At 64.3% G+C, this 53,702-nt stretch carries 64 protein-coding genes; 27 read left to right on the top strand and 37 right to left on the bottom strand.

Annotated elements, in window-relative coordinates:
• Window positions 1–144 precede the first annotated feature (144 nt).
• The 5 genes from sufC to NN5_RS01175 are packed head-to-tail and all read right to left on the bottom strand — an operon-like array spanning window position 145 to window position 3,795.
• Window positions 145–885, bottom strand: a complete 741-nt coding sequence (gene sufC / locus NN5_RS01195; RefSeq protein WP_067732225.1) for a Fe-S cluster assembly ATPase SufC — start codon at window positions 883–885, stop codon at window positions 145–147.
• 2 nt (window positions 886–887) lie between these two features.
• Window positions 888–1,385 carry an endonuclease domain-containing protein gene (locus NN5_RS01190; protein ID WP_067732224.1) on the bottom strand — a complete coding sequence of 166 codons (498 nt, stop codon included), beginning with the start codon at window positions 1,383–1,385 and terminating at the stop codon, window positions 888–890.
• Window positions 1,382–1,891 carry an endonuclease domain-containing protein gene (locus NN5_RS01185; RefSeq protein ID WP_084384658.1) on the bottom strand — a complete coding sequence of 170 codons (510 nt, stop codon included), beginning with the start codon at window positions 1,889–1,891 and terminating at the stop codon, window positions 1,382–1,384. The genes NN5_RS01190 and NN5_RS01185 overlap by 4 nt, the downstream gene beginning before the upstream one ends.
• On the bottom strand, window positions 1,891–3,387 hold the full coding sequence (gene sufB, locus NN5_RS01180) for a Fe-S cluster assembly protein SufB (protein WP_067732223.1): 1,497 nt from the start codon (window positions 3,385–3,387) through the stop codon (window positions 1,891–1,893). The genes NN5_RS01185 and sufB overlap by 1 nt, the downstream gene beginning before the upstream one ends.
• The gene (locus tag NN5_RS01175) at window positions 3,388–3,795 is read right to left on the bottom strand and encodes an SUF system Fe-S cluster assembly regulator (RefSeq protein WP_067732222.1); all 408 of its coding nucleotides are present in this window, start codon (window positions 3,793–3,795) and stop codon (window positions 3,388–3,390) included.
• A gap of 354 nt (window positions 3,796–4,149) precedes the next feature.
• Between NN5_RS01175 and NN5_RS01170 the strand changes: the two genes are divergently transcribed.
• Window positions 4,150–5,208, top strand: a complete 1,059-nt coding sequence (locus tag NN5_RS01170) for a quinone-dependent dihydroorotate dehydrogenase (RefSeq protein ID WP_067732221.1) — start codon at window positions 4,150–4,152, stop codon at window positions 5,206–5,208.
• A gap of 112 nt (window positions 5,209–5,320) precedes the next feature.
• Complete coding sequence (locus NN5_RS01165; RefSeq protein WP_067732220.1) at window positions 5,321–7,153, top strand: AMP-dependent synthetase/ligase; 1,833 nt, start codon at window positions 5,321–5,323, stop codon at window positions 7,151–7,153.
• A gap of 174 nt (window positions 7,154–7,327) precedes the next feature.
• Here NN5_RS01165 and NN5_RS01160 read toward each other — a convergent pair whose 3' ends face one another.
• From NN5_RS01160 to NN5_RS01135, 6 genes are all read right to left on the bottom strand, one after another.
• Window positions 7,328–8,308 (bottom strand): ParB/RepB/Spo0J family partition protein, encoded by a 981-nt coding sequence (locus tag NN5_RS01160; RefSeq protein WP_067732219.1) that lies wholly within the window; start codon window positions 8,306–8,308, stop codon window positions 7,328–7,330.
• The gene (locus NN5_RS01155) at window positions 8,305–9,081 is read right to left on the bottom strand and encodes a ParA family protein (protein WP_067732218.1); all 777 of its coding nucleotides are present in this window, start codon (window positions 9,079–9,081) and stop codon (window positions 8,305–8,307) included. The genes NN5_RS01160 and NN5_RS01155 overlap by 4 nt, the downstream gene beginning before the upstream one ends.
• Window positions 9,078–9,719, bottom strand: coding sequence for a 16S rRNA (guanine(527)-N(7))-methyltransferase RsmG (rsmG, locus tag NN5_RS01150; protein WP_067732217.1), 642 nt, complete (start codon window positions 9,717–9,719; stop codon window positions 9,078–9,080). Before rsmG ends, NN5_RS01155 begins: the two co-directional genes overlap by 4 nt.
• Window positions 9,716–11,575: a tRNA uridine-5-carboxymethylaminomethyl(34) synthesis enzyme MnmG gene (gene mnmG / locus NN5_RS01145; protein WP_067732216.1), complete on the bottom strand. Its 1,860-nt coding sequence runs from the start codon at window positions 11,573–11,575 to the stop codon at window positions 9,716–9,718. Before mnmG ends, rsmG begins: the two co-directional genes overlap by 4 nt.
• Before the next feature lie 322 nt (window positions 11,576–11,897).
• A complete protein-coding gene (mnmE, locus tag NN5_RS01140; RefSeq protein ID WP_067732215.1) occupies window positions 11,898–13,175 on the bottom strand; it encodes a tRNA uridine-5-carboxymethylaminomethyl(34) synthesis GTPase MnmE in 1,278 nt (425 codons plus the stop codon).
• Between the two features lie 57 nt (window positions 13,176–13,232).
• Window positions 13,233–13,499: a DUF6489 family protein gene (locus NN5_RS01135; protein ID WP_067732214.1), complete on the bottom strand. Its 267-nt coding sequence runs from the start codon at window positions 13,497–13,499 to the stop codon at window positions 13,233–13,235.
• 104 nt (window positions 13,500–13,603) lie between these two features.
• Between NN5_RS01135 and NN5_RS01130 the strand changes: the two genes are divergently transcribed.
• From NN5_RS01130 to NN5_RS25570, 4 genes are all read left to right on the top strand, one after another.
• A complete protein-coding gene (locus NN5_RS01130; protein ID WP_067732213.1) occupies window positions 13,604–14,302 on the top strand; it encodes a dienelactone hydrolase family protein in 699 nt (232 codons plus the stop codon).
• 3 nt (window positions 14,303–14,305) lie between these two features.
• The gene (locus tag NN5_RS01125) at window positions 14,306–15,892 is read left to right on the top strand and encodes an FMN-binding glutamate synthase family protein (RefSeq protein ID WP_067732212.1); all 1,587 of its coding nucleotides are present in this window, start codon (window positions 14,306–14,308) and stop codon (window positions 15,890–15,892) included.
• 56 nt (window positions 15,893–15,948) lie between these two features.
• Window positions 15,949–16,917, top strand: coding sequence for a quinone oxidoreductase family protein (locus NN5_RS01120; protein WP_067732211.1), 969 nt, complete (start codon window positions 15,949–15,951; stop codon window positions 16,915–16,917).
• Window positions 16,918–17,242: 325 nt separating this feature from the next.
• Window positions 17,243–17,761 (top strand): hypothetical protein, encoded by a 519-nt coding sequence (locus tag NN5_RS25570; protein ID WP_157080956.1) that lies wholly within the window; start codon window positions 17,243–17,245, stop codon window positions 17,759–17,761.
• 290 nt (window positions 17,762–18,051) lie between these two features.
• Here the strand turns inward: NN5_RS25570 and NN5_RS01115 are convergent, their stop codons facing one another.
• The 5 genes from NN5_RS01115 to NN5_RS01095 all read right to left on the bottom strand — a co-directional run bounded on the left by NN5_RS01115 (window position 18,052) and on the right by NN5_RS01095 (window position 20,677).
• On the bottom strand, window positions 18,052–18,579 hold the full coding sequence (locus NN5_RS01115) for a hypothetical protein (protein WP_067732210.1): 528 nt from the start codon (window positions 18,577–18,579) through the stop codon (window positions 18,052–18,054).
• A gap of 303 nt (window positions 18,580–18,882) precedes the next feature.
• Window positions 18,883–19,665: a bifunctional sulfur carrier protein/thiazole synthase protein gene (locus NN5_RS01110; protein WP_067732299.1), complete on the bottom strand. Its 783-nt coding sequence runs from the start codon at window positions 19,663–19,665 to the stop codon at window positions 18,883–18,885.
• Window positions 19,666–19,670: 5 nt separating this feature from the next.
• The gene (locus NN5_RS01105; RefSeq protein ID WP_157080955.1) at window positions 19,671–20,060 is read right to left on the bottom strand and encodes a hypothetical protein; all 390 of its coding nucleotides are present in this window, start codon (window positions 20,058–20,060) and stop codon (window positions 19,671–19,673) included.
• A gap of 3 nt (window positions 20,061–20,063) precedes the next feature.
• The gene (thiS, locus tag NN5_RS01100) at window positions 20,064–20,288 is read right to left on the bottom strand and encodes a sulfur carrier protein ThiS (protein WP_067732208.1); all 225 of its coding nucleotides are present in this window, start codon (window positions 20,286–20,288) and stop codon (window positions 20,064–20,066) included.
• A gap of 17 nt (window positions 20,289–20,305) precedes the next feature.
• Window positions 20,306–20,677: a MerC domain-containing protein gene (locus NN5_RS01095; protein WP_067732207.1), complete on the bottom strand. Its 372-nt coding sequence runs from the start codon at window positions 20,675–20,677 to the stop codon at window positions 20,306–20,308.
• 138 nt (window positions 20,678–20,815) lie between these two features.
• On the opposite strand from NN5_RS01095, the gene NN5_RS01090 reads away from it, so the two are divergent.
• The 4 genes from NN5_RS01090 (at window position 20,816) to rpsI (ending at window position 23,385) form a co-directional block, all read left to right on the top strand.
• Window positions 20,816–21,910, top strand: coding sequence for a COX15/CtaA family protein (locus tag NN5_RS01090; RefSeq protein WP_067732206.1), 1,095 nt, complete (start codon window positions 20,816–20,818; stop codon window positions 21,908–21,910).
• On the top strand, window positions 21,907–22,245 hold the full coding sequence (gene cutA / locus NN5_RS01085; protein WP_067732205.1) for a divalent-cation tolerance protein CutA: 339 nt from the start codon (window positions 21,907–21,909) through the stop codon (window positions 22,243–22,245). Before NN5_RS01090 ends, cutA begins: the two co-directional genes overlap by 4 nt.
• A gap of 148 nt (window positions 22,246–22,393) precedes the next feature.
• Entirely contained in the window at window positions 22,394–22,873 is a 480-nt protein-coding gene (rplM, locus tag NN5_RS01080) for a 50S ribosomal protein L13 (RefSeq protein WP_067732204.1), read from the top strand.
• Window positions 22,873–23,385 (top strand): 30S ribosomal protein S9, encoded by a 513-nt coding sequence (gene rpsI, locus NN5_RS01075; RefSeq protein ID WP_067732202.1) that lies wholly within the window; start codon window positions 22,873–22,875, stop codon window positions 23,383–23,385. The genes rplM and rpsI overlap by 1 nt, the downstream gene beginning before the upstream one ends.
• 106 nt (window positions 23,386–23,491) lie before the next feature.
• Here the strand turns inward: rpsI and NN5_RS01070 are convergent, their stop codons facing one another.
• Entirely contained in the window at window positions 23,492–24,142 is a 651-nt protein-coding gene (locus tag NN5_RS01070) for a hypothetical protein (RefSeq protein WP_067732200.1), read from the bottom strand.
• A 490-nt stretch (window positions 24,143–24,632) separates the two neighbouring features.
• Here NN5_RS01070 and NN5_RS01065 point away from each other — a divergent pair, with 490 nt between their 5' ends.
• From NN5_RS01065 to NN5_RS01055, 3 genes are all read left to right on the top strand, one after another.
• Window positions 24,633–25,007 carry a PadR family transcriptional regulator gene (locus NN5_RS01065; RefSeq protein ID WP_067732198.1) on the top strand — a complete coding sequence of 125 codons (375 nt, stop codon included), beginning with the start codon at window positions 24,633–24,635 and terminating at the stop codon, window positions 25,005–25,007.
• Window positions 24,997–25,563 carry a DUF1700 domain-containing protein gene (locus NN5_RS01060; RefSeq protein WP_067732196.1) on the top strand — a complete coding sequence of 189 codons (567 nt, stop codon included), beginning with the start codon at window positions 24,997–24,999 and terminating at the stop codon, window positions 25,561–25,563. The genes NN5_RS01065 and NN5_RS01060 overlap by 11 nt, the downstream gene beginning before the upstream one ends.
• An 88-nt stretch (window positions 25,564–25,651) precedes the next feature.
• Window positions 25,652–26,365: a GIN domain-containing protein gene (locus NN5_RS01055; protein WP_067732195.1), complete on the top strand. Its 714-nt coding sequence runs from the start codon at window positions 25,652–25,654 to the stop codon at window positions 26,363–26,365.
• Window positions 26,366–26,592: 227 nt separating this feature from the next.
• Here the strand turns inward: NN5_RS01055 and NN5_RS01050 are convergent, their stop codons facing one another.
• The 3 genes from NN5_RS01050 to NN5_RS01040 are packed head-to-tail and all read right to left on the bottom strand — an operon-like array spanning window position 26,593 to window position 28,659.
• Window positions 26,593–27,480, bottom strand: a complete 888-nt coding sequence (locus tag NN5_RS01050) for a metallophosphoesterase family protein (RefSeq protein ID WP_245656125.1) — start codon at window positions 27,478–27,480, stop codon at window positions 26,593–26,595.
• Window positions 27,470–28,372, bottom strand: coding sequence for a diacylglycerol kinase family protein (locus NN5_RS01045; protein ID WP_084384656.1), 903 nt, complete (start codon window positions 28,370–28,372; stop codon window positions 27,470–27,472). Before NN5_RS01045 ends, NN5_RS01050 begins: the two co-directional genes overlap by 11 nt.
• Before the next feature lie 17 nt (window positions 28,373–28,389).
• Window positions 28,390–28,659 (bottom strand): hypothetical protein, encoded by a 270-nt coding sequence (locus NN5_RS01040; RefSeq protein WP_067732193.1) that lies wholly within the window; start codon window positions 28,657–28,659, stop codon window positions 28,390–28,392.
• A 266-nt stretch (window positions 28,660–28,925) separates the two neighbouring features.
• Between NN5_RS01040 and NN5_RS01035 the strand changes: the two genes are divergently transcribed.
• Complete coding sequence (locus NN5_RS01035; protein WP_067732191.1) at window positions 28,926–29,243, top strand: UrcA family protein; 318 nt, start codon at window positions 28,926–28,928, stop codon at window positions 29,241–29,243.
• 77 nt (window positions 29,244–29,320) lie between these two features.
• Here NN5_RS01035 and NN5_RS01030 read toward each other — a convergent pair whose 3' ends face one another.
• From NN5_RS01030 to NN5_RS01020, 3 genes are all read right to left on the bottom strand, one after another.
• Window positions 29,321–30,076 carry a LytR/AlgR family response regulator transcription factor gene (locus NN5_RS01030; RefSeq protein ID WP_281190388.1) on the bottom strand — a complete coding sequence of 252 codons (756 nt, stop codon included), beginning with the start codon at window positions 30,074–30,076 and terminating at the stop codon, window positions 29,321–29,323.
• Window positions 30,069–31,379 carry a sensor histidine kinase gene (locus NN5_RS01025; RefSeq protein WP_067732187.1) on the bottom strand — a complete coding sequence of 437 codons (1,311 nt, stop codon included), beginning with the start codon at window positions 31,377–31,379 and terminating at the stop codon, window positions 30,069–30,071. Before NN5_RS01025 ends, NN5_RS01030 begins: the two co-directional genes overlap by 8 nt.
• An 87-nt stretch (window positions 31,380–31,466) precedes the next feature.
• Window positions 31,467–32,987 carry a fumarate hydratase gene (locus NN5_RS01020; RefSeq protein WP_174523859.1) on the bottom strand — a complete coding sequence of 507 codons (1,521 nt, stop codon included), beginning with the start codon at window positions 32,985–32,987 and terminating at the stop codon, window positions 31,467–31,469.
• A 223-nt stretch (window positions 32,988–33,210) separates the two neighbouring features.
• Here NN5_RS01020 and NN5_RS01015 point away from each other — a divergent pair, with 223 nt between their 5' ends.
• Genes NN5_RS01015 through NN5_RS00995 form a run of 5 tightly spaced genes read left to right on the top strand, consistent with a single transcriptional unit; the run spans window position 33,211 to window position 36,666 of the window.
• A complete protein-coding gene (locus tag NN5_RS01015; protein ID WP_067732185.1) occupies window positions 33,211–33,834 on the top strand; it encodes a protein-L-isoaspartate O-methyltransferase family protein in 624 nt (207 codons plus the stop codon).
• 2 nt (window positions 33,835–33,836) lie between these two features.
• Window positions 33,837–35,297: a TolC family outer membrane protein gene (locus NN5_RS01010; protein ID WP_067732183.1), complete on the top strand. Its 1,461-nt coding sequence runs from the start codon at window positions 33,837–33,839 to the stop codon at window positions 35,295–35,297.
• A gap of 51 nt (window positions 35,298–35,348) precedes the next feature.
• A complete protein-coding gene (locus NN5_RS01005) occupies window positions 35,349–35,810 on the top strand; it encodes a DUF2497 domain-containing protein (RefSeq protein ID WP_067732181.1) in 462 nt (153 codons plus the stop codon).
• A gap of 53 nt (window positions 35,811–35,863) precedes the next feature.
• Window positions 35,864–36,295 (top strand): acyl-CoA thioesterase, encoded by a 432-nt coding sequence (locus tag NN5_RS01000; RefSeq protein ID WP_067732180.1) that lies wholly within the window; start codon window positions 35,864–35,866, stop codon window positions 36,293–36,295.
• The gene (locus tag NN5_RS00995; protein ID WP_067732179.1) at window positions 36,292–36,666 is read left to right on the top strand and encodes a (2Fe-2S) ferredoxin domain-containing protein; all 375 of its coding nucleotides are present in this window, start codon (window positions 36,292–36,294) and stop codon (window positions 36,664–36,666) included. The genes NN5_RS01000 and NN5_RS00995 overlap by 4 nt, the downstream gene beginning before the upstream one ends.
• 107 nt (window positions 36,667–36,773) lie before the next feature.
• Here the strand turns inward: NN5_RS00995 and NN5_RS00990 are convergent, their stop codons facing one another.
• The gene (locus tag NN5_RS00990; RefSeq protein ID WP_067732178.1) at window positions 36,774–37,076 is read right to left on the bottom strand and encodes a hypothetical protein; all 303 of its coding nucleotides are present in this window, start codon (window positions 37,074–37,076) and stop codon (window positions 36,774–36,776) included.
• A gap of 158 nt (window positions 37,077–37,234) precedes the next feature.
• Between NN5_RS00990 and NN5_RS00985 the strand changes: the two genes are divergently transcribed.
• From NN5_RS00985 to xth, 3 genes are all read left to right on the top strand, one after another.
• Window positions 37,235–37,660: a CBS domain-containing protein gene (locus tag NN5_RS00985; protein WP_067732177.1), complete on the top strand. Its 426-nt coding sequence runs from the start codon at window positions 37,235–37,237 to the stop codon at window positions 37,658–37,660.
• A 74-nt stretch (window positions 37,661–37,734) separates the two neighbouring features.
• Window positions 37,735–38,067 (top strand): iron-sulfur cluster insertion protein ErpA, encoded by a 333-nt coding sequence (gene erpA, locus NN5_RS00980; RefSeq protein WP_067732176.1) that lies wholly within the window; start codon window positions 37,735–37,737, stop codon window positions 38,065–38,067.
• Window positions 38,064–38,840: an exodeoxyribonuclease III gene (gene xth, locus NN5_RS00975; RefSeq protein WP_174523858.1), complete on the top strand. Its 777-nt coding sequence runs from the start codon at window positions 38,064–38,066 to the stop codon at window positions 38,838–38,840. Before erpA ends, xth begins: the two co-directional genes overlap by 4 nt.
• 39 nt (window positions 38,841–38,879) lie before the next feature.
• Here xth and NN5_RS00970 read toward each other — a convergent pair whose 3' ends face one another.
• The 10 genes from NN5_RS00970 to NN5_RS00925 form a co-directional block, all read right to left on the bottom strand.
• Window positions 38,880–39,530: a cell wall hydrolase gene (locus tag NN5_RS00970; protein ID WP_067732172.1), complete on the bottom strand. Its 651-nt coding sequence runs from the start codon at window positions 39,528–39,530 to the stop codon at window positions 38,880–38,882.
• Between the two features lie 195 nt (window positions 39,531–39,725).
• Entirely contained in the window at window positions 39,726–40,055 is a 330-nt protein-coding gene (locus NN5_RS00965) for a DUF1491 family protein (protein WP_067732171.1), read from the bottom strand.
• A gap of 2 nt (window positions 40,056–40,057) precedes the next feature.
• Window positions 40,058–40,552, bottom strand: coding sequence for a PaaI family thioesterase (locus tag NN5_RS00960; protein WP_067732170.1), 495 nt, complete (start codon window positions 40,550–40,552; stop codon window positions 40,058–40,060).
• 1 nt (window position 40,553) lies between these two features.
• Window positions 40,554–41,015 carry a PTS sugar transporter subunit IIA gene (locus tag NN5_RS00955; RefSeq protein ID WP_067732169.1) on the bottom strand — a complete coding sequence of 154 codons (462 nt, stop codon included), beginning with the start codon at window positions 41,013–41,015 and terminating at the stop codon, window positions 40,554–40,556.
• A gap of 119 nt (window positions 41,016–41,134) precedes the next feature.
• Window positions 41,135–41,719, bottom strand: coding sequence for a ribosome hibernation-promoting factor, HPF/YfiA family (hpf, locus tag NN5_RS00950; protein ID WP_067732168.1), 585 nt, complete (start codon window positions 41,717–41,719; stop codon window positions 41,135–41,137).
• A 27-nt stretch (window positions 41,720–41,746) separates the two neighbouring features.
• Complete coding sequence (gene dnaQ / locus NN5_RS00945; protein WP_067732166.1) at window positions 41,747–42,430, bottom strand: DNA polymerase III subunit epsilon; 684 nt, start codon at window positions 42,428–42,430, stop codon at window positions 41,747–41,749.
• Between the two features lie 50 nt (window positions 42,431–42,480).
• Entirely contained in the window at window positions 42,481–43,077 is a 597-nt protein-coding gene (coaE, locus tag NN5_RS00940) for a dephospho-CoA kinase (protein WP_067732164.1), read from the bottom strand.
• On the bottom strand, window positions 43,074–43,946 hold the full coding sequence (aroE, locus tag NN5_RS00935; RefSeq protein WP_245656123.1) for a shikimate dehydrogenase: 873 nt from the start codon (window positions 43,944–43,946) through the stop codon (window positions 43,074–43,076). The genes coaE and aroE overlap by 4 nt, the downstream gene beginning before the upstream one ends.
• A complete protein-coding gene (locus NN5_RS00930) occupies window positions 43,943–44,521 on the bottom strand; it encodes a Maf family protein (RefSeq protein ID WP_067732161.1) in 579 nt (192 codons plus the stop codon). Before NN5_RS00930 ends, aroE begins: the two co-directional genes overlap by 4 nt.
• A gap of 40 nt (window positions 44,522–44,561) precedes the next feature.
• The gene (locus tag NN5_RS00925; protein ID WP_067732159.1) at window positions 44,562–45,407 is read right to left on the bottom strand and encodes a pyruvate, water dikinase regulatory protein; all 846 of its coding nucleotides are present in this window, start codon (window positions 45,405–45,407) and stop codon (window positions 44,562–44,564) included.
• A 340-nt stretch (window positions 45,408–45,747) separates the two neighbouring features.
• Between NN5_RS00925 and hemE the strand changes: the two genes are divergently transcribed.
• The 4 genes from hemE (at window position 45,748) to NN5_RS00905 (ending at window position 49,566) form a co-directional block, all read left to right on the top strand.
• Entirely contained in the window at window positions 45,748–46,773 is a 1,026-nt protein-coding gene (gene hemE / locus NN5_RS00920) for a uroporphyrinogen decarboxylase (RefSeq protein ID WP_067732157.1), read from the top strand.
• Between the two features lie 94 nt (window positions 46,774–46,867).
• A complete protein-coding gene (locus NN5_RS00915; RefSeq protein WP_067732155.1) occupies window positions 46,868–47,311 on the top strand; it encodes a CopD family protein in 444 nt (147 codons plus the stop codon).
• 269 nt (window positions 47,312–47,580) lie between these two features.
• Window positions 47,581–48,837: a transcription termination factor Rho gene (gene rho, locus NN5_RS00910; RefSeq protein ID WP_067732153.1), complete on the top strand. Its 1,257-nt coding sequence runs from the start codon at window positions 47,581–47,583 to the stop codon at window positions 48,835–48,837.
• Between the two features lie 30 nt (window positions 48,838–48,867).
• Complete coding sequence (locus NN5_RS00905; RefSeq protein ID WP_174523857.1) at window positions 48,868–49,566, top strand: YjbE family putative metal transport protein; 699 nt, start codon at window positions 48,868–48,870, stop codon at window positions 49,564–49,566.
• A 41-nt stretch (window positions 49,567–49,607) separates the two neighbouring features.
• On the opposite strand, the gene NN5_RS00900 is transcribed toward NN5_RS00905, so the two are convergent.
• Together NN5_RS00900 and msrC are read right to left on the bottom strand one after the other, a co-directional pair.
• A complete protein-coding gene (locus NN5_RS00900) occupies window positions 49,608–50,357 on the bottom strand; it encodes a glycine zipper 2TM domain-containing protein (protein WP_067732149.1) in 750 nt (249 codons plus the stop codon).
• A 131-nt stretch (window positions 50,358–50,488) separates the two neighbouring features.
• On the bottom strand, window positions 50,489–50,998 hold the full coding sequence (msrC, locus tag NN5_RS00895) for a free L-methionine (R)-S-oxide reductase MsrC (protein ID WP_067732147.1): 510 nt from the start codon (window positions 50,996–50,998) through the stop codon (window positions 50,489–50,491).
• A gap of 61 nt (window positions 50,999–51,059) precedes the next feature.
• On the opposite strand from msrC, the gene NN5_RS00890 reads away from it, so the two are divergent.
• Window positions 51,060–52,544 carry a PQQ-dependent sugar dehydrogenase gene (locus NN5_RS00890; protein WP_067732145.1) on the top strand — a complete coding sequence of 495 codons (1,485 nt, stop codon included), beginning with the start codon at window positions 51,060–51,062 and terminating at the stop codon, window positions 52,542–52,544.
• Window positions 52,545–52,804: 260 nt separating this feature from the next.
• Here NN5_RS00890 and NN5_RS00885 read toward each other — a convergent pair whose 3' ends face one another.
• Complete coding sequence (locus NN5_RS00885; protein WP_067732143.1) at window positions 52,805–53,644, bottom strand: DUF815 domain-containing protein; 840 nt, start codon at window positions 53,642–53,644, stop codon at window positions 52,805–52,807.
• Window positions 53,645–53,702: the final 58 nt, after the last annotated feature.

The raw sequence follows: 53,702 nt of genomic DNA, 5'->3' as shown, positions 1-53,702 counted from the left end.
CCTCCCCGGCACGGGGAGGGGGACCGCCGCAGGCGGTGGAGGGGATTCGCGCCCAGACGCCAGCTTGCGGGAGGACGCGAGTCCCCTCCGTCAGCGCTTCGCGCTGCCACCTCCCCGCATCGGGGAGGACAAGTGCGCCTGCCATCACGCCACCGCCTCGTAGCCCTGCTCTTCCAGCTCCAGCGCCAGCTCGGGACCGCCCGACTTGACGATGCGGCCGCCCGCAAGAACATGCACGAAGTCCGGCTTCACGTAATCGAGCAGGCGCTGGTAGTGCGTGATCAGCAGCACCGCCTTGTCGGGCGCGCGCATGATGGAATTGATGCCTTCACCGCAGATGCGCAGCGCGTCGATGTCGAGGCCGGAGTCGGTCTCGTCGAGGATCGCCAGCTTGGGATCGAGGATGCCCATCTGCACCATTTCGGCGCGCTTCTTCTCACCGCCCGAAAAGCCCACGTTCACCGGGCGCTTGAGCATGTCCATGTCCATGCGCAGCAGCGCCGCCTTTTCCTTGGCGAGCTTGAGGAATTCGCCGCCGGACAGCGGCTCTTCCCCGCGCCCCTTGCGCTGGGCATTGGCCGCCTCGCGCAGGAACTGGACGAAGGAGACGCCGGGAATCTCGACCGGGTACTGGAAGCCAAGGAACAGCCCAGCGGCGGCGCGCTCGTGCGGTTCGAGCTGGAGCAGGTCCTGCCCCATGAATTCGACCGAACCGCCCGTCACGGTGTAGCCGGGACGGCCGCCCAGCACATAGCCGGTGGTCGACTTGCCCGCGCCGTTCGGTCCCATGATCGCATGGATCTCGCCCGGATTGATCGTCAGCGAAAGACCCTTGAGGATGGGCTTGTCGGCTACGGAAGCCTGGAGGTTTTCGATAGTGAGCATGGTCATCCTTCGGCGTCCTCGAACCTGGGCGCAGGGGTGTGGGCAGCAGGGCCGCGGCGGGCGGCGCGCTTGTCGAACGGCTGGTTCAACATGGCGTTAATCGCTTTCACCACTCCATCGATGTCCGCCAGAACGTCAGCCTCCCCGAAACGCAGCACGCGAATGCCGACATCGGTCAGCTTCTTGTCCTGCAGCGCATCCACATCGGGATTGGCGCCTTCGGGCGAGAGCGAAATGACGATCCAGCGCGAGGGGCACGAGAAATCGACGACAGTGGAACCCACCACCGTCTGGCGCATGAACTTCACCCCGCCGAGTTTCGATCCGGACAGTTCGGTCCAGAGCGCCTTCTGCGCCTCGGTCGGATGACGGCGCTGTTCCCGCGCGCGCTCCTTGAGCGTTTCCAGGCGCGCGCCGGTCACGTTGAAGCTGGCGCGGGCGTCGGCCTTGGGCGAGGACGCTGCCGTACTGATGCCAAGGGTCTTGCGGGCGGCAGTCATCGGGAAAATCCTTCTATATCGTCTTCGAGCCCCTCCCCTTCAGGGGAGGGGTTGGGGTGGGGCGCTCGCCGGTCAGGCAAGCTATCGAGAACGTTCAGCAAATGCCGCCCGACGCCTTCGAGATTGCGCATTACGTCAGGATTCATGACACGCACCACGCGGTAGCCAAGCGCCTCCAGCCGCGCAGTCCGGCGCTCGTCCGCAGCGGAATCGGCATGCGTCTCGCCGTCCACCTCTACGATCAGCCCCTTTCGGGGACACAGGAAATCCGCGATCGCACTGCCGATCACGGCCTGCCGCCGGAACTTGTAGCCGCCAAGCTGGGAGCGGGAGAGGATCGACCGCAAGCGCTTTTCAGGCTCGGTCGGCTGGTTGCGCATGTCGCGGGCGCGGCGCGAGATCTGGCCGAGCTTCTCGGCCGAGAGGCCCCACCCCTTGCCCCTCCCCTGAAGGGGAGGGGTATGGATGGTCTTTGCCCAGTCGTTGAGATTCGTGGGCCGGTCCATCACCCCACGCTCCCCTCAAGGCTGATGCCCAGAAGCTTCTGCGCTTCGACGGCAAATTCCATCGGTAATTGCTGCAGGACTTCCTTGGCGAAACCATTGACGATCAGCGCCACTGCCTGCTCGGTGTCGAGCCCGCGCTGCATGGCATAGAATAGCTGGTCGTCGCTGATCTTGCTGGTGGTCGCCTCGTGCTCGATCTGCGCCGAGGGGTTCTTCACTTCGATATAGGGCACGGTGTGGGCGCCGCATTCCTTGCCCAGCAGCAGCGAATCGCACTGGGTGAAGTTGCGCACGTCCTCCGCGCCCGCCGCCACGCGCACGAGGCCGCGATAGGTGTTGTTCGACTTGCCCGCCGAAATGCCCTTGGAGATGATCGTCGAACGGGAGCCCTTCCCGTTGTGGATCATCTTGGTGCCGGTATCGGCCTGCTGGTAATTGTTGGTGACGGCGACCGAGTAGAACTCGCCCACCGAATCCTCGCCGTTGAGCACGCACGAGGGGTACTTCCAGGTGATCGCGGAGCCGGTCTCGACCTGAGTCCAGCTGATCTTGGACCGCGCGCCCTGGCACAGGCCGCGCTTGGTCACGAAATTGTAGATGCCGCCCTTGCCCTGCTCGTTGCCGGGATACCAGTTCTGCACCGTCGAATACTTGATCTCGGCATCTTCCATCGCGACCAGCTCGACCACGGCGGCGTGGAGCTGGTTTTCATCGCGCTGCGGGGCGGTGCAGCCTTCGAGATAGGAAACGTAAGCGCCCTTGTCGGCAACGATCAGGGTGCGCTCGAACTGGCCGGTGTTCTCGGCATTGATGCGGAAATAGGTGCTGAGTTCCATCGGGCAGCGCACGCCCTCGGGTACATAGACGAAAGTGCCGTCCGAAAAGACCGCGCAGTTGAGCGCCGCGAAGTAGTTGTCGTGCTGCGGCACCACCTTGCCCAGCCACTTCTTCACCAGCTCGGGATATTCGCGGATCGCCTCGGAAATCGAGCGGAAGATGACACCCGCCTGCTCCAGCTCCTTGCGGAAGGTGGTGGCGACCGAAACCGAATCGAACACCGCATCGACCGCAACCTTGCGCGCGCCCTCGACGCCCGCGAGCATCTTCTGCTCCTCCAGCGGAATACCCAGCTTCTCATAGACCCTGAGAATTTCGGGATCGACCTCATCGAGGCTCTTGGGGCCATCCTTCTTCTTGGGCGCGGCCCAGTAATAGGCGTCCTGATAGTCGATCGGCGGAATGTTCAGCTTGGCCCAGTCCGGCGGCGTCATTTCCAGCCAGCGGCGATAGGCCTTGAGCCGCCATTCGAGCATCCACTCCGGCTCCTCCTTCTTGGCGGAGATGAAGCGGACGGTATCCTCGGACAGCCCCTTGGGGCCGAATTCCTGCTCGATATCGGAAGACCAGCCGTGTTCGTATTCGGCCACGCGCGCAGCCGCCTCGCGGGCGGCAGCGTCACGTTCCTCAGGTACGGCAGGGACAGTTTCGTCGGTCATTCACACATCCTCGGCAAGCTGGGTCAGCGGCACTTGCGCCAGCGCGCCGCGCAGGGCGGCGTTCACCACGGGCCAGTGGCCACGCACATTGCAGCATCCCTCCAGTGTGCAATCGCTTTTGTTTTCTCCGAGGCAGGCGGTGAGCGCGATCGGCCCTTCCACCGCCTCGACAATATCCGCCAGCGTGATCGCCGCCGGGGGCCGGGCGAGCTTGAGCCCGCCGCCGACTCCGCGCGACGAGCGCATCAGCCCGGCCGCCGTGAGCTTGCTCACCAGCTTCTGCACGGTCGGCACCGGCAATCCGGTTTCCTCGGCCAACTGGCCTGCGGCGACCCGCGCGCCGCCGCAATGCCGCGCGGCGGCGGACATGATGACAACGGCATAATCGGCCATGCTGGACAGGCGCATAAACTGGCTTTCCGGACCCGGTCGTTAAATCGGATTGATTCTTTCCGATTTCACCTAATGCAGCACGGCACGCGTTTCAATGGGTGTTTTGCGAAGGCCAGCCCATGTTCCAGCGCATAAAAAAGGCGGTCCCCGGACAGGCCGGGAACCGCCATAAGGTAAGTAAGGAACTCGTGCGCATCCCGCTACGAGCCCTTCGGGTCGCACCTTTCGTTTATGCGGCCACCGGGCCAATTTATTGTACAATTGCGACACAGGCCCGGCCGGTTGCAGGGGATGCAAACGATTTGAGCGGTCCGCGCAATGAAGTTTTATGCCGGATAGAAGCATTTGAGCCACAGGCCTTACCGGTTTATGCGCGTTCCCGTGTTCTATTCCCTTCTCCGCCCCGCCCTGTTCCGAATCGATGCCGAAAAGGCCCACGGCCTCGCCATCGCCTCGCTCAAGTTCACCGCGCCCGCACGCGCGCCGGCCGTTCCGGCGTGCCTGGCCACGCAAGTCGCCGGAATTTCCTTTCCCAATCCGGTGGGGATGGCGGCCGGCTTCGACAAGGACGGCGAGGTGCCCGATGCCCTGCTTGGGCTGGGCTTCGGATTTGCCGAAGTCGGCTCGATCACGCCGCTGCCGCAAGCCGGCAATCCGAAGCCGCGTCTGTTCCGCCTCGTCGAGGACCGCGCGGTAATCAACCGCATGGGCTTCAACAACGGCGGCGCACAGGCCGCGGTCGACCGGCTGGAGGCCCGCGCCGGCCGGCCGGGCGTGGTCGGAATCAACATCGGCGCCAACAAGGATTCGGCCGACCGCGTTGCCGACTATGCGATCATGGCCCGGCTCATGGCGCCGCTCGGCAGCTATCTGGCCGTCAACATCTCCAGCCCCAACACACCGGGCCTGCGCGCCCTGCAGGATGAATCGGCCCTCACCGGGCTGCTCGATGCCGTCATCGAAGCGCGCGATTCGGTCTGCGATGCCGGACAGCGTCCGCCGGTGTTCCTCAAAGTCGCGCCCGATCTCGAACCGGCCGACATCGACGCCATCGCCCGCATCGCCATCGAAAAGCAGTTGGGTGCGCTGATCGTCTCCAACACCACGATCTCGCGCCCGCCGCTCGCGTCGGCCCATGCCGGAGAGACTGGTGGCCTTTCGGGCGCCCCGCTTCGCGACCTTGCCCAGCAGCGCCTGCGCGACTTCCGCAAGGCCACTGGCGGCGCCCTGCCGCTCGTCGGCGTCGGCGGGATTGCCACGGCCGAGGACGCCTGGGCGCGCATCCGCGCGGGCGCCAGCCTCGTCCAGCTCTACAGCGCCATGGTCTATGAAGGCCCGACGATCGCCCGCACGATCTGCAAGGGGCTGGCCGGACTGATGAAGCGCGACGGCTTTACGTCGATCGCGGAAGCCGTGGGCACGGAATAACGGCACTTTTCAACCACAGTTGCCGCAACCCTCTCCCACCCCTAGACGTTCGCCTGTAACATCGGTCTTCGAATAGGGGCCGATGAAGTACTGGGGAGAGTGTCGGGGCATCATGAACCTCGCGGATTTCGACAAGAGCAGGAACCTCGTCTCGCTGTTTCTCCAGCGGGCCGATACGCGCGGCGACACACCGATGCTGTGGGCCAAGCGCGATGGCCAGTGGGTCTCGCTGAGCTGGGCGGAAGCGGTACGGCGGGTCTGCCTGATGGCCGCCTCGCTGCGCCGGATCGGCCTGCAACCGGGGGACCGGGTGCTGATCGTCTCGGAAAACCGGCCCGAATGGTGCCTTGCGGACCTTGCGATCATGGCCGCAGGCTGCGTGAGCGTGCCCACCTACACCACCAATACCACGCGCGATCACATCCATATCCTGGAAAACTCGGGCGCAAGGGCCGCCATCGTTTCCACCGGCAAGCTGGCCAAGACCCTGCTCCCGGCGATCGTGCAGACCGACATGTGCCGCCACGTGATCGGCATGGAGCCGCTCGCGCTGCAACAGGGCGGCGTATTCGACACATATGCCTGGGATGCGCTGATCGAGGGTGATCCGGTTCAGGCCCGCGCGGAAACGGAAGCCCGGCTGGTCGACATCGGGCGCGACGATCTTGCCTGCATCATCTACACCAGCGGCACCGGCGGCGCCCCGCGCGGCGTGCGCCAGCACCACGGCATGTTGCTGATGAACATCGCGGGTGCTGCCGAAATCATCGCCCACGATTTCGGGTGGGACGAACACGAGACCTTCCTCTCGTTCCTGCCGCTCAGCCACGCCTATGAACACACCGGCGGCCAGTTCTTCCCGATCGGTCTCGGCGCGCAGATCTATTATTCGGAGGGGCTCGACAAGCTGGCCTCCAATATCGAGGAAGTGCGCCCCACGATCATGGTCGTCGTGCCGCGCCTGTTCGAAGTGCTGCGCACGCGGATCATGAAGCAGATCGAAAAGCAGGGATCGATCCCCCGCCACCTGATGGACTGGGCCGTCTCCAGCGCCATGCGCAAGGAACACGGCCAACGGCGCCTGACTGACTATCCGCTCGGCCTGCTGCTCGATCATACCCTGCGGCCCAAAGTCCGCGCCCGGTTCGGCGGCCGGATCAAGGCGATGGTTTCGGGCGGGGCCCCGCTCAATCCCGAAATCGGATCGTTTTTCAGCGCCATGGGCCTCACCCTGCTGCAAGGCTACGGCCAGACCGAATCCGGGCCAATCATCAGCTGCAACCGCCCGTCGGCCGGCATCAAGTTCGACACGGTCGGCCCGCCCATGCACGGCGTCGAGGCCCGCATTGCCGAGGATGGCGAAATCCTCGTGCGCGGCGAACTGGTGATGCATGGCTACTGGCAGAACGAGGCGGCCACTGCGAACGTCCTGATATGCGATCCCTCCGATGCGCCGGGAAGCGAGCCCTGGCTCCACACCGGCGACATCGGCCACATCGACGACAAGGGCCGGATTCTCATAACCGACCGCAAGAAGGACATGATCGTCAACGACAAGGGCGACAACATCTCCCCGCAGAAGGTCGAATCGATGCTGACCCTGCAGCCGGAAATCGCCCAGGCCATGGTCCATGGCGACCGCCGCCCTTATGTCGTGGGTCTGCTCGTCCCCGATGCCGAGTGGGCCCTGCAATGGGCCAACGAGAACGACGAACTCTTCGATTTCAAGGCCTTGCAGGCACTGCCCGCATTTCGCACGGCCCTGCGCAGCGCCATCGACCGCGTCAATGCGGACCTTTCCATCATCGAAAAGGTCCGCCAGTTCGCGTTTGCGGACGAGCCCTTTTCGATCGAGAACGAGGAAATGACGCCGAGCCTGAAGATCCGGCGCCACAAGCTCAAGGCACGCTACGGCGAACGGCTGGATGCGCTGTACAAGGGATGACCCGGAAACAGGCGCTCCGGCCGCGCCAATGGCAATTCAGGCTCCAGCCCCGCTCACCCTGAGCTTGTCGAAGGGTGTTGGACCACAAACGCACGCCAGCATCCTTCGACAAGCTCAGGATGAGCGGAGCGTGAGCTTGCGCCGACCTCCGCAACTATAACGAACGAAACCTCGTCAGATCGCACCGCCCGTCAGACGCTGGCAGATCAGGTCGAGCTGATCGAGCGTCGAATAGCGAATCGTCACCGAACCCGATTTGGGGTCGGCATCGGCGCTGATCTTCACCGGAAGCCCGAGGAACTCCTCAAGGTGCCCCTGCACGGCCGCGATATCGGCATCGTCTGCGGCATTGCGGGCGGCGCGGGCGGCGCGGCGCGGCGCGGCGTCCCCGCGCAGCTTCTTGCGCACATGCTTTTCGACCTCGCGCACCGACATCTGCTTGGCCACCGCCGCTTCGGCGATTTCCTCGGCATCGTCGCAGCCGATCAGCGCACGGGCATGGCCCATCGACAGATCGCCCTTTTCGACGAGCGCAATCACGCCATCGGGCAAGGCCAGCAGGCGCTGGAAATTGGCGACATGGCTGCGGCTCTTGTCGACCATGCGGGCGATCTCGGCCTGGGTCATGCTTTCCAGTTCCGCAAGGCGATTGTACGCACGCGCCTCTTCGATCGGATTGAGATCCTCGCGCTGGAGGTTTTCGATCAGCGCCAAAGCCATGACTTCGCGCTCGGTGAGATCGCGCACCAGCGCGGGGATTTCATGCAGCTGCGCCTTTTGCGCGGCGCGCCAGCGGCGTTCGCCCGCAACGAGCTGATAGCGCCCATTGTCCATGGGCCGCACGATGATCGGCTGGATCACACCACGCTGGGCGATCGAAGCCGCCAGTTCCTCAAGCGCGGATTCCTCGAAGATGCGGCGCGGCTGATCGGGGTGCGGCGTGATGTCGGCAATGGCGAGCACCGCCAGCCCCCCTGCCCGCGGCGGAGCGGCCGTGCGCCCTTCGTTGTCGCTGCCCGAGGGCGCCACCGGCTCTTCGCGCCGCGATTCGCCCAGCAGGGCCCCCAGTCCGCGGCCCAACCCCTTGGGCTTCTTGGCCATGGCAGGCGCTTGCGCCGGCGGGACGCTGATACGGACAATCGGATCGTCGCTCATGCCGCTTTCCTCTTCTCGGGCAGTCGGGTGATCAGTTCGCGCGCCAGCGCCATATAGGCGCGGCTGCCAGCGCAGGCGTGATCGTAGATCAGCGCGGGCACGCCATGGCTGGGCGCTTCGGACAGGCGCACATTGCGCGGGATGGTGGTTTCGAAGACGAGCTGCCCAAGGCACGAGCGCACATCTTCGGAAACCTGATCGGTCAGGCGGTTGCGCCGGTCGAACATGGTGAGCGCGATACCGATAATCCCGAGATCGGGATTGAAGCGCTGCTGCACCCGGTCGACCGTCTGCAAGAGCTGGCTCAGGCCTTCGAGCGCGAAGAACTCGCACTGCAGCGGCACCAGCAGGGTATCGGCAGCCGTCAGGGCATTGAGCGTGAGCAGGCCGAGCGAGGGCGGGCAATCGATCAGGCAGACGTCGTAACCGAGATCAGCACCCAGCGCCTTCTGGAGACGATGGGCCCGGTCATCGACATTGACCAGCTCGACTTCTGCCCCCGACAGATCGACCGTCGCTGGAAGCAGATCGAGACCCGGAATGCTGGTGGGCATGACACAGTCCATGACCGGCGTGCGATCCACCAGCACGTCGTAGGACGAGGCCTCGCGTTCGGACGCCGAAATGCCGATGCCGGTCGAGGCGTTGCCCTGCGGATCGAGGTCGATCATCAACGTCTTCCACCCGGTCGCGGCCAGCGCGGTCGAGACGTTGATCGCCGTCGTGGTCTTTCCGACGCCGCCTTTCTGGTTGGCGATGGCAATGCGGATCACTTGGCCTTGTCCTTCCTGCCGGCGAGCGTGCCGACAATTATGCCTGCTTGCGGGTCGGTGAGCGACTGTTCCACGTGAAACATATGCCGCCACTTGCGAAGGTCATCCAATTCTTGCTGTGCGGAGCGCCCTTTGGGCAACAGCCATACCGTGTCACTTGTGGAAAATCGCGCGGATAAGGCGAGTAACTTCTCCAAAGGGGCAAAAGCGCGTGCGGATATGACGGAGACCTGACGGGTTTCGACCATTTCGAGGCGCTGGCCGATCACCTGGGCCCGCTCCAGTCCCATGGCGATTCGCGCCCGGTCGAGCCATTCGATTCGCCGCTTGCGCGATTCGACCATCAGCACTTCGCACTCCGGCCGCAGCGCGGCAATCACCAGTCCGGGAAAGCCCGCACCCGTGCCAAGGTCCAGCCAAGGGCTCGATGTTTCACGTGGAACATGCGGCAGGAGTTGGGCGCTATCGACGATGTGCCGCAACCAGACCTGATCGAGGCTCGCGGCCGAGACGAGGTTCTGACGCTGGTTTTCCTCGGCCAGCAGCGCGCACAGCAGCTCCAGCCGTTCGAGCGCCTCCGCATCGCACTCCGGCAATTGCGCGAGCCATGCCCGCGCCTGCTCTTCGGTCTCGATCATGCAGCCTCCCGCCGGGCATGGACCAGCAGCGCCGCGAGCGCCGCAGGGGTGATGCCGGGTATCCGTCCGGCCGCGGCCAGCGTGGCGGGACGCGCCTTCGTCAGCCGCTCGACCATCTCGCGCGAGAGGCCGGGGATGCGTTCGTAAGGGAAGTGGTCGCCGAGCGGCAGCGCCTCGCTCGCCCGCAAGTCGCGCAGCTCGCGCTCCTGCCGGTCAAGGTAAGGCGCATAGGCAGCATCCTCCACCATCTCGTCCACCAGTCCCGCGTCCTCCAGCAGCGCCGGATCGATCCAGTGCGAAAGCGCATCGAGATCGACACCGCCGAAGCGCAGCCACTCGCGGACAGGCAGGCGTCCGATGTCGGTCCGCACCGGCAGGCCGGCGGCGGCCAGTTCGACAGCCGGCACCGGCGTGTCGAAAGCAGCGCCAAGGGCAGCCTTGGCGCCCTCGCGCTGTTCGAACCAGGCCATGCGCTCCGGCCCCATGGCACCTGCCGCTATCGCCAGAGGGGTCAGCCGCGTCGTGGCATTATTGGCCCTGAGGCGCAGACGGTATTCGGCCCGGGCGGTAAGCATCCGGTAGGGCTCGCTCACCCCGTGCAAGGTGAGGTCGTCGATCATCACCGCCATGTAGCTGTTGGCCCGGTCCAATGCGGCCGCCTCGCGCCCGAGGGCCGCCGCCGCAGCATTCATGCCCGCGACCAGCCCTTGCGCGGCCGCCTCTTCATAGCCAGTCGTGCCATTGATCTGCCCGGCACAATAGAGCCCCGGGATCTCGCGCAGCTCCAGACTGGTGCGCAAGGCGCGCGGATCGATGTGGTCGTATTCGACGGCATAGCCCGCCACGACCATCTCGACCGTCTCCAGACCTTCCATCGTGCGCAGCATTTCCAGCTGCACATCGGCGGGCAGCGAAGTGCTCACGCCATTGGGATAGACGAGGTGCGTGCTCAGCCCTTCCGGTTCCAGGAAAATCTGGTGGCCGTCGCGGTCCGCGAAGCGGTGAATCTTGTCCTCGATCGAGGGGCAATAGCGCGGCCCTTGCGCCCCGATCGCGCCCGAGAACAGGGGCGAGCGATGGAGGTTGGCCCGGATGACGTCATGACTGCGCGGGTTGGTGCGGGTGATCGCGCAGAACACCTGCGGGTTCGCTCGGCCCAACCCTCCGGCCTGCCCCATGGCCGACATCGTCCAGTCTTCCGGATCGGACGGCTGCTCGTCGAGGCGCGCCCAGTCGATCGTGCGGCCATCGAGACGCGGCGGCGTGCCCGTCTTGAGCCGGGCCATCGGCAAGTCTGCCTCGCGCATCTGCGCCGCCAGTTTCTGGGCCGAGGCTTCGCCGATGCGACCACCGGTGAGACGCTCCTCGCCGCGGAACAAGGTCCCGCCCAGAAAGGTGCCGGTGCAAAGCACGACCGCGCGGGCCAGGAGACGCGTGCCGTCGGCGAGATCGATACCCGCCGCCCTGCCCCCTTCGAACACCAGCGCCGCAGCCTCGCCCGCCACCAGTGTCAGGTCACCCTGCTCTTTCAGCAGCCGGTGGATCGCCGCCTTGAACAGCTTGCGGTCGGCCTGCACGCGCGGCCCCTGCACGGCGCTGCCCTTGGAGCGGTTAAGCATCCGGTAGTGGATCGCGGCAGCATCGGCTGCCCGCGCGATCAGGCCGTCGAAGGCATCGACCTCGCGCACGAGGTGCCCCTTGCCGAGACCGCCGATCGCCGGATTGCAACTCATCGCCCCGACAGCGTCCAGATCGAAGCTGACGAGCGCCACGCGCGCGCCCATGCGCGCAGCCACGGCCGCCGCCTCGCAGCCGGCATGGCCGCCGCCGATCACGATCACATCGAAGGAATGCATGACGCGCGCATACTCCAGAGCAGGATTCGCGTCAAAGCCGCTTCGCGTGTTTCACGTGAAACTCTTCGAACCAGACGCCAGAGTGGTGAAATGGAATTCCTCCCCCCGTGAAAGCCGGGGGCGCCCCGCTGCTCTTTCCCTTACGCTATACTGCCAGAAGCGGGATCCCCGCCTTCGCGGGGATGACGGGGAATTGGGATGCGAACTTCCGATTCAGGTGATTAGCTCCCGTTCGTGTCGAGCGAAGTCGAGACACGCCAGACCTGCGCTATCCGTGTCTCGACTTCGCTCGACAGGGGCCTTGCCTTCTGCCCTCGTCCGATCACTTGCCAATGCAGAACCGCCCGAACAAAGCATCGAGCATGTCTTCAGTCGTCGCCCGTCCGATCAGCGCATCGAACGCCACGCGCACCAGACGCAGCGCCTCCGCGACCAACAGGGGATCGCTCTCACGCAAGGCATCGCGCAGCGCGGCCTGCGCTTGTGCGAGCAGCGCGTGCTGGCGCTGGTTGAGCGCGGCGTCGCCCGGCCGGGGCATGGCCCTCGCCGCCACGTTGACAAGGTCGCGCCGCAAGCCGTCGAGCCCCTCTCCCGTCACCGCCGACACGCTGTGGCGAGGGCTGGTCTTGGCCGCCCCTTCCTCGCGATCGCACTGGGCCGCGATCTCCCAGCATCCGGCCGGCCCCTCCCCCTCGGGGCCGAGCCACAGCACCAGGTCGGCCCGGTCCAGCGCGGCGCGCGCGCGGGCAATGCCGATGACCTCGATCTCGTCCCCGGACTCGTCGCGCAGACCGGCGGTATCCGCAAACACGAAAGGCACACCGCCGATCGCCACCGCCCGGGTGAGCACATCGCGAGTCGTTCCGGCGAGCGGCGCCGTGATGGCCGCCTCGTCCTCGACCAGCGCATTGAACAGCGTGCTCTTGCCGGCATTGGGCGGTCCGGCAAGCACGACCCGGAACCCCTCCTTCAGCGCCTCGGCCCGCGGGCGGGCGAGCCAGTCCGAAAGCTCGGTAGCAAGACCCGCAAGCCTTTCGGCAAAGTCCGAAGGCAGCTCGGCCACATCGTCCTCGTCGCCGAAATCGAGCACGGCTTCCACTTGCGCGGAGGCCATAAGCACCCGCTCGCGCCACCCCTCGACCTGCCGTGAAAATGCCCCGCCCGCCATCGCAATCGCGGAGCGGCGCTGCAGCTCGGTCTCCGCCGAGAGGAGATCGGCCAGCCCTTCGGCTTCGGCCAGATCGATGCGTCCATGGGCGAAAGCGCGCCGGGTGAATTCGCCCGGCTCGGCACGGCGCAGTCCCGGCATATCCGCCAACGCCGCTTCCACTGCGGCGACGACCGCCCTGCCCCCGTGCAAGTGCAGTTCGGCAAGATCCTCGCCCGTGGCGGTGCGGGAGCCCGGAAACCACAGCACGAGCGCCTGATCGAGCACTGTTCCACGTGAAACACGCAAGGTGCGATAGCTCGCCATACGCGGCTTCGGCAAACCGCCCGCCAGCGCCGCCAAGGCCGCGCCAGCCTGAGGCCCGCTCACCCGGACGACAGCGATGGCCGCAGGCGGCGAACCGCTCGAAAGCGCGAAGATCGTATCGGCCATATCGCTAACAACTGTTCACCCGGCGGGCGCCTTCGGCAACCCGCCAGACGGGCGACTTCAGTCCTTCTTGGTCTTGCCCGAAGACGCCCCGCTCATGGCCATGGCCACGCCGCTTTCGAGAAACTTCTGGAACATCTTCAGCCCGAACTCGCCCATCGGCGCGATCTGCTTGGTCAGTTCCTGAAGCTGGTCGAAGCTGCCCGCCCCCTGCATCGCACTGGTCAGCGCGTCGACATAGACCTCGTTGGCCTTGGTCACATCGGGCAGCCCCAGAAAGCGGCGGGCTTCCTCAGGCGAACATTCAACCTCGACATTGACCTTCATCGGGGCCTCCCCTTGGATTTCTTCGTCCTTGCTGACACATGCGCTTCACAAAGTCCATTGCAAGAGCCTAACACTTGCACAAACCGGATTGCAGGAGAGACTCAATGGCCACCAACACCGAAATCCCCACGCTCGACGGTGACGGCATGATCCCGGCCTATGTCGCCAGGCCCGAAGGCACTCCGCGCGGCGCGATCATCGTCCAGCAGGAAATCTTCGGCGTCGATGCCGGCATCCGCAAGAAGGCCGACGGCTGGGCCGCCAGGGGCTATCTCGCCGTCGCCCCGGATTCCTTCTGGCGCCAGCAGCCCGGCGTGGAACTCGATGCCGACAAGCCGGAGGAATTCCAGCAGGCCATCGCCTTCATGATGAAGCACGATTTCGATCTGGGCATTCGCGATCTGGAAGCCGTGATCCACTGGATCCGGCGCGAACAGGGCGTGCCGAAGGTCGGCTTCGTCGGGTACTGCATGGGCGGCAAGGTCGCCTACATGGTCGCCGCCCGCACCGATATCGATGCCTCGGTGGGCTATTACGGCGTGGCGATCGACCAGATGCTGAACGAGAAGCACGCCATCGCCCGGCCGCTGATGCTTCACGTGCCGACCGCCGACGGCTTCGTCCCGCCCGAAGCGCAGAAGGCCATGCACGAAGGGCTCGACGATCATCCGCGCGTGACGCTCCATGATTACGAAGGGCTCGACCACGGCTTCGCCGCCGAGATCGGATCGCGCCGTGACGAGGCTGGCGCTGCGCTGGCGGACAGCCGAACCGAAGCCTTCTTCGCGGAGCACATCGGCTAACCCATGGCCATGGCACCGCGCTATGCCGTGCCGCTGGCGGTCGTGGCGATCACGGCCGCCTGCTGGCTGGTTCCTCCGCTGCGCTGGGCGCTGGTTATCCTCGTCCCGGTGCTGCTGCTGACACTCTGGGACTTCCTGCAGGGCCGCCACGCCCTCAGGCGCAACTATCCGCTGATCGCCCGTATGCGATGGCTGTTCGAGGACCTGCGCCCCTATCTGCGCGCCTATATCGTCGAAAGCGACCGCGAAGGCCGCCCCTTCACGATCGACGAGCGCAGCCTGGTCTACGCCCGCGCCAAGGGCGACATCTCCACCCACCCGATGGGCACCGAGCTCGACGTCTATTCGGACGAGTACGAGTGGCTGGGCCATTCGATCGCCCCGAACGAGGAAGCGCCCGAGACCTGGCACGTGCGCGTGGGCGGCAGTGATTGCACCAAGCCTTACGACACCGCCCTGCTCAATATCTCGGCGATGAGCTTCGGCTCGCTCTCGGCCAATGCCATCGAGGCGCTGAACAAGGGCGCCGCGCTCGGCGGTTTCGCGCACGACACCGGCGAGGGATCGATCAGCCGCTATCACCGCAAGCACGGCGGCGACCTGATCTGGGAACTGGGCAGCGGCTACTTCGGCTGCCGTCACAAGGACGGCCGCTTCAACCCGGACCTCTTCGCCGAGCAGGCGCAGGACGACCAGGTGAAGATGGTCGAGATCAAGCTGAGCCAGGGCGCCAAGCCCGGCCACGGCGGGATGCTGCCCGGCGCCAAAGTGACTCCCGAGATCGCCGAAGCGCGCAAGGTCGATATCGGGGAAAGCTGCATCTCTCCCCCTGCCCACTCGACTTTCTCCACCCCGATCGGGCTGCTCGAATGGGTTGCGCAGCTGCGCGAGCTGTCGGGCGGCAAGCCGGCCGGCTTCAAGCTCTGCGTCGGCCAGCCGCATGAAGTCATGGCGATCGTCAAGGCCATGCTCGAAACCGGCATTACGCCGGACTTCATCGTCGTCGACGGCGCCGAAGGCGGCACTGGCGCCGCACCGCAGGAGCTGACCGACAATGTCGGAATGCCGCTGCGCGAAGGGCTGATCCTGATGCGCAACGCCCTTGTCGGTGCCAATCTCAAGGATCGCATCCGGCTCGGTGCCTCGGGCAAGATCCATTCGGGCGCCGGCATGGCCCGCGCCTTCGCGCTCGGTGCCGACTGGTGCAATGCCGCGCGCGCCTTCATGTTCTCGCTGGGCTGCGTCCAGTCGATGAAGTGCCATACCGGCGAATGCCCCACCGGCATCGCCACCCAGGTGCCCTGGCGCCAGAAAGGCCTCGTGGTCGACGACAAGGCCGAGCGCGTGGCCCGGTTCCAGAAGGAAACGCTGCGGGCCCTGCGCGAGATCGTCGTCGCCATGGGCTACGACAGCCCGTGGGACCTGACCCAGCACGACACGTACCAGCGCATCAACAGCGCCAAGGCCGGGCCGCTCGACGAGGTCTATCACTTCCTCAAGCCGGGCCAGTTGCTGGCCGATCCCGGCTCGACGCAATATGCCCATGCCTGGAACGTCGCGCGCGCCGATACCTTCCGCCGCGTGCTCTGAACCCCCACACTCCCCTGCACCCTGCAACCCCGCTCCCGAGAAGAAAGACCGCCGCCATGACTCAGGGATACCGCATGATCGTCAGGTCCCACGGCGGACCCGAAGCGATCGAGCGCGAGGACTTCGCAGTCCCGGCCCCCGGTCCGGGCGAAGTGCTGATCGAGACCGAAGCGGTCGGGCTCAATTTCATCGATACCTATTTCCGCAAGGGCCTCTATCCCGATGCCCTGCCGATCACGCTGGGCTCGGAAAGCGTCGGGCGGATCGTGGCGCTCGGCGAAGGCGCCGGCACCTTTGCCGTGGGCGACCGGGTCGGCACGACGCGGAACGGCGGCGCCTATACCTCGCACCGGCTGATCCCCGCGAACGAGGCGATGCGCATTCCTGAGGGCGTCGCGCCCGAAATCGCCGCCGCTGTCATGCTCAAGGGGCTGACGGCCTGCTACCTCGCCGAGGATACCTTTCCCGCCAGCGCCGGGCATGTCGCGCTGGTCCATGCGGCAGCGGGCGGCGTCGGCTCGCTGCTGGTGCCTTGGCTGCGCGACAAGGGGGTGACAGTGATTGCCCATGCAGGATCGCCGGAAAAGGCCGCGCAAGTCCCGGCGCAGCACTCTCTGTCATGCGATTTCCAGGATTTGCCCGAACAGGTCCGCGCGATCACCGGCGGCGCCCTGTGCCACGTGGTCTATGACGGAGTGGGCGCGGCCTCCTGGCAGGCCTCGCTCGCCTGCCTGCGCCGCCGGGGCATGATGGTGAGCTACGGCAATGCTTCGGGCGCGGTGCCGCCGGTTTCCCTGCTCGACCTGATGCGCGGCGGCTCGCTCTACGTCACCCGCCCCAACCTCGCCGATTACATCGCCACGCCCGAAATGCTGGCCACCAATGCCGCGAAACTGTTCGACCGCGTCGCCAGTGGCGTCCTGACGCCCCGCATCGGCCAGACCTGGCGTCTGGAAGAGGCGGAACAGGCGCACCGGGCGCTGGAGAACCGGGAAACCACCGGCTCGACCGTGTTGCTGCCCTGACGAGAGGCACGGACGCCGGCTTTTCTGTCGTTTCCAACCTTCGTCATCCCCGCGCAGGCGGGAATCCAGCTCCCACTTCGCCTTGCAACGCCAGCGCCGGAACTGGATCCCCGCCTGTGCGGGGATGACGAAGTAAGGACAGGCGGCTGCCCCCAGCATTGCCAGCGCCCGGCCCAGCCGATCCGCTTCCCATCACGGTAAATGATTAAGTCGAAGGGCTGCTTTTCAAGATTTTAATCTGGCATCTGCCGTTCCGGACCGGCCGACATTGTGTCACCCACGTCGACGCGCATAGTTGAAGCACCTGAATGGCAGGGAGTTCCACTTGATCAAGAAACTCGGCATTGCCTTGCTTTTGCTCGCACTCGGTGGCGGCACCATAATGGTCGATCCGGTGACGTCTCTTTCCGGGCGCTATTCTAAATCATTCCCAAATGCACTGTCCGACGGCGAACAGTACCTCAGCGAGAATATCGTTGAAATTGTGCCTGTTAGTGCCAATGCTGCCTACGTTCGGGTGCACACTGAATGGACCAATGGACACTCTTGCTCGTTGTGGGGAATAGCAACTGCAGCAGGCGATCAGTTGGTTTATCATGATTTGAAATCGCGTGACCTTCCAAGTTATGGGCGATGTGTCTTGTCAATTCGGCGTGAAGGTAACCAGTTGCGACTAAACGATGAAGACAACTCAGGATGCTATGCTCGATACTGTGGGATGCGAGGGTCTTTTAGTAACATTAAATTGCCATTTTATAGTCGGCGACCAATCACTTATTTGACCCGGCTGCGTGCATCACCGCAGTTCAAAGAAGCAATGGCCAATTGGCAATCGGAGCATTGAGGTCAGAATGAGATGGTCGCTAAGCGTCCGCTAACCCCGGCTTTTCAGCCATTCGACGGCCTACATATCCGTCCCAGAAGCAGACGATCATTCAGACCGGATTTGCCCGCTCGCGCGGGTCTTTCCTATCCGGCCGCGGCCTGTCATGCTCGGCAGGCTCCTTCGCATCGTCAGCCCCAAAAACGCGAAACGCGCCGGTCATCACCGGCGCGTCCCCCGTTCCTGGTTTGAAGCCAGATCAAATTTCACAAGACTTCGCCGCGCCCATGTGGGCAAACTTTGCGAAGTTATCAGGCCGCTTCCTTCTCGATGAATTCGGGATAGAAGCTCGGCTCGCGCTCCGACCAGCCCGGCGCCGTGGCGGCCGCTTCGCTGATCGAGTGGAGCAGCTTCTTGCGCCGGTCGGGCCGGATCTGCGGCAGCGCGGCGGCCCCGCAGAAGGCGCCCGGCAGCCAGGGACGCACCCAGGCCCCCAGCAGACGCTCGTAAAGGAAGCGGAAGGCGGAAAAGCTGCTGAGCTTGTCCTGCGCCAGATCGAACGCGGCCATGCGCACCAGCTTGCCCATGAACGCCTCGATATCATCGAAGCCGATGTCGTCGGGCCGCATCGAACGCAGCACCTTGAGATCCTGATAGGCAATATACTGGCCGCGGATCGACGAAATTTCCTCATCGTCGCGGGCCCAGAGCTTGAAAGCGTCCTGACGGCCGAGCCCGATGTCGAGACTGCGACGGATGTAGCGCTGTTCGCAAGCCGTGAAGCTGGCGAATTCGCGCAGTTCACTGATCGTCAGCGTTGCTGTTCCCGCATAAGCCATGGTCCTAAACCCCCGTGACCGTCCTAGCTGTGACTCGAAGGACACCCCTCTTTTCGAATCACAGTTAACCATCCGGGGAGTTACAAAGTCATTAACTATGCAAAGGTTTGTATACGAGCACCGCGGTAAGCAATTGGAAATACTTCCATTAACTACTGTAATTCGCAGGTTCCGGACACTGCAGGGATGTTCACTCGCACAATTCCTTTACAGAAATCGCGCAAGGACCCCGTACTGCGGAAACGGGCCCGGTAATAATCATCACCAGACCCTTTACCAATCGGGAACGGCAGCGAATCCGGCTCAGATCAGGCCGGCCAGCGGGCTCGACGGATCGGCGTAACGCCGCGTCGCCATGCGGCCGGCCAGATAGGCATCGCGCCCGCCCTCGACGGCAAGCTTCATCGCGCGGGCCATGCGAAGCGGGTCCTTCGCTTCGGCAATCGCGGTGTTCATCAGCACACCGTCGCAGCCCAGTTCCATCGCCACGGCCGCATCGGACGCCGTGCCGACACCGGCGTCGACCAGCACCGGCACATTGGCTCCCTCGACGATCAGGCGCACCGTCACCTTGTTCTGGATACCAAGGCCCGAACCGATCGGCGCGCCCAGCGGCATGATCGCCACTGCGCCCGCTTCCTCAAGCTGCTTGGCCGCGATCGGATCGTCCACGCAATAGACCATCGGCGCGAAACCTTCCTTGGCCAGCACTTCGCAGGCCTTCAGCGTCTCGCGCATGTCCGGATAGAGCGTGCGCGCCTCGCCCAGCACTTCCAGCTTCACGAGATCCCAGCCACCCGCCTCGCGCGCCAGGCGCAGCGTGCGGATCGCCTCGTCGGCGGTGAAGCAGCCGGCGGTGTTGGGCAGGTAGGTGATCTTCTTCGGGTCGATGAAGTCGGTCAGCATCGGCGCCTTGGGATCGGAAATATTGACCCGGCGCACCGCCACCGTGACGATTTCCGCGCCCGAGGCTTCGACGGCCGCCGCATTCTGCGCGAAGTCCTTGTACTTGCCGGTCCCCACGATCAGGCGCGAAGTGAAAGTCCGTCCGGCGACAGTCCAGGTATCGGCGCCGATCTTGGTCATCTCGTTCATTGTATTGCCTCGTTGGGATAGCTCTGCATGGCCTCGAAGCCCGCTTGGGTACTGGTGAAATAGGCCTTCACGATGGCGTCCAGTTCCTCGCGCGCGTGCAAGTGAATCAGCCATTCGCGGCGGCCGAAGATCTGGCCGATGAAGCCGTCGCGCTCCGGCTCGTGACGCACGGTGACGAAGCTGGACGAAACGATCTCGATCTCGATGAAGTCCTCGTCGTCGCGGTAGAAGCCGAACATGGTCTTCTCCACCGCCTCGTCCTCGGTCTCGAAGTCTTCGTCGGCAAAGGCCCAATGCGTATCGACCAGCGCCAGCGCGCCTGCCAGGTCAACCCGGCCGAGTTCTTCCGCGGGGCCTTCCGCCCGGCAATTGTAGGCCTTCACCACGATTCAGCCTCCCCCGACGAAGTGGACGATTTCCAGCACGTCGCCATCGGACAGCGCAATTCCGGTCAGCAGGGACCGGGGCGCGATTTCGGCATTGTGTTCGACCGCAACCTTTTGCGGATCAAGGCCTAGACTGGAAACAAGGTCCGCAATGGTCGCACCGGATGCGATCCGGCGCGGTTCGCCATTGACGGTGAGCAGGAGTTCGCCAGAAGTTTCCAGTGCCATGCCACCGCAGATAGCGCTCAGCAGGCGGCGTGCAAGTTCCGAATGTGCGCGAAAGCCACCAGCGACACGCCCATCACGGTCAGCACCGCTTCGGGCAAACCGTGTCCGACCATGATCGCCGTCGCCATCAATGCCAGCCCGATGCCGCCCAGCACCAACGGTCCGACGCGGCCATGGCGCATCACACCGAAACCGAGCGAGACAAGGCCGACCACAAGCGCCAGAACCAGCCCGACCCGATGAATGGCAGGAGAAAGCAGAGCACCCCCGCCCAGTCCCAGGACACCCACGAGCACGGCACCGAGCAGGCAATGCACTGCACAAAGCCCGCTCAGGATGATCCCCGCACCGTCCAGCCGGTCTCGAATCGATAGGAGTGTTCTGCGCATGTGAGGCCATGTATGTTATGTTGTATCATCAATCAAGAGCCGTCCCGCATCCCTACGCCCCGAAATGCCTTGCACCGCTCCCTCTTGCGTAACGCGCCGGGAAATCGCAGGAAATAGGACCATGAAAGTCAAAAAAGCATGAGAGTTCCGGACGGTCGCCCCCTGATCGGTACTTCCGACGATATTGCGCCCATGGTGCGATGGCTGCTTTTCGTCGCGACGCTGGTTGTCCTGATCGTTGCCGTCGGCGGCATCACCCGGCTCACCGAATCGGGCCTGTCGATCACCCAATGGAAACCGATCACCGGCGCGATCCCGCCGTTGACCGACGCGCAGTGGCAAGCCGAGTTCGCGGGCTACAAGAAGATCCCGCAGTACCTCGACATCAACGGCCCGGCCGGGATGACGCTGACGCAGTACAAGTTCATCTATTTCTGGGAGTGGACTCACCGCCTGCTGGCACGCCTGATCGGCCTCGCCTTCGCGCTGCCGCTGGCGTGGTTCTGGTACAAGCGCACGATCCCGCTCGGCTACAAGCCGCGCCTGCTCGCCCTGCTGGCGCTCGGCGGACTGCAGGGCGCAGTGGGCTGGTGGATGGTCTCTTCCGGCCTGACGCCCGAAGCGGCCGACCGTGTCAGCCATTTCCGCCTCGCCGCGCACCTGCTGGTGGCCCTCACCACGCTGGGCGGCCTTGTCTGGACCGCGCTGGACCTCAGGGCCCTCGGCCGCGGCGAACCGCCGGCACGGATGACGGGTTTTGCCGCGATGGCACTGGCCGCGCTGTTCTTCCAGCTATTCATGGGCGCCATGGTGGCAGGGCTCCGCGCCGGATACGTGGCCGGCGCCGGTTGGTTCAGCCTCGATGCCTGGCCGCTGATGCAGGGCCGGCTGTTCCCCGAAGGTGTCGACTGGAGCGCCGGGCTCGGGCACGCCTTGTTCAGCGATCCCTATCTCACCCATTTCATCCACCGCTGGTGGGCCTGGGTCGTGGTCGCGGTGCTGGTGGCCATGGGCCGCCGCCTGCGGGCCCGGCGCCAGCGCCTGGCCTCGATGGCAATTCACTGCGCTTTCGGCACGCAAGTGATCCTTGGCATTTCCACCATATGGTCCGGCGTCGCGCTGTGGCTGGCCGTGTCGCACCAACTGTGCGGCGCCCTGCTGGTGGCGGCCACCGTTTGGGGGGCCCATGCGCTGGGGCGCCGCGATCCGGTGAACGCCTTGAGCGCGCCGTGAGCAACCCCGCCAGCAAGGGCGCGGCGCTGATCTGGTGCCCTTTCCCCGATGAGGACGCAGCGCTGGCCGCCATTCATGCCTTACTCGACGAAGGCCTGATCGCCTGCGGCAACGTGCTGCCGGGCATGACATCGGTCTTCGTGTGGAACGGCGAAAAGGACACCGCCCGCGAAACCGGCGCACTGCTGAAAACCCACGCGGACCTGCTCGACCGCGCCGTTTTGCGGCTCGCCGACCTGCATCCCTATGACGAGCCGGCCGTGCTCGGCTGGCATTGCGATACCGCGCCGCCGGGCACCCTGGCATGGCTGGCGGGCATAGCGCCGAAATCTTGACGGTATTATTTTACCTCTCTGCAATCCCGCAGTCTGCTTGACTTAGCGGCGCATTTCGACGAATTGGCCGCCTTCCCGCGCGGCGGAGGATTCGTGGCTTCATGCGATTCTCACCGGCGTGCGCACGAAACATAGGGATAGACCAGCCATGAAGGCGCTCACGAAGGTCACCCGGTCGATCAAGCCGGCCGAGGTGGAAAAGAAGTGGCATCTGATCGATGCCGAAGGTCTGGTGGTTGGCCGCCTCGCGGTCATCGTCGCCGACCTGCTGCGCGGCAAGCACAAGCCGAGCTTCACCCCGCACGTCGATTGCGGCGATCACGTCGTCGTGATCAACGCCGACAAGGTGAAGTTCACCGGCAACAAGCTCAAGCAGCAGACCTACTACAAGCACACCGGCTATGCCGGCGGCATCAAGGAAGTGACCGCAGACAAGGTTCTCGCCGGCCGCTTCCCCGAACGCGTCCTGGAAAAGGCCGTTGAGCGCATGATCCCCCGTGGTCCGCTCGGCCGCGCCCAGATGCGCGCGCTGCACGTCTATGGCGGCACCGAGCACCCGCACGGCGGCACCCAGCCGCAGCCGCTCGACGTCGCTTCCATGAACCGCAAGAACAAGGTGGGCGCGTAATGTCCGACACCGATACCGTCTCCAGCCTGTCCGATCTCGCGGACATCGCCGGCGCCGTGGCTGACGAAACCGTCACCGCCGCTCCCGTTTCCAACGCGCCGCTGCGCGAGCAGGAGCTCGACGCCCAGGGCCGCGCCTACGCCACCGGCCGCCGCAAGGACGCCGTGGCCCGCGTGTGGATCAAGCCGGGCACCGGCAAGGTCACCGTCAATGGCCGCGACCAGGAAGTCTACTTCGCCCGCCCGACCCTGCGCCTCGTGATCAACCAGCCCTTCGTGGTTGGCGGCCGTGAAGAGCAGTACGACGTCGTCGCTACTGTCAAGGGCGGTGGTCTGTCGGGTCAGGCCGGCGCCGTGAAGCACGGCATCTCGCAGGCTCTCGCCAAGTACGAGCCCGCCCTGCGCGCCGCCGTCAAGGCCGCTGGCTTCCTCACCCGCGACAGCCGCGTGGTCGAGCGCAAGAAGTACGGCCGCGCCAAGGCCCGCCGCAGCTTCCAGTTCTCGAAGCGCTAAGCGTTTCGCAGAGCTACGGCTACCGAAAGGGGTCGCGGGAAACCGCGGCCCTTTTTCGTTGTGCCCGCTTGTCCGGCGCTCGACTGGCTCGTGCGCGGGGCTCTGCTCAGAACGCGGTTGCGAGTTTCAGGGAAATTTCGCCGCGATGAGCCAGCGGCTCGCCGCCGGCGACCGCCTTGGTCCCACTCACCGCCTCGATGCTCACTGCCGGCCCGTCCTTGGCGGACGGCATCTGCAGTGCGAAACGCACCCCCTTGGCGGCTGCCGGCTCTCCGTTCGCCATCCGCGCCGCATCGCCGGCAAGCGAATGCCCGCCCCAGCCGCCCTGCGCGAACCATCCGCCCCTGAGCTGCCAGCCTCCAGCATTTTCGACGGCCGCTTCCAGGGCCACGTTGCTGCTCCGGGTCTTGCGTGTGGAAACCGGGGATTCACGGTCGAACCGGCTCGTCATCCCGGCCAAAGCATGAAATCTCAGGACAGCATCCGCACCGAGATCGTGCCATCCCCCGATCCGCAGTTCGCGCACATGCATTTTCATGCGCTCCGGGCCAAGCATTGCGCCTGACATCAGGTTCGATCGCAGGGACAGAAACTCCACGCCCAGTCCGGCATCATCGTCGTCCGTCACCAGGTCCTTGGATTTGGCATGATCGACCGACGTCCGATCCGACATCGACCATTCCAGCGTTGCCGGCATGAGCAGCGCGGCATTGGCCCGCAGGGCCTTCGTTTCCGCTGCGTGGGCCGCAAACGGCATACCCTGCAGGGCAAGACCACAAACAATTAGGCGTCGGCGCATCGTTCCACCCTTCACGACAAGACCGGTTCCCCATCCGGATGATAAGAAGCAGACGCCGCCGGATACCGCCCCCCTCACCTCTGCAGTGATCGTGCAGATCATGGCCTGCCCCTTCCGGATGCAGGCCCGCGCAGGAAAACGCTCCTGATGGCATCCGCGAATCGCCCCTGCCCCGCCCCCTTGCGGCGAATCTGCAACCCGGCGTTCCTCGCCTCACGGGCCGACCAGAGCGCTTCGAACAGGCCCTACACCGCGCCGTTGCAGTCATGACCCGGACGCGGAAACCCTTACCAACCCTTTGTATTTTCATACTTTATACACCAGTACACACAGCACGATACCATGCTTTAACCGCTACCTGTCATCACCATTCTATCTCTCTTTGACTAGTACCTTGCATTGAACACTACCTGTCTATATACAGGCCACATCCACAGGAGTTGATTCGATGTCCGAAATCGAAATCCAGTTGAAGAAAGGGGTGCTCGGCCTGTGCGTGCTCGCCCTGCTGTCACGCGGTGACAGCTACGCCTACGAGATCGCCAGCCGCATGGCTGACGCGGTCGATATGGGTGAAGGGACGATCTACCCGCTCATGCGCCGAATGCAGTCCGAAGGCCTTGTGACGACATACCTTGAGGAATCCCCCTCGGGCCCGCCGCGCAAGTATTACCGCATTACAGAGACCGGCCGCACGCGGCTGTCCGCCCAGGTCGAGGAATGGCGCGGCTTCACCGCCGCAGTCGACGGCCTGATCGACGGCGCAATGACCGCCTCTGCCGCTCACGCCGATGAGGAAGGGGAACCCAGCCATGACGCGTAACGAATTCATCAAGCGCCTGAAAGCGGGCCTCAAGGGCATGCCGCAGGCCGATATCGACGAGATTGCCGCCGACTACGAAGACCACTTCGCAGCCGGCATGGCCGAGGGCCGCAGCGAAGAGGAGGTCGCCGCTGCCCTCGGCAATCCGGCCCGCCTCGCCCGCGAACTGCGTTTCGAGGCCGGCTTCCGCAACTGGGAAAGCGACCGTTCGCCGTCCTCGGCCTGGGCCGCGATCCTGGCCTTCATGGGTCTGGCGACGATCGATATCCTGATCCTGCTGCCGATCGTCCTGCCGATCATCGGCGTCGTGTTCGGCCTGTTCGTCGCGGTTGTCGCCTGCTTCATCGCCGGTGGCTTCATCCTGATCGCCGGCCCGTTCAGCGGCTTTCCCGGCGGCTGGCTGGTCGCCATCCTCGCAGGCCTCGGCACGATGAGCGCGTCGGTCGCCGCAGGGGCACTGCTCACGCTGATCAGCATCTGGATCATCAATGCCCTAATGTGGTTCGGCCGCCTGCACTACCGGGTGATCGAACCGGCCATCCATTCCGAAGACTGACCAGACAATCTTTGCTGCCGCATCGCCGGCTTCCGGAAAACCGGTGCCCACTTTTTCCGCGCGATGCTCTGAAGAAAGGAACCACAAGATGTTCAGGAAACTGCTCATCGTATTCGCCAGCGGCGTGATCCTGACGGTCGTCGCGTTCAGCGCGGCCTGGGTTGTCGGCGGCGACAAGCTGAAGAAGGGCTTCACCGAAGGTGACGGCTGGGCCTGGACCATCGGTGACGACGACGAAGATCAAGGCCCCCGCAAGAGCCGCAGCTTCGCCGTCGACCCCGGCGCCCAGCTTGCCATGGAAATCCCCGTGGAACTGAGCTTCACCCGGGGCGACAAGGCGGAGATGACCGTCTCCGGCCCCGCCAAGGTGGTGGACCGACTGGTCTGGGAGAACGGCCGCCTTTCGGTCCCCGGAAACGTCCACATGCGCCACGGCGTGAAAGTGATGATCACGGCGCCCGAAATCACGGGGCTGGACCTCGACGCACCGGGTGACGTAACGCTCACCGGCCTGCAACAGGACCAGTTCACGCTGAAGTCGGAAGGCGCCGTGAACCTTGAAGCGAACGGCAAGGTCCGCAAGGTTTTCGTCACCACCGAAGGCGCCAGCAACATCGATCTCGAAAAACTGGCTGTCGAGGATGCGACCGTGCGCATGGACGGTGTTGGCAATGTCACCATCGGCGCCACCGGCCTTGTCGATGTCGAAATCAACGGTGCCGGCCATGTAAGCCTGGTCCGCAAGCCCAAGACGCTGCGCAGCCAGATCAACGGCATCGGTTCGGTCGACAACGACTACTGAGCCAGTTCAGGGAGGAGAGCCGCCGGAGGTCCTGTGCCCCCTGCCCCGGCGGTCCCGCAACGAAGGCCGCGCCGTTCCCCCCGACGGCGCGGCCTTTTCGTTTGTAAAACGGATGGAGTTGCCTCCTGCCAAGTCTCTGAGATGCCGACGCATCAGCCTTGGAAAAGGCACAAGCGCCGCACGGGCTTAACCAAGCCCCGATAAGGCAAGCCCATCAAACCTTGGTATCAGTGCTCCGGAAGATCAGAGGGCGGCACGGTGCCCACCGGCGCCACGGGTTCACCCGGATCGCGCGGCGGTTCGGCATTTTCCGGAACGCCTTGGATCTGCATGTCCGCCGTTGCCACATGCTCCAGATTGCGCGCCTCGACGCGCAGACCGTCCCCATCGATCACGATCTCGTTGAAACTGGGCGGCGTCGAGCGAATGCGCTTCGACAGCGTGCCCGCCCCGATCATGCGCAGTGGCCCGGCCGGCGTCTGCGCGGTCAGATCGAAAGGATCGTGAATATGGCCGGACAGGACGCCCATGACCCCGCGCCCGGCCAGGGCTTCCATCGTTCGCGTGCCGTTGATCGTCAGCAGCTTGCCATCGCGCTCGCGCCGCTCGGTCAGCGGATGGTGCGCGGCCACCAGAATGCGCGTGCCCTGCGGGTGGGCATCGATCGCGGCAAGGCATTCCGCCAGCGCCTTGTCCGTCACCCAGCCGTTCGACCAGGGAAAGCGCTGGTATTGCGCCCGTGTCGTCGTCCGCAGCGGGACGATGGCCAGACCGGGCAGGTCCAGCTCGGTGTCGACCAGTTTCTTGATCGCGCGGAAACGGTCGTAAGGCGCGAAAAAGCGCTGGTAGAGGTTGAAATAGGGAATGTCGTGATTGCCCACCTCGACCGTGACCGGCACGTCGAGCGCCTTGATCCATGCGCAGGCGGCACGAAATTCGCGATAGCGCGCGCGCATCGTCAGATCGCCGGTAATCACGACCGCATGGGGCTGTTCCCGGGCAATGCACGCTTTCGCCCATGTCAGCGCGCGCGCATCTTCCGCTCCGAAGTGAATATCACTGAGCTGGAACAGCCTGAGCGGACCATGAGGCATCGCGGAAACCTTACCGTGCATCGCCCTGCCCTGCATCCATCGTCGTCACCAGATCGACCTCGCACAGCGCAGGCTCGAACAGTTCCTCGGCCCCGCCATCGAACGGCTCGCCGTCGATCAGCAGGCCCATCGGTTCGCCTTCCGGGCACACCAGCCGCACTTGGCCGTGCCGTCCCAAGGCGTCATGCGGCCCGTTGCGGAAGTTGCGGTTGAGCAGGGCGATCCCCTGCCCGGCGTAGTCGCCGAGCGATTCGGCATAGTAGCCGTTCGCTTCAAGGCCATCGTCATGCGGTGTCACAGTGATCGCCGCATAGCCTTCCTCGCGCCCCCCGTCGACCTCATCGCACACAACCTTCGGGCCATTGGCGGAATGGCTGATCGCTTCGCGCGTGGCGGTGACGACGTCCAGGACATCGGCAGCGCGCATGGCTTCGCGAACCTCGTTCCAGATCGTGCCGGGGCCAGCCAGCACACCCGTCAGTCCCGTGCCGTGACGCGTGCGGATCACGGCCGGGCGCACCCGTTGCAACGGGCTTCCGGCAAGACGAGCAATGATCTCAGGAGCCTGCGCATCTCCATGCATACGCCGCGACAACATGTTCATCGTGCCGCCGGGCAGCACCAGCACGGCACCACGCCATCCGGCGAGATTCGCAACGGCCGCGTGAATCGAACCATCCCCCGTGAACACCGCAAGAATGCCCACGCCCGCCGCCTCCAGATCATCCGGGCCGGGCAACTCCTCCTCCGGAAACGCAATGGTGCGGCCAAGCGTGAAGCCCGCATCGGCCAGCGCCGCCTGCACTGCGGCCAGGGCCTCTTCGTCATTGCTCCCGCTGGCGGCATTGCAGACCAGCCAGACCCGCGCTTCGCTGTTCTCTTCCGGTTTCTCCATATCCGAAAAACCGGGCATTCGCCGCAGAGTTCCCGCTAGACCCTGCCGCTGGTCATCAGCCATGCCGAGAGGCCGTTAAGCACCGAGTAGAGCAGATAGATCCAGGTCCAGCCCATCGATCCGGACGCGGCCATGATCATGGCACCGAGCAGCATGACGAATTCCACCACCAGGCTCAGCCGGCCGCCCAGCGGCTGAAACAGCCACGGGACTTGCGCCAGCATCGGATGGCCGCTTTCCAGCACGGCCTTGTGCGCAGCGAAGTTGAACACGCCCAGGCAGAAAACGACGAGCAATGGCAGCATCACCCCCTTCTAACCCGCCGCCGCCCTGCTGACCAGAACCTGCCGTGCCACAAACGAATCGCGGCCGGATCAGGCGCCGCCGAACCGCGCCGCTCCGGCATGTCGTTTGTCGACTACAAATGTCGTTCGTCCATGCCGTCCGCACTTTGTCGAAGGCCGATGACCGGCAATCGAGCTTCGCGTGAATGGCCCCGCAAAGGGGCGCACAACACACTCATCGAGCCGGAAACGCCCCCCGGACCGGCTCGCCAGAGGAGGAAATCACCATGTTCAAGAATGCCCCCATCGCTGCCGCCCTGCTTGGTCTGGCCCTGACCACCGCCCCGGCTCTCGCCGCCGAAAAGACCCAGGTCCGCGTCGAATACGCCGATCTCGACCTCACGACTCCCGAAGGCCAGCGCACGCTCGAACGCCGCCTTGACATCGCCGCGCGCGACGCTTGCGGAATGGATGAGCAGGCCACCGGTTCGCGCCTGGCGAGCCCCCGGGCACGCTCCTGCTACAAGCAGGCCACGGCCCGCGCGAAGGACGTGATGGCCACGGCCATCGACAATGCCAATTCAGACAGCCGCCTGGGCGGCTGACCCACCGGATTTTCACCGGATTTTCACCGGATTTTCCAGGTCCCATAAAAATAAACCCGGAAAAAACCTGGCGGGCCCTAGCGGCCCGCCATTTTCTTTACCGCGGGCAGATACGTGCGGCCGATCCGCAAGATCTCCCCATCCGCCGTTTCGACCGACCAGACGCCGAGCCCTTCGTGCTTGAGGCCGGACACATAGTCGCGGCGCACGATGCAGCTACGGTGAATGCGAATGAAGTGCTGCGGATCGAGCCGCTCTTCCAGACCCGTGATCGTCTGCAGCAAGAGGAAGCTCTGCCCATTCACATGCAGGCGCACATAGTCCCGCTCGGCATCGATGCGCTGAACGTCGCCTGCCGGCACGCGCACCAGTTCCGAACGGTGCGGCACCCAGAACTCCGCCAGCCACGGGCTCGAAACATCGGTCCGCTGGCCGCGGCGCGAGACGACACGGCTCACTGCCCGTTCAAGCCGGTCGGGCGCAACGGGCTTCAGGACATAGTCGATGGCATCGAGATCGAACGCTTCGACCGCGAATTCGTCATGCGCCGTCACGAAGATCACCGCAGGCGGGTTTTCCCAGCCCGAGAGTTGCCGGGCCACCGAAAGCCCGTCGGTTCCCGGCATCGTCAGGTCGAGCAGCAGGAGATCGGGAGTCAGGGCCTCGGCCAGCCGCAAGGCCGCCTCTCCGTCGCTGGCCGTGCCAACCACGGTAACGCCATCGATCCTGGCGCAAATGACCTGCATCCGCTCGACCGCCAGCGGTTCATCATCAACGATAAGCGCGCGCAATGCGCCGGTTTCCGGCTGTCCAGCCGACGGAATTTCAGACAAGGCCGCGCTCCAGTGGCATCCGCAGAACCGTTTCATAGCCGCCTTCCGGCCGTTTACCGGACGTCAGGGTCCCGGCCAGCCCGAAGCGCGCGCGCAAACGGTCGCGGACATTGTTGAGGCCGATGCCACAGCCTTCGGCCTTGGGGCCGCGGTCGGTGCCCGGACCATCGTCGCTGACGGCAATGACAAGCTGCCCGCCTTCACGGCGGGCCTTGATGGTCACTGTCACCGGCCGCTGGGTGGCCGCAACGGCATATTTGACCGAATTTTCGACGAGCGGCTGCAGGATCATGCCGGGCACCATCGCATTGACAGCTTCCGGGTCAATATCAATTCGCGTCAGCAATCGATTGGGAAAACGCACTGCCTCGATCGCGAAGTAGAGTTTCTGCAGTTCGATCTCGTCCACCAGCCGCAGATCATTCGTGGGATCGCCCGACAGCGTCCGGCGGTAGAACGTCGAAAGCGTCTGGATCATCTCCTCGGCGTCTTCCTGGCGCCCGGTCATGACCAGCGCGGAGAGCGAGTTGAGCGTGTTGAACAGGAAATGCGGATTGACCTGATAGCGCAAGGATCGCAGCTCGGCCGCCTCGGCGGCGCGCCGGTATTCGCCCTCGCGCCTCTCGGCCGCGCGCGCGTCCTCGGCCTTGGCCAGCGCGAAATAGAGCGCGGCCCAGGCCAGAACGAGGAAGTAGCGGCCAAATGTGGTGTCAGCCAGCGAAGCCCAACGGGCATAGACCAGGCCGTCTTTCCGAATCCCTGCGTGAATCGTGACGCCCGGTGCGAAGTCTTCCTTTACAGGCTGCGCCGCTGTCCCCGGCACGGCGTCAGGCAACGTATCGGAAGACGTGGGAACTGGCGGAGGAGCTGGAACGGACGGCGGCTTGGGCAAATCGACAAGGATATTGCCCGCCTCGTCCTGCATGATCCGCACTTTGCCATGATCGGGCCGGGCAGCGCCATTTTCATCCTGATAGCTGGTCGACAATTCAATGTCGGAAAAGATCACCGTGTTGATGAAGCTCAGCAGCAGCGCCAGCGGCAAGGCACCCACCAGAACGACAGCCAGCCGCACACCGTTCGATTTGCGGTCGAGCATCTGCAGCAACGGCCACACCGCTGCCATCACCAGCATCGAAAGAATGCAGATCGTCAGCCGGCGCGAGATGATCGGCCAGGCAAAGTCGAAGCCCATGAAGGCGCCGCGCATCGTCGCCACGATAAAGTAGCACGCCCACAGCGCCCCCAGCGACAGGAGCACCATGCGCGCGGGCACGCGCGGAGTGTCGGCAGCATCAGTCATAGACGTCCCGCTTAACGCGAAAGCGGGACGGCGCGCCAGCCTTCCGGTCGGCGCGCATCAGCCCTTCGTCGATCAGGACACCCGCCCTCAGGCGAGCAGGTGTTCCTTGGCGATCTTTTCCTGCCAGACCAGCGGCGCGAGCTGGTGGACGTTCTTGCCTTCCGCATCGACCGCGACCGTCACCGGCATGTCTTCCACGGTGAATTCGTAGATCGCTTCCATGCCCAGATCCTCGAAGCCGACGACCTTGGCTTCCTTGATCGCCCGCGCGACAAGGTAGGCGGCGCCGCCCACGGCCATGAGGTAAGCCGACTCGTGCTTGGCGATGGACTCGGTCGCCGCCGGGCCGCGCTCGGCCTTGCCGACGCAGGCGAGCAGGCCCTGCTCCAGCATCATGTCCATGAACTTGTCCATGCGCGTCGCGGTAGTCGGACCGGCGGGGCCGACGACTTCGTCGCGGACCGGATCGACCGGGCCGACGTAGTAGATCACGCGGCCCTTGAAATCGACCGGCAGCTCCTCGCCCTTGGCCAGCATGTCCTGGATGCGCTTGTGCGCGGCATCGCGGCCGGTGAGCATCTTGCCGTTGAGCAGCAGGCGGTCGCCCTGCTTCCAGCTCTTCACGTCCTCGGCCGTCAGCGTGTCGAGATCGACGCGGATCGCTTCCTTGCTCGGCTTCCACTCGACCTTCGGCCATTCGGCAAGGTTCGGCTTTTCGAGATACTTCGGCCCCGAGCCGTCAAGCGTGAAGTGCGCGTGGCGAGTCGCGGCGCAGTTCGGGATCATCGCCACCGGCTTGTTCGCCGCATGGCACGGCCAGTCGAGGATCTTGACGTCGAGGATCGTCGCAAGGCCGCCGAGCCCCTGGGCGCCGATGCCCATGGCGTTGACCTTGTCGAAGATCTCGATGCGCAGCGCCTCGATATCGTTCTGCGGCCCGCGCGCCTTGAGCTGGCCCATATCGATCGGGTCCATCAGGCTCTGCTTGGCCAGCTTCACGCAGTGCTCGGCGGTGCCGCCGATACCGATGCCCAGCATCCCCGGCGGGCACCAGCCGGCGCCCATCTGCGGCAGCATTTCGAGCACCCAGTCGACGATCGAGTCGCTGGGATTCATCATCTTGAACTTGGACTTGGCTTCCGAGCCGCCGCCCTTGGCCGCGACATCGACCGAAACCTTGCTGCCCGGAACCATCGAGACCGACAGCACCGAAGGCGTGTTGTCCTTGGTGTTGCGGCGGGTGAAGGCGGGATCGGCCAGCACCGAGGCGCGCAGCTTGTTTTCCTTGTTGCCGTAAGCGCGGCGCACGCCTTCATCGACCACTTCCTGCAAGCTGCGGTCGGATTCGAGGCGGCAGTTCTGGCCCCATTCGATGAAGACGTTGACGATGCCGGTGTCCTGGCAGATCGGGCGGTGCCCTTCGGCGCACATCCGGCTGTTGGTGAGAATCTGCGCGATCGCGTCCTTGGCGGCCGGCCCCTGCTCGGCCTCATAGGCCTCACCAAGCGCGCGGATGTAATCCATCGGGTGGTAGTAGCTGATGTATTGCAGGGCGTCGGCGACGCTTTCGATCAGGTCGTCTTCGCGGATAGTCACCATATCGGCCATGGATAATGCGCTCCAGGTTAAGCGGATCACGTGATTTCGCGCCGCCCCCATAGGCCGCAGGCAGTCCATCGTCAAAGTGCTTGAATGGATCGACGAAGGTATCGTCAAAGCCCTTGGCCTTGCTGGCGCCTTGGCCTAGAAGGCCCGCACAAATGCTGTCCTTGCGGAATATCGATACGCTCCTGCGTATCAGCCTCCCGCCTGCATGAGGGAATTGCACCAGATGACCTTGACCGAGGAACGGTCCGCCCCCGAAACCGAAACGGCCGCCATGGAACAGTCCAGCGCCCGTCACGCCATGATCGTCAGCCAGCTGCGCACCAGCGGCGTCAACGAACCCTGGGTCCTGTCAGCCATGGCCGCCGTCGCCCGTGAGCACTTCGTGCCCGAAGCGATGCGCGATGCCGCCTATATCGACCGGGCCATCCCGCTCGGTAACGGCCGCTTCCTGGCGGCGCCGCTCGTGCACGGCAAGATGCTGGCCGAGGCCGCCCCGACGAAGACCGACAAGGTCCTGCTCGTCGGTGACGGCGAAGGCTACCTTGCCACGCTGCTGCGTCCGCTGGCCGGTTCGCTCGATACCGTCGATCCTGCCGCCGCCGCGGGCATGACCGGCGAAGGCGGCTACTCGCTAGTCATCATCGACGGTGCAGTGGAAGAGCTTCCCGAAGCCATCGGCGCGCAGATGGCCGAAGGCGGCCGGATCGTGACCGGCCTGACCGTGCGCGGCGTCAGCCGTCTCGCCACCGGCTGCAAGACGGCTGGCACGGTCTCGCTGCTGCCGCTCGCGGAACTCGGCATCCCCGCCCTTCCCGAATTCGCGGCGCCGAAACGCTGGAGCTTCTAAGCGTGACCCGGTTCGCAAGTCGGGCCGGGTTGCTGGCCAGCGCCACTTTGTTCATCGCCACGGCCACGGCGCCCGCTCACGCAGACACTCTGCGCGAGGCACTGGTTCTCGCCTACCAGACCAACCCCTCGCTTCAGGCCGCCCGTGCCCAGCAGCGCGGCGTGGACGAGAATGTGCCGATTGCCCGCGCATCGGGCCTTCCCAGCGTCAGCACCGACGCCACGGTGATGAAGTACCTCGATGCCGGGCTCTATTCCGACACCGGACCGCACAAGACCCTGAGCGCCGGTGCGGACCTTACCGTCCCGGTCTATTCCGGCGGCGCGGTCCGCAACCGCATCGCCGCCGCGAAGATCCGCGTCACTGCCGGGCAGGCCGATTTGCGCGGCACGGAGAGCCAGGTCTTCTCGGCCGTGGTCGCCGCCTACATGGACGTGATCCGCGGCGAAGCGATCGTCGGGCTCAACCGCAAGAACGTCAGCGTCCTCAAGACCAACCTGCAGGCCACCAGCGACCGCTTCGAGATCGGCGACGTGACCCGCACCGACGTGGCGCAATCGCAGTCCCGTCTGGCCGTGGCCCAGAGCGATGCCCGCGCTGCCGAAGCCAACCTGGCCGCCGCGCGCGAAACCTATATCCAGCTGGTGGGCAAGGCGCCCGAAACCTTGGATTCGCCTCCGCCGCTGCCCAATCTCCCGGCAACGCCCGAAGAAGCCGTGCAGATCGCGCTGGACTCGAACCCTGACCTGATCGCCGCGCGCGAACGCTCGAAAGCCGCCGATCGGGATATTTCGACGGCCGGAGCCGGACGCCTGCCGCGCGTGAACCTGTTCTCGTCGGGCTCCTACACCGATTATCTCGGATCGGTGGACCGGCAGGTCTACAGCTATGACAGCTATCACACGGTCACTGCCGGCGTGTCGGTCTCGCTGCCAATCTTCCAGGGCGGCCTGCCGGCAGCCCAGCGCCGTCAGGCGCAGGCCTCGGCCTCGGCCGCGCTGGAAACCGAAATCGCGGCCGAGCGCAGCGTGATCGCGCAAGTGCGCTCCGCCTACAGTTCGTGGCTGGCCGCAAACGACGTGATCCGTTCCTCGAAAGTCGCAGTCGATGCCGCCGCGCTGAGCCTTGAGGGCGTGCGGGCCGAAAACTCGGTGGGCAACCGCACGATTCTCGACATTCTCAATGCCGAACAGGAATCGCTGAACGCCCAGGTCCAGCTGGTGACGGCGCAGCGCAATGCCTATGTCGCGGGCTTCAACCTGCTCGCCGCCATGGGCAAGGCCGAAGCGCGCGATCTCAATTTCGACAACGACATCCTCTACGATCCCGAGGTCAACTACAAACGCGTGCGCGGCAAGATCTTCGACTGGGCCGACGATCCGGCGCCCGTCGCAAAATCGACCCGCACCGTTGACACGCCGGTCCAGGACGGAGAGATTTCGGGAGAGCAGACGACGCCTTGATTCGGGGGCAGTCTGGTTGCGCCCGGCCGGGCCACGTAGGGGAATGTGGGAATGCGTCAGAACGGTGAGCCTTCGGTCGAGGAGATTCTCCAGTCGATCAAGCAGGTCATTGCCCGCGACAACCGCGCCGGCGCCCGCATCGAACGCCAGCGCCGCGCAACCGTGGGCGTGATCGAAGACGAACGCACCGCCGAAGAGGCTCCGGAAGATGACGACGTGCTCGAACTGGCCGAAACCGCGCAAGTCGAAATGGAATCCGAGGACGATGCCGAACCGGCGCTGATCGGCGATCAGGTGCGCAATTCCATGCGCGAATCGCTCGCCGCACTGGCCATGCTGTCCGAACCCGGCACGCCTCCCCAGATCGTCCGGTCGGGCGAAACCTCGCTCGAAGGGCTGACCCGCGAATTGTTGCGCCCGGCCCTGGCCGAGTGGCTGGACAAGAACCTGCCGCCGATGGTGGAGCGCCTGGTGGCTGCCGAGATCGCGCGAATCGTCGGCAAGAAGGGCTGACACGGCCCGTTTCGGGACTGGACCTGCAGGTTCACCCACCCTACTTCGCGGTTATGGCCAAACCCGATCCCGCGCTGCTCGATCTCTCGCGCTATCCGTTCACCTGCATGATCGAGCCCCGCTTCGGCGATCTCGATGTGAACATGCACGTCAACAACGTCGCAATGGCGGGCATCATCGAAGATGCCCGCGTGCGGTTCAGCCTTCGCACCGGCTACGCGGCGATGATGCCGGACATCGCCACGATGGTTGCCAGCATGGCGATCGAATATATCGGTGAGACCGGCTACCCGGACCCTGTCGAGGTAGGGTGTGCTCTCGAAGGCATCGGGCGGAGCAGCCAGCAGATCGTTCAGGTCGTCACGCAACACGGCAAGCCGCTGGTCTTCGCCCGCACCATCGTCGTCACCGTCGGCCCGGATGGCCCCTGCGCCCTGCCGGACGCCTTCGCAGTGGCGGCGGAACCGTGGATGCTGCGCCCATGACCGCTTCGGACAGGGAAATCGAACAGGCCCGCGAAGCACTGGCCAAGGCCGGCGGAGACGCGATCCAGCGTCACATCTTCATCTGCGCCGAACCGCAGAAAGGCGAATGCTGTTCTCCCGAAAAGGGGCAGGCTGCCTGGAAGTATCTGAAAAAGCGCCTCAAACAGCTCGGTCTCGACGGTGCGGGCGGTATCGCGCGAACCAAGGCGGACTGCCTGCGCATCTGCTTCGCAGGGCCCGTGGCCGTGGTCTGGCCGGACGGCGTCTGGTATCATTCCTGCACGGAAGAGGTGCTGGAAAAGATCATCCAGCAGCACCTGATCGGGGGAGAGCCCGTCGAGGAATACCGGCTCAGGCCCAAGCAGGACTGACCTTCCCCGCCTAGAGTGATTTCGAGGCAGGTGAAATCACCTGCCGGCTCGGAAATCACGGCAAACAAAGAATTTCCCAGAGTTGATTCGGTTCAATTTGAACCGGATCAACTCTGGGACCGGGAATCCTCGTCCTTGAGCGGGTCGACAATGCATTCGTCGTGTCCGGTGCCGCTCGACAGGAACACCAGCCCCATCAGCGCCGAGGTCAGCAGCATCGTGAAGCCGATGCCCAGCGCGGTCGCGATATAGAAGTGGATCGAGACCATCCCGTTGGAGCGGTAGAGCAGAATCACCGCCGCCGCGACCAGCCCCACGGTTGCCAGCATCATCCAGCGCATGATCCGCAGATAGCGGGCCCAGGCGTGCGCGGCCTTCTCGGGATCTTCGAGGGGAGAGGGGGGTATCATCGCGAGTCCATGTGAGGCCTTTGCCATCACCCCGCAAGGGGCTCGTGGCCGGTTGGGCGCGCTATCGGACAAAGTGGCGGACACAAGGCCGCTGTGATACTCTCGCAGGACCTGCCCTTCCGAGGGGCGGGTCCAAGCAAAACAGGGAGAGTCCGACAATGACCATTGGGCGCCTTATCGAAGGCCGCGACGCCGTTCTGACTTGCGATGTTTCCACCTCGGTGCGCGAAGCCGCCGGAATGCTGGCCGAACGCCGGATCGGCGCGCTGCCGGTCATGGAAAACGGCAAGATCGCCGGCATTTTCTCCGAACGTGACGTGATCTACCGCTTGCACGAGTTCGGGCCAGACATGCTGACCAAGCCGGTAGGCGAAGTCATGACCACGCCCCCCGTCACGGTCGATCCGGCGACTTCGGTCATGGCGGCCCTGTCGCTGATGACGCGGCGGCGCATCCGTCACCTTCCGGTCGTGGAAAATGGCCGGATGATCGCCTTCGTCTCGATCGGCGATCTCGTGAAGCACCGGATCGACAAGATCGAAACCGAAGCTGCCGCGATGCGGGACTACATTCAGACGGCCTGACGCCGCCTGGCTATAACGGAAAGCTGGTCCGCTCCCGGGTTGCCGCACGGGGCAGGGGCGCTTACATCCCGGGCATGGACCAGCAAAACCTCACGCTCAGCCCCTCCGCCGCCGCGCGCGTGGCGGCGATTGCCGAAAAGCAGGGAAAACCCGCGATCCTGCGCCTGTCGGTCGAAGGCGGGGGATGTTCGGGCTTTCAGTACAAGTTCGGCCTGGCCGATGCGCCGGAATCCGGTGACGCGATCGCCGAAACCGACGGCGTGCAGCTGGTGGTCGATCCGGTGAGTCTGGATCTCGTCAGCGGCTGCGTGGTGGACTTCGTCGAATCGCTGGGCGGCGCGGCCTTCCGGGTGGAAAACCCGAACGCCGCGGCAGGCTGCGGCTGCGGATCGAGCTTCTCGGTGTGAAAAAGGTCGCCTCGTTCAATATCAACGGCGTCAAGGCCCGCCTGCCCCGCCTGCTCGAATGGCTTGAGGAGACCCGCCCCTCGGTCGCCTGCCTGCAGGAAATCAAGTCGCAGGACGAAGGCTTCCCGATCGCCGAGTTCGAGAAGCTGGGCTACAAGGGCATCTGGCATGGCCAGAAAGGCTTCAACGGCGTTGCCATCCTGGCCGACGGGGAAGCGCCGGAGGAAATCCAGCGCGGGCTCGATGGAGAGCCGGAAGACGATCACTCGCGCTATCTCGAAGCCCAGGTCTTCGGTCTGCGCGTGGTGTGCATCTACCTGCCCAACGGCAATCCCGTGCCCGGCCCGAAGTTCGATTACAAACTGCGCTGGATGAGCCGCCTGCGCGATCGCATGGCGGCGATCCGGGCCGAGGAAGTGCCGGCCATCGTCACGGGCGACTTCAACGTCATTCCCACCGACCGCGATGTCTGGTCCCCGCAGGCCATGGCGGCCGATGCGCTGATGCAGCCGGAATCGCGCGATGCCTATTTCCGGCTTCTCGGCGATGGCTGGACCGATGCCATCGCCACGCACAACCCGCGCGGCGGCGTGTGGACCTACTGGGATTATCAGGCAGGCGCCTGGCAGCGCGATCACGGCTTTCGCATCGACCATGCGCTGCTCTCGCCCGAGCTGGCGGACCGGCTTGCCGCCTGCGGCGTCGACAAGGCCTATCGTGGCCGCGAAAAGGCCAGCGATCACGCCCCGGTCTGGGTCCAGCTCAGGGATTGAAAAACGGGCGGGAACTTCCGCAAGCCCCGCCCGTTTTCCTCAACGGTAAAAGATATGATTGTCGATCCGGCCGACCTTGGTGAGGCGCCAGTTCGGCGACACCCGGGCGGCGTGGAAGAACAAGGCGCCCTTGGCCGGGCTCTTCCAGCTGCCGTCGCGGGCAATCTGGGCAATGGCCACGGCCCGATGCCAGCCCGCCGAGTGCTCACGCACCGACGGCATCGCATGGCCGCGGACGAACGAGAATTGCGAGCGCTGCAGGACCACGCCGCAATAGCTGTCCGGAAAACGGTCTGAAGCGGCCCGGTTGACGATCACGCGGCCAACCGCAAGCTGGCCCTCCAGCGTTTCGCCCCGCGCTTCGAAATAGATCGCGCCGGCCAAGCAGCGCATTTCCCGGCTCAGAGTCTGCGGCATGGCCTGCTCGGCCACGAGTTCGGCCAGCGAATCCGCGTCGGGAAGCTCTTCAACGGCCTGTTGGGCAAGGGTGTCATCCGTTTCGCTCTCGCCGTCCCCGGAAGCGATGGCCTGTACGACCGGCTGGGAAACGAATGTCACGGCGGGTTCCTGTCTGGCCGGTGTCGGAATCATATCCGAAGCGGCCGCGCCCGAACCCTGGGCGCCAAACAAAGTGGCAAATACCGTAGCGGCAAGCGCCATCGCGCTGGCCCACTGAACTTTGGTTCGCATTACATCTTGATCAAATGCGGTGAACCCATCCGACACAGGCTGAAACGTGAAACCCCTTGGGCATCATGATCACGTTCGGGCCTGCCGATAGTCCCCCGTCTGCGTGCCAGCCGGAAAGCCGGAATGCTTCCCATGCCGCCTGCGCGTTTGCGAAGGCGCCCTTAGCTTGCAAAGCTTGCAAGTCAACTGGAAATCTTAATCAAGCCCGATGAACCGTTCACCCTGTGCGATGTCCAGCTCCACCACCCACAAGTCGCGATCCTGCTGGCTGCGACGCGTTAAATACTCGGAAAACTCTTGTTTATTTTCAGCATCTTGCGCCTTTACGCAACGCCACTGACGCGTGCCGTCCATCTCCGGCATACGCTCGTAAGCTCGTGAGTTTTCGCCTTTTTCCGTGATCACGACCATGATCGTCCCGGCGTCGCGCTCGCCTTTGTTAACCACCATGGCAAACCCGCCGGCAACTTCCACCGCCCGGATCAGCGCCGAGACTTCGAGGTGAGCGGGAAGCCGCGCATCCATGATCAGGACGCGGCCATAGGCCCGGAATAGCCCGGCAGGCTGGACAGGGCGATCCGCGAGCGCATGAACGTGCCGGTCCCGCGCCCGACTTCATCGCCTTCCTCATCGACCAGCCGCGATTCGGCTACAAGCACGCGCCGGCGGCCGCTGACCCAGCGCCCTTCCGCCACGACCGTGCCGCCCTTGATCGGCTTGCTGAGATGCAGGTTGAAGGACGTCGTCAGCAGGAACCGGTCCGTCACCAGCGTATTGGCCGCATAGAAAGCGGCATCGTCGAGCATCTTGAAATAGATCGTGCCGTGCGCCGCACCGGCAGCATGGAAGCAATCGGGCTCCACGAGGAACGTGATGCGCGACAGGCCTTCGCCCATGATCTCAAGCGAGGAACGGAACATCCGGTTGATCGGCGCGGAGGCATAGAGCCCCTCCAGCGCGCGCCAGTGCAGGCTGGCTCCGGAGTCCTCCGGGGAATCCTCCGGCACCGCGCCTGGCGTCATGTCAGGCGGCATCGCGATCGATGACGTTGCACAGCAGGCTGTAGAGCGCCTCGGAACCGGGCGCCTCCAGCAGGGCCTCATGCATCCGCTCGTCGCGCATCATGCGCGAAATCGCGGCAAGGGCATGGAGATGCGTGGCGCCGGCACCTTCGGGAGACAGCAGGCCGAAGACGAGATCGACCGGCATACCATCGGCGGAATCGAATTCCACCGGCGCTTCAAGGCGTATGAAAGCGGCAACCGGACGGCCAAGGCCGGAAATGCGGGCGTGCGGAATGGCAATCCGGCGCCCGAAGCCGGTACTGCCGAGCTCCTCGCGCTCGACAATGCGTTCCAGAACTTTGTCGCGGTCCAAATCATAGACCTCGGCAAACAGTGCCGCGAGCTGTCCCAGAATGATGTCCTTGCTGTCCGCACTCGCCGTAATCACGGCTTCGGGCAGCAGTGTGAAAAGACCACTCATTTCAAATCTAATTCTAGGCTTAGACTGGTTTCCAATTGATGCACGCCCCCAACCCCCGGTAAAACCGGGGGTTTTTCTTCCTCTCCTACGATCAGAAGTATGTCATGCCGCAACGGGCATCAGTGCGGTTCGACCCAGCCGATCGAACCGTCGCCGCGGCGGTAAACCATATTATGCCGGCCAGTGCCAGCGTTTTTGAAGAAAAGCGCCGTGGTATTCCGCAAGTCGAGCATCATGACCGCGTCCGAAACAGTGGCCTCCGGAACGTCCACCCGCGTTTCCGCAATGACGACCGGGGCATCGACCTCGATCTCGTCGTCGTGCTCGGTCGGGGTTTCCTCAAAGATGGTATAGGCCGCTTCCTCATAGGCGGAATCTTCCACCGACATCGCATGAACGGCCTGCTCATGACGATCTTTGAGGCGGCGCTTGTAGCGGCGCAGCTGCTTGTCGATCTTCTCGGCCGCCTGATCGAGCGCGAGATGAGCGTCCTGAGCCATGCCGGTGCCCTTGAGCACGAGATTCTGCATGACATGCATGATGATGTCGCAGCGGAACGCGCCCGCCGGCGCGCGCCCGAACGTCACATGCGAAGACAGGGCCTTGTTGAAATACTTCTCGATAATCGACGTCAGTCGCTCGCTGGCGTGGATCTGGAGGGCTTCACCAGTGTCGATCTGATGGCCGGAGACGCGAATGTCCATGAGCGATTTCTCCTCGTACTAGTTGTTCTATTCACCCCAGAGCGGGGTATCGACCGACTTGAGGAATTCCGCATGTGCGACCCTTTCCTCTTCGGTGGGCGCGTGGGGACGCGCCTGACGATAAATACGGTCTTTTTTTGTGAAGACTTTGATTTCCGTCACGATTTCGGTGTTTTCTGCAACCAGCTCCAAACCGATCTGACGGCCGCCGCGCAACTCGACATAGACTTGCGCGAGCAGCTCGGAGTCCAGCAGGGCTCCGTGCTTGGTGCGGTGGCTGCGATCGATGCCATAGCGGGTGCACAAGGCGTCCAGCGAAAGCTTCGCGCCCGGATGGCGCACTTTGGCCAGCGCCACGGTATCGACCATGCGATCCCGGCTGACTTCGGGCAATCCGCAGAGCTTCAGCTCGGCATTGATGAAGTTGAAGTCGAAGCCCGCGTTGTGCGCGACCATCGGGCTGTCCTCGATGAAATCGAGAAACGCCTGCGCGCATTCGGAAAACAGCGGCTTGTCCGCCAGGAAGGCTTCCGACAGCCCGTGCACCGCCTCGGCTTCGGCCGGCATCGAACGTTCGGGATTGAAATAGGCGTGGTAGGTGCGGCCGGTCATCACCCGGTTGACCATTTCGATGCAGCCGATTTCCACCATTCGGTCCCCGTTCTTGGGGTCGAAACCGGTCGTTTCGGTATCGAAGATGATCTCTCGCATCTCTACCCATATCTGCCTGCATCGGCCCCTGTGCAAGAGCCTGCTGGCGATTATTCTGCTCGTTCCAGCGCCTTTACGATACCGGCCACCTGTTGCCGGGTCTCATCCAGTGCGCCGCCGGTATCGATGACGAAATCGGCCCGAGCCCGCTTTTCCGCATCGGGCACCTGAAGTGCCAGAATCCGTTCGAATTTTTCCGCGGTCATGCCGGGCCGGGACAAGACCCGCTCGCGCTGCAGCGCCGTCGGAGCAGACACCACAGCCACGGCATCGAGCCCTTCATGACCACCTTTTTCATAGAGCAAGGGAATGTCGAAAACGATGAGCGGCGCCTGCGCGTTTTCCCGCAGAAACGCTCCGCGCATCGCGGCAACCGCCGGGTGGACGATTCCTTCGAGTCGCGCGAGTTCTTCCCGGTCACCGAAAACAGCCGCGCCGAGTTTCTGCCGGTCGACACCGTCAGGCCCGGTCGTACCCGGAAAAGCCGCCTCGATTGCCCCCAGCAAAGCGCCGCCCGGACCCTGCAGTTCGTGAACCGCCGCGTCCGCGTCGAACACCGGAACCCCCAGCTCGCGCAACATGCCCGCGACTGTGGACTTGCCCATGCCGATCGAGCCGGTGAGGCCGACGACTTTCTGGCCCGTCATGACAGGATCAGCTTTCTCAATGCCTCGTCATGCTGGCGCGGGGGTTTCTGCCCGAAGAAATGCGCAAAGGCGATGTCCGCCTGCCCGATCAGCATCGACAGGCCATCAACCGTGGCAAAGCCCGCCCTGCGGGCCGCCTGGAGAAAGGCCGTGTCGAGCGGACTCGTCACGATATCATAGACCACGCTGCCCGGCGGCGCATGGCTGAAATCGAACATGAGCGGCGGCTGCCCGGTCATGCCGAGCGGGCTGGCATTGACGATCAGGTCGAAACAGTGCGCGCGGTCATCGAACGCGAAATCGGTGGGATCGCAGAAATGCGCCAGATCGATGGCGTGATGATCCGTGCCCGGCGCCAGTTCGTCAAGCATCGCGCGTGCCTTGCCAGGATCACGGCCCGCCAGCACGATCACGAATTTCTCCTGCGCCAGCGCGGCAACGATGGCCCGCGCTGCGCCGCCGGTGCCCAGAACGCGGGCCATGCGGAACAGATGGGTCTTGTCCAGCTCGCGCTGCAAGGGTTCGAGGAAACCGGGAGCATCGGTGTTGTATCCGGTCAGCGTTCCGTCGACTTCACGCACCACCGTGTTGACCGCGCCGATCCGGGCTGCAAGCGGATCGAGCCGGTCGAGCAGGGGAACGATCGCCAGCTTGTGCGGCATGGTAACATTGCACCCGCGCCAGTCCGGATCGGAGCGCCGTGCCGCCAGATATTCGGCAAGCCCATCCAGTTTGACCAGACAATGATCGTAACGCCCCGCCATTCCCAGCTTTTCCAGCCAGAAGTTATGGATTGCCGGACTCTTCGACTGGGCAATCGGATCGCCGATCACTTCGGCATAAGGCCTATTCACAGAAGGCGTGCTCACCGGGGCATCACTCCCATCTTGCGAAGGGCCGCCTGCACCGTGAGCAGCGGCATACCCAGGATCGTGAAGTAATCGCCCTCGATCGCCTCGAACAGCTGTACCCCGCGTCCTTCGATGCGGAACACGCCCACGCATCCGGCCACTTCGGGCCATTCGGCCTCCAGATAGCTCTCGATGAAAGCATCGGACAGATCCGCGACATGCAACCGGGCCAGTGCCGGTTCAGCCCAGAGGACTTCGCCATCGCGCACCAGCGCTGCCGCGCTGTGCAGTTCCATCACCTTGCCGGAAAAGAACCGCAGATGTTCGGCGGCCTGGTCGCGCGATGCCGGCTTGTCGAAGCGGCGGCCGCCGCAGGAGACCAGCGAGTCACTGCCCAGCACGATCTCGCCCGGTGCAAAAACCGCCAGGGCCTTGGTCCTGGCAAGTTCGAGCGCGATCACGGAAGCCGGTGCTTCGCCCAGCCCCACTTCGATGCTGCGTTCATCGATATTGGCCGGTTGCGCGCGAAACGGAATGCCGGCGGCTTCCAGCATGGCGCGGCGCGAGGCGCTTTGAGAGGCAAGAACAATCATGGACGTCATTTTCCGGTAGAACGTGTCAAATCGGCTTCAATCAAATGGGCTTGGGCCCGACCTGCCCCTGCGTGCCGGCCGCGCGGCGCTCGTTGTACAGATTGATGATGGCCGCGGCGGTTTCCTCGATCGAGCGGCGGGTCACGTCGATCACTGGCCAGGAGTTGTCCGCGAACATCCGCCGCGCATATTTGAGTTCGCTTTCGACCTTGTCGGACTGCACATAGTCCGTATCGGGCGACTGGCTGAGCGACAGCAGACGGTTGCGGCGAACCTGGATCAGCCGTTCGGGCGCTGTCGTCAGCCCCACCACCATCGGACGTTTGAGACCGAACAGCGCAGACGGCGGCGGACTTTCCACAACGATCGGAATGTTCGCGACCTTGTAGCCGCGATTGGCAAGATAGATGCTGGTCGGCGTCTTGCTGGTGCGCGACACGCCGGCCAGGATGATATCCGCATCCTCCCATTCCTCCCACGCAATCCCGTCGTCATGGGCAATGGTGAACTGGATGGCATCGACCCGTGCGAAATAGGCATCGTCGAGCCGGTGCTGGCGGCCGGGACGGCCCTTGGCCTCCTGCCCGAGCAGCGCTTCGAGCGCATCGGTCACGCCATCGAGCACGGCAATCGCCGGCAAGCCCAGGGCCTGGCAGCGCTCTTCCAGCCGCCCGCGTGTTTCCTCGTTCACCAGCGTGTAGAAAACGAGTCCGGGATGCGATGCGATTTCCCCCATGATCCGGTCGAGATGCTGCTGCGAGCGCACCATCGGCCAGAAGTGGCGCAATACGTCGGAATCGTCGAACTGGGCCAGCGCGGCCTTGGCTATCATCTCCAGCGTTTCGCCGGTGGAATCCGAAAGGAGATGCAGGTGAAATCGCGCCATAAGGTGGGGTCTGGACCGCTTGTGGATATCTTGCGGCATAAACCACGGGAGCAATCCGGTGACAACTCATGGACAACTCGCGGAGGGGATTTCCTGCCCATTATCAGGATTCCACAAGCGCGATTATGGACAGGCCCAAGACACATTCCACACCCTGTGGACAAGGCGAACAACCTTTTCTTGACCGCGCTGAGCCTGAGAGTCGGTTGCCGCACTTCACCCTGTTCAATCCGGGACAAATCGGGCAAGGCGCGGTCATCCCCGATATCCACAGGGCCAACAGACTCCATCAATCCTTTTATAAATTATCTATTATTTTTTTGATTGGACCCGAAACGCGATGCCCGGCCTCCTCCTGAACACGCTACGTGGCGAAAATGCTGATAAGCGACCCATCTGGCTGATGCGCCAGGCCGGGCGCTATCTTCCCGAATACCGGGCTCTCAGGGCAGAGAAAGGCGGCTTCCTTGCGCTGGTCTACGATACGGACGCAGCCGCCGAGATCACCCTGCAGCCGGTTCGCCGTTTCGGCTTCGACGGGGCGATCCTGTTTTCCGACATCTTGATCGTTCCCTATGCGATGGGGCAGGACCTGCAGTTCCTCGCAGGCGAAGGGCCGAAGTTGTCCCCAAGGCTGGTCGACCATGCCCTGGCCGGACTGACGGCCGTGCCGGAACGGCTCTCCCCGATCTACGAAACGGTCCGGAAAGTGCGCTCTTCGCTGGCTGTGGACAAAACCATGCTGGGGTTCGCGGGGTCTCCCTGGACAGTCGCGACCTACATGGTCGCAGGCGAGGGCAGCCGTGACCAGCACGAGACACGCGCGATGGCCTATCGCGATCCGGAGGCCTTCGGAGCCATCATCGAAAGCGTGATTGCAGTGACGGTGGACTATCTCAGCGGTCAGATCGAAGCCGGGGCCGAAGCGGTTCAGCTTTTCGATTCCTGGGCCGGCAGCCTTGCCCCCGCGCAGTTCGAGAAGTGGGTTATCGCGCCCAACGCCGCGATCGTATCCGCCCTGAAGGAACGCCATCCGCAAGTGCCGGTCATCGGTTTCCCCAAAGGCTCGGGCGAGAAACTGGCGGCTTATGCCCGCGAAACCGGCGTCGATGCGGTGGGTGTGGATGAAACCGTCGATCCGCTCTGGGCGGCCGAAGCGCTGCCGGAGGGTTTGCCGGTACAGGGCAATCTCGATCCGCTCCTGTTACTGTCGGGCGGGGACGAACTGGACGAACAGGCGCGGCGCGTGCTTGATGCCTTTGCCGGGCGTCCCCACGTGTTCAATCTCGGCCACGGCATCGGCCAGCATACGCCGATTGAAAACGTCGAGCGTCTTCTGGCAACGGTGCGGGCCTGGGAACGCTGAATCGAAACGGGTATCGAGCCGCACACGAAACCACAGACTAAATCACAAACAGGGGCAAACCGGCGCCGGGGGCGGGCGCCTATAGGGTGACCTCATGGAGCAGATCTTGCTGACGACCTATCTCTGGCTGAAGGCCGGGCACATCATCTTCGTGATCTTCTGGATGGCCGGCCTGTTCATGCTGCCGCGCTATTTCGTCTATCACCAGGAAGCAGAGCCGGGTTCTGCCGAGGAAGCGCGCTGGATCGACCGCGAGGCCAAGCTGCGCAAGATCATCCTGACGCCCTCGCTGATCATGGTCTGGATCTTCGGCGTGGCGCTGGCCACGGCGATGAACTTCTGGAGCGAACCCTGGCTTCACGCCAAGCTGCTCTTCGTACTGGGCCTTACCGCCTATCATGGCTGGCTGGTTGGTTATGCCAAGAAGCTGGCGAAGGGCCAGCGCCCGCTGACAGGCAAGAAGCTGCGGATGCTCAACGAGATCCCGGGGCTTGCCGCAGCGGTGATCGTGGTTCTTGTCGTCGTCAAACCGTTCTGAGGTATTGCCCGGATGATCGCCCTTCTTGCCTCGGCGTTTTCGCTAATGCAGCAGGCGGGTAAAGGCGAGGCTCCCGGCGGCAAGTGACGCGAACCGGCGTGCGCGGTATCCGGTTTGACAGATGATCCGTTGACCGCGAGGCTCTCAGCGCTTATCTAAACGGGGTTCCGGCAACGGGGCGGCGAGCCCTTTTCGCATGCCCGGATCTGCTTTCCCCAAGCCCATCGATCCGCCGGCCGACACTATCTTTCCATTCGGAATCCAACAAAATGCACCTGAAAGAACTCAAGAAAAAGAACGCGGCCGAACTGGTCGAAATGGCAGAGGAACTGGGCGTCGAAGGCGCCTCCACCATGCGCCGGCAGGACCTGATGTTCGGCATCCTCAAGGAAGTGGCCGAGGACGGTGAGGAAATCATCGGCCAGGGCACGATCGAGGTTCTGCCCGACGGCTTCGGCTTCCTGCGCAGCCCCGAGGCGAACTACCTCGCCGGTCCCGACGATATCTACGTCTCGCCCAACCAGGTCCGCAAATGGGGCCTGCGCACCGGCGATACGGTCGAAGGCGAGATTCGCGCGCCCAAGGACGGCGAGCGCTATTTCGCCATCACCAAGCTGATGAGCGTCAATTTCGACAATCCCGACGTGGTGCGCCACCGCGTCAATTTCGACAACCTGACGCCGCTCTATCCCGATCAGCGCCTCAAGCTCGACAGCCTCGATCCCACGGTCAAGGACAAGTCGGCTCGCGTGATCGATCTCATTTCGCCGCAGGGCAAGGGCCAGCGCGCCCTGATCGTGGCGCCGCCGCGTACCGGTAAGACGGTGCTGCTGCAGAACATCGCCAAGGCGATCACCGACAACCATCCGGAAGTCTTCCTTCTCGTGCTGCTCGTCGACGAGCGCCCGGAGGAAGTCACCGACATGCAGCGCTCGGTGAAGGGCGAGGTCATCTCCTCGACTTTCGACGAGCCCGCGCAGCGCCACGTCCAGGTTGCCGAAATGGTGATTGAGAAAGCCAAGCGTCTCGTCGAGCATAAGCGCGACGTCGTCATCCTGCTGGACTCGATCACGCGTCTGGGCCGCGCCTACAACACCGTGGTGCCGAGTTCGGGCAAGGTCCTGACCGGCGGTGTCGATGCCAATGCCCTGCAGCGCCCGAAGCGCTTCTTCGGCGCCGCGCGCAACATCGAGGAAGGCGGTTCGCTGTCGATCATCGCCACCGCGCTGATCGATACCGGCAGCCGCATGGACGAAGTCATCTTCGAAGAGTTCAAGGGCACCGGTAACTCGGAAATCGTCCTCGATCGCAAGGTGGCCGACAAGCGCATCTTCCCGGCGCTCGATGTGGGCAAGTCCGGCACCCGCAAGGAAGAGCTGCTGGTTCCCAAGGACCAGCTCTCGAAGATGTGGGTCCTGCGCCGCATTCTCATGCAGATGGGCACGGTCGACGCGATGGAATTCCTTCTCGACAAGATGAAGGATTCCAAGACCAACGAAGACTTCTTCGCGACGATGAATCAGTAAGCGGGGTATTTCGGTTTGATCACCCTAGGAATGCTGGCGGTCGCGGTCTCCGTGGGTGGTCCGGCCGAAATCCTGCAGCACATCGCCGCCGATTTCTCGAACATCACCGAGCCAGCCGCGCTGGCCGCTTTCGGTCAGGTCCTGATGATCGACCTCCTGCTCGCCGGGGACAATGCGATTGTCGTCGGCGCGCTGGCGGCGGGCCTGCCGGCAGCGCAGCGCAAGAAAGTCATCCTGATCGGTATCGGCGCCGCGCTGGTGCTGCGTATCGCTTTTGCCCTCGCTGTCACCTGGCTGCTGGGCATTGTCGGCCTGATCTTCGCGGGTGGACTGCTGCTGTTGTGGGTCGCCTGGAAATTCTGGCGCGAACTGCATCACGGCGGTGAAAGTGCAGGTTCGCCGGAGATCGAAGGCGACGAAGAGAGCGGCTTGCGCGCGGCCAGAAGCTTTGCCGGTGCGGCCTGGGCCGTGGCCGTGGCCGACGTATCGATGAGCCTCGACAATGTTCTCGCCGTGGCCGGTGCCGCTCGTGCCCATCCCGGCATTCTGATCGTCGGCCTGCTGCTGTCGGTAATCCTGATGGGCGTGGCGGCGAATTTCATCGCCAAGTACATCGAGCGTTACCGCTGGATTGCCTATGTGGGCCTGTGCGTGATCCTCTATGTCGCGGTGAAGATGATCTACGAAGGCTGGATCGACCCGCACCTCGGCGTGTCGACGCTGTTCTGACAAAAAGGGCCGGAGAGTTTCCCACTCTCCGGCCCTTTTTGTTACTTCACCGGTTGCAGCTTCACCCGCTTGTCCGGGACCACTTTGACTCGCTTGTCGGGCACCACTTTGGGGCGCTTGGGAATGATCCGGCGGGCCGGGCGGACCGGCACGTCTTCATAGACGTATTCGATCGTTTCGGTGCAGTGCGGCTTGGGCTGCGCCACCGGGACCATCATCATCGGAACCATCATCACCGGCTGGGCCATGCAGCATCCCTGTGCGGGGTAGCTGTAGGCGGGATAGTATCCCTGCGGGTAGCCGTAGCCATATCCGTACCCCGGACCATAGCCATAGCCATAGCCATAGCCATAGCCATAACCGGGATAGGCGCCTCCGCCATGAGTGTAGCGGGCGTAGTAATCGTCGAGATAGGCTTCGCACTCGTCGCGGTTGCGGCCCGCATCCTCGGCCTTGTCGATGGCGGCGCCAGCCACCGCGCCGACGGCGGCACCGGCAAGGGTGCCTGCCGTGCGGTGATGCCTGCCGGCAATGCGGTTGCCGGCGACCGCACCCACCACGCCACCAATGACCGCGCCGCCGATACCGGAATCGCGGGCTGACACGCGGCGGCGGCAATCGGCCAGCCAGGCATCGCGCGCCGCCGGATCGTATCCGCCATAGCGGGGGCCGCCGGGATAAGGCGCGGGGGCATCACGCGGATCGGGCGGCGGAGGCGGACCGTCCTGCGCGAGAGCGGGACTGGCGAGGAGAGTCAGCGCTGTGGCAGCAGCCGTAAGACAGAGACGCATCGGGAATGCCCTTTCGCGAGAACCGGATGGTTAGATCTGTTAGTTAACGCGAAATTTAGCATCGGAATCCGCACAAAACCAAGTCTCTTGCCGATTTGCATGATTCCCTGTCCCGATTCGGCGCAGTTCCGTCAGATCGCGCGGGCAGCGACTTGTGCGACGGATTGCATCCCGGCGGCGTCTTCCTCGTCGAACCGGCCGGGTGCCGGGCTGTCGAGGTCGATCACGGCAATCACCCGGCCGTCCACGGTCACGGGCACCACCAGCTCGGACCGGCTGTCCGCGTCGCAGGCAATGTGGCCGGGAAAGGCATGGACATCGGGCACGACTTGCGTCGTCCCCGATGCCGCCGCGGTTCCGCAAACGCCCACGCCAAAGGGAATGCGGATGCAGGCAGGCTTGCCGATGAAAGGTCCCAGAACCAGTTCATCCCCGCCTGAACCTGGAAGCACCCGGTAAAATCCGGCCCAGTTGAGGTCCGGCACGAACTGCCAGATGGCGGCGGCGAGGTTCGCCATGTTGGCAACGGGATCACACTCGCCTTCCACCAGGGCCTGGGCAGCCGCGGCGAGGGCGCTGTAGAGTTCGGGCTTGGGGAGATCGTGTTGGCCAAGTCCGTCTGGGGGGGTAAAGTCGTACATGGGCAGCGCGTTAGCGCAACTCGCGGTTGCCGCCTAGGCGCGGCAGGCCTATCTCGTGGCCATGCGCTCGATCCTCAAGAAGGCCGCCCTGGTCCTGCTCGTCCTTGTCCTCGCTGTTGCGGGGGTGATTGGCTGGGCTCAGTATTCCAACACCTCGGACCTGCCGAGCGATGCCACAGCGGGCAAGGATCCCAAACTGGTCGAGCCCGATCCGCAATGGATTCCCAGTCTGGGGCTGGTGAAACCGGTCGGCTGGGCCAAGGATGAGGCGCCCAAGGCCGCCGATGGCCTTGCCGTGGCCCGTTTTGCCGAAGGGCTCGATCATCCGCGCACGATGCTCACGCTGCCCAATGGCGATGTCCTTGTCGCGGAAACCAATGCGCCTGCCGGGGACAAGCCGAAAGGGCTTTGGGGGCTGGCGACGCGCTGGGCGATGGACAAGGTGGGGGCCGGCGTGGCGTCGCCCGACAAGATCGTGCTGCTGCGCGATTCGAACGGCGATGGCGTGGCCGACCAGCGGTTTGATTTCCGCACGGCCGATATGCACTCGCCCTCGGGCATGGCCTACCGGGACGGTACGCTCTATATCGCCAACCACGACTCCATTCTCGAATTCCCCTTCCAGCCTGGCGCGACCAGGCTGGAAGGTCCGGCGAAGAAGCTGATGGACCTGTGGCCCGGCGGCAATCACTGGATGCGCAACCTGTTGCTGAGCCAGGACGGCAAGCACCTGTACGTCGCGGTCGGTTCGGCCACCAACATCGCCGACAATGGCATGGCCGAAGAGGCGGGGCGCGCGGCGATCTGGGAAGTGGATACCGAAACCGGGCGGCGGCGCCAGTTCGCGGCCGGGATGCGCAATCCCAATGGTCTCGACTGGAATCCGATGACCGGCGAAATGTGGGCCACGGTGCAGGAGCGCGACATGCTCGGCCCCGATCTGGTGCCTGACTACTTCACCAACGTGCCGGTCGGCGTGCAGTACGGCTGGCCCTGGGTCTACTGGAAGAACACGTTCGACGATCGCGTCCAGTGGCCGATGCAGACGTACATGATCGAATATACCCGCAAGCCTGAATACGCGATGGGCGCGCATACGGCGGTGCTGGGCATGACCTTCGACAAGGGCGGCACGCGTCTGGGCAAGGCGTTCCAGAACGGCGCTTTCATTGCCCGCCACGGCTCATGGAACCGCCGTCCGCCGGTCGGTTACGATGTCGTCTTCATTCCTTTCGACGACCACGGCAATCCCAAGAACGTGAAGCCGCAGCCGGTGCTGACCGGGTTCCTGATCGACCATGGCAAGACTCACGGCCGGCCGACCTGGGTGGCCTGGGACAAGACCGGCGCGCTGCTGGTGAGCGATGACACCGCCGGGATCATCTGGCGCGTCGAAAAACCGGGTGCCGAGCCGTCTCCGGAGATCAAGCCGGTCGTGACCGAGCACATGAAGCCGCTCAAGGAAATCAAGGACCCGACGCTGCCGAATATCCAGGGCGAGATGGAAGCCGGTTTCACGGCCGGGAAGGACAAGCTGCTGCCCTAAGGGGGCTGCGTAACACCGGATCATTTCCGTTCGTGCCGAGCGAAGCCGGGACACGTGGGCCCGGTGTTAGAGTGGTGGTATCCAGGTCCGCCCTATATTTATTCGTCACCCACGCGAAGGCGGGGGGCCCGCTGCTATTTTCTACCTTACGCAGCTATAAGCGGGATCCCCGCCTTCGCGGGGATGACGAAGAACAGGGCTGTGAACTTTTGCTTCGAACGACAGGAGTGGAATTCAGAAGCGCGGTGGGCCTGACCAGATCAAATGACCTTGCCCGCGCGCCCGGCCAGTTCGTTGACATATTGCCAGGCCACGCGTCCGGAGCGGGCGCCGCGGCGGCGGGACCATTCCAGTGCGTCGGCAGCTTCCCATTCCAGGCCGAATTCGCGCGCGTAGCCGCCGATGATCGCCAGATAGGCGTCCTGATCGCAATTGTGGAAGCCGATCGAAAGGCCGAAACGGTCGGCCAGGGCCAGACGGTCGTCGACGACATCGCGCGGGTTGATCGGATCGTCCTGCTCCGACATCGAACGCGCCACGATCGCGCGGCGGTTCGACGTGACGGCAAGCCGCACATTGGCCGGGCGCGCTTCCACCCCGCCTTCGAGCCACGAGCGCAGCAGGCGCGGACCGGAGCCGTCATCCTCTTCGAAGCCGAGATCGTCGATGAAGACGAGGAAGCAGCGGTCGATCTTGCCCAGCGTTGCGAACAGCGCCGTTACGCCCGAGAGCGCTTCCTGCGCCACCTGAACGAGCGCAATGCTGCCGGGATGCGCATTCTGGGCCGCGCGGATCGCGGCGCGCAGCACCGCCGACTTGCCCATGCCGCGTGATCCCCACAGCAGCATGTCGTGCGCGGCATGGCCGGCGGCGAGGCGCTCGACATTGGTAACGACGCGTTCCTTCTGCGTATCGATTCCGCGCAGCAGGTCCAGCGCCGGGGCATCGAGCCGCTGGACGGCCCGGGCCGCGCTGCCGGTCCAGACATAGGCAGGATGCGCCAGCCAGTCGCACGGCGGCGCGGGCGGCGGTGCCAGCCGGTCGAGGGCGTCGGCAATACGGGAGAGGAGCAGGCCGTGATCGGACAGGGAGGAACTCATTCGCGCGCTTTTCCTTGGCATTCTTCGCGCGCGGCTATAGCGGCGGGTCATGGATTAC

The sequence above is a fragment of the Novosphingobium naphthalenivorans NBRC 102051 genome (assembly GCF_001590985.1).
In the GTDB taxonomy this organism is placed as follows: domain Bacteria; phylum Pseudomonadota; class Alphaproteobacteria; order Sphingomonadales; family Sphingomonadaceae; genus Novosphingobium; species Novosphingobium naphthalenivorans.
The sequence above is the reverse complement of the archived record's forward strand: the minus strand, read 5'-3'. Positions and strand labels throughout refer to the sequence as shown.

Coding starts and splice junctions, on each gene's coding strand:
- sufC (WP_067732225.1), bottom strand. CDS start 885: ATGCTCACTATCGAAAACCTCCAGGCTTCCGTAGCCGACAAGCCCATC.
- NN5_RS01190 (WP_067732224.1), bottom strand. CDS start 1,385: ATGACTGCCGCCCGCAAGACCCTTGGCATCAGTACGGCAGCGTCCTCG.
- NN5_RS01185 (WP_084384658.1), bottom strand. CDS start 1,891: ATGGACCGGCCCACGAATCTCAACGACTGGGCAAAGACCATCCATACC.
- sufB (WP_067732223.1), bottom strand. CDS start 3,387: ATGACCGACGAAACTGTCCCTGCCGTACCTGAGGAACGTGACGCTGCC.
- NN5_RS01175 (WP_067732222.1), bottom strand. CDS start 3,795: ATGCGCCTGTCCAGCATGGCCGATTATGCCGTTGTCATCATGTCCGCC.
- NN5_RS01170 (WP_067732221.1), top strand. CDS start 4,150: ATGCGCGTTCCCGTGTTCTATTCCCTTCTCCGCCCCGCCCTGTTCCGA.
- NN5_RS01165 (WP_067732220.1), top strand. CDS start 5,321: ATGAACCTCGCGGATTTCGACAAGAGCAGGAACCTCGTCTCGCTGTTT.
- NN5_RS01160 (WP_067732219.1), bottom strand. CDS start 8,308: ATGAGCGACGATCCGATTGTCCGTATCAGCGTCCCGCCGGCGCAAGCG.
- rsmG (WP_067732217.1), bottom strand. CDS start 9,719: ATGATCGAGACCGAAGAGCAGGCGCGGGCATGGCTCGCGCAATTGCCG.
- mnmG (WP_067732216.1), bottom strand. CDS start 11,575: ATGCATTCCTTCGATGTGATCGTGATCGGCGGCGGCCATGCCGGCTGC.
- mnmE (WP_067732215.1), bottom strand. CDS start 13,175: ATGGCCGATACGATCTTCGCGCTTTCGAGCGGTTCGCCGCCTGCGGCC.
- NN5_RS01135 (WP_067732214.1), bottom strand. CDS start 13,499: ATGAAGGTCAATGTCGAGGTTGAATGTTCGCCTGAGGAAGCCCGCCGC.
- NN5_RS01130 (WP_067732213.1), top strand. CDS start 13,604: ATGGCCACCAACACCGAAATCCCCACGCTCGACGGTGACGGCATGATC.
- NN5_RS01125 (WP_067732212.1), top strand. CDS start 14,306: ATGGCCATGGCACCGCGCTATGCCGTGCCGCTGGCGGTCGTGGCGATC.
- NN5_RS01120 (WP_067732211.1), top strand. CDS start 15,949: ATGACTCAGGGATACCGCATGATCGTCAGGTCCCACGGCGGACCCGAA.
- NN5_RS01115 (WP_067732210.1), bottom strand. CDS start 18,579: ATGGCTTATGCGGGAACAGCAACGCTGACGATCAGTGAACTGCGCGAA.
- NN5_RS01110 (WP_067732299.1), bottom strand. CDS start 19,665: ATGACCAAGATCGGCGCCGATACCTGGACTGTCGCCGGACGGACTTTC.
- thiS (WP_067732208.1), bottom strand. CDS start 20,288: ATGGCACTGGAAACTTCTGGCGAACTCCTGCTCACCGTCAATGGCGAA.
- NN5_RS01095 (WP_067732207.1), bottom strand. CDS start 20,677: ATGCGCAGAACACTCCTATCGATTCGAGACCGGCTGGACGGTGCGGGG.
- NN5_RS01090 (WP_067732206.1), top strand. CDS start 20,816: ATGAGAGTTCCGGACGGTCGCCCCCTGATCGGTACTTCCGACGATATT.
- rplM (WP_067732204.1), top strand. CDS start 22,394: ATGAAGGCGCTCACGAAGGTCACCCGGTCGATCAAGCCGGCCGAGGTG.
- rpsI (WP_067732202.1), top strand. CDS start 22,873: ATGTCCGACACCGATACCGTCTCCAGCCTGTCCGATCTCGCGGACATC.
- NN5_RS01070 (WP_067732200.1), bottom strand. CDS start 24,142: ATGCCGTTTGCGGCCCACGCAGCGGAAACGAAGGCCCTGCGGGCCAAT.
- NN5_RS01065 (WP_067732198.1), top strand. CDS start 24,633: ATGTCCGAAATCGAAATCCAGTTGAAGAAAGGGGTGCTCGGCCTGTGC.
- NN5_RS01060 (WP_067732196.1), top strand. CDS start 24,997: ATGACGCGTAACGAATTCATCAAGCGCCTGAAAGCGGGCCTCAAGGGC.
- NN5_RS01055 (WP_067732195.1), top strand. CDS start 25,652: ATGTTCAGGAAACTGCTCATCGTATTCGCCAGCGGCGTGATCCTGACG.
- NN5_RS01050 (WP_245656125.1), bottom strand. CDS start 27,480: ATGCACGGTAAGGTTTCCGCGATGCCTCATGGTCCGCTCAGGCTGTTC.
- NN5_RS01045 (WP_084384656.1), bottom strand. CDS start 28,372: ATGCCCGGTTTTTCGGATATGGAGAAACCGGAAGAGAACAGCGAAGCG.
- NN5_RS01040 (WP_067732193.1), bottom strand. CDS start 28,659: ATGCTGCCATTGCTCGTCGTTTTCTGCCTGGGCGTGTTCAACTTCGCT.
- NN5_RS01035 (WP_067732191.1), top strand. CDS start 28,926: ATGTTCAAGAATGCCCCCATCGCTGCCGCCCTGCTTGGTCTGGCCCTG.
- NN5_RS01025 (WP_067732187.1), bottom strand. CDS start 31,379: ATGACTGATGCTGCCGACACTCCGCGCGTGCCCGCGCGCATGGTGCTC.
- NN5_RS01020 (WP_174523859.1), bottom strand. CDS start 32,987: ATGGCCGATATGGTGACTATCCGCGAAGACGACCTGATCGAAAGCGTC.
- NN5_RS01015 (WP_067732185.1), top strand. CDS start 33,211: ATGACCTTGACCGAGGAACGGTCCGCCCCCGAAACCGAAACGGCCGCC.
- NN5_RS01005 (WP_067732181.1), top strand. CDS start 35,349: ATGCGTCAGAACGGTGAGCCTTCGGTCGAGGAGATTCTCCAGTCGATC.
- NN5_RS01000 (WP_067732180.1), top strand. CDS start 35,864: ATGGCCAAACCCGATCCCGCGCTGCTCGATCTCTCGCGCTATCCGTTC.
- NN5_RS00995 (WP_067732179.1), top strand. CDS start 36,292: ATGACCGCTTCGGACAGGGAAATCGAACAGGCCCGCGAAGCACTGGCC.
- NN5_RS00990 (WP_067732178.1), bottom strand. CDS start 37,076: ATGATACCCCCCTCTCCCCTCGAAGATCCCGAGAAGGCCGCGCACGCC.
- NN5_RS00985 (WP_067732177.1), top strand. CDS start 37,235: ATGACCATTGGGCGCCTTATCGAAGGCCGCGACGCCGTTCTGACTTGC.
- erpA (WP_067732176.1), top strand. CDS start 37,735: ATGGACCAGCAAAACCTCACGCTCAGCCCCTCCGCCGCCGCGCGCGTG.
- NN5_RS00970 (WP_067732172.1), bottom strand. CDS start 39,530: ATGCGAACCAAAGTTCAGTGGGCCAGCGCGATGGCGCTTGCCGCTACG.
- NN5_RS00965 (WP_067732171.1), bottom strand. CDS start 40,055: ATGGATGCGCGGCTTCCCGCTCACCTCGAAGTCTCGGCGCTGATCCGG.
- NN5_RS00960 (WP_067732170.1), bottom strand. CDS start 40,552: ATGACGCCAGGCGCGGTGCCGGAGGATTCCCCGGAGGACTCCGGAGCC.
- NN5_RS00955 (WP_067732169.1), bottom strand. CDS start 41,015: ATGAGTGGTCTTTTCACACTGCTGCCCGAAGCCGTGATTACGGCGAGT.
- hpf (WP_067732168.1), bottom strand. CDS start 41,719: ATGGACATTCGCGTCTCCGGCCATCAGATCGACACTGGTGAAGCCCTC.
- dnaQ (WP_067732166.1), bottom strand. CDS start 42,430: ATGCGAGAGATCATCTTCGATACCGAAACGACCGGTTTCGACCCCAAG.
- coaE (WP_067732164.1), bottom strand. CDS start 43,077: ATGACGGGCCAGAAAGTCGTCGGCCTCACCGGCTCGATCGGCATGGGC.
- NN5_RS00930 (WP_067732161.1), bottom strand. CDS start 44,521: ATGATTGTTCTTGCCTCTCAAAGCGCCTCGCGCCGCGCCATGCTGGAA.
- NN5_RS00925 (WP_067732159.1), bottom strand. CDS start 45,407: ATGGCGCGATTTCACCTGCATCTCCTTTCGGATTCCACCGGCGAAACG.
- hemE (WP_067732157.1), top strand. CDS start 45,748: ATGCCCGGCCTCCTCCTGAACACGCTACGTGGCGAAAATGCTGATAAG.
- NN5_RS00915 (WP_067732155.1), top strand. CDS start 46,868: ATGGAGCAGATCTTGCTGACGACCTATCTCTGGCTGAAGGCCGGGCAC.
- rho (WP_067732153.1), top strand. CDS start 47,581: ATGCACCTGAAAGAACTCAAGAAAAAGAACGCGGCCGAACTGGTCGAA.
- NN5_RS00905 (WP_174523857.1), top strand. CDS start 48,868: ATGCTGGCGGTCGCGGTCTCCGTGGGTGGTCCGGCCGAAATCCTGCAG.
- NN5_RS00900 (WP_067732149.1), bottom strand. CDS start 50,357: ATGCGTCTCTGTCTTACGGCTGCTGCCACAGCGCTGACTCTCCTCGCC.
- msrC (WP_067732147.1), bottom strand. CDS start 50,998: ATGTACGACTTTACCCCCCCAGACGGACTTGGCCAACACGATCTCCCC.
- NN5_RS00890 (WP_067732145.1), top strand. CDS start 51,060: ATGCGCTCGATCCTCAAGAAGGCCGCCCTGGTCCTGCTCGTCCTTGTC.
- NN5_RS00885 (WP_067732143.1), bottom strand. CDS start 53,644: ATGAGTTCCTCCCTGTCCGATCACGGCCTGCTCCTCTCCCGTATTGCC.